Origin of the sequence: Oceanobacter kriegii DSM 6294 (genome assembly GCF_000422845.1) — a bacterium.
GTDB classification, from domain to species: Bacteria; Pseudomonadota; Gammaproteobacteria; order Pseudomonadales; family Oceanobacteraceae; genus Oceanobacter; species Oceanobacter kriegii.
The window spans coordinates 1-57457 of record NZ_AUGV01000003.1 but is presented as its reverse complement, the minus strand read 5'-3'; the positions used below and the strand labels follow the sequence as shown (position 1 = coordinate 57457).

Below are 57457 nucleotides of genomic sequence, written 5' to 3'. Positions count from 1 at the left end.
GATGAGCTGAGCGATCTGACCCAACAGGTGTATCAGGACTATCAGGTGTTACTCGACGCCTGTGACGATAAACAATTGCTGATCAACCGCCCGGTACTTGAGGTGTTTGATCATGCCGACGGCATTGAAGAAGAGTCCGAGTGGCTGGCGCTGCGAGAACAGCTGGGATTCAACGCCGAACGCCTGAACGGTGACGACATTGCCGACCTGGAGCCTGCGCTGGCGGGTAAATTCCAGCATGGTTTGCGCTTTGGTGACTGGCGCTTTGTGCGCGACACCGAAGGCTTTATTCAGGCGCTGACGGCGCAGTTTCTGGCCAACGGCGGCCAGCGCATTCAGGTGGCGGCCGATGCCATCACCGAGCAACAGGGGCGTGCTACTGGCGTGCGTCTGAGCGATGGCCAAACCTTGGCGGCCGACCACGTGGTGGTGGCGGCGGGCAATGGTTCGCGCCGGTTCTTCAAGCAATTGGGCGTCAACATCCCGCTGCAAGGCATTGCCGGATATCAGGTGGTATTGCCACAAGCGGGGGTGGAATTCACTCATTCAGTGATTTACGCCGACGGTGGCTTTGTATTTGCACCCATGGATCGCGGTTTGCAAATTGGCGGCACCATTGAGTTTTCCGGTGCCGACGCCGAACCCAACTTCAAGCGCAGCGACATCATTCTGGAAAAAGCGCGCAGGATTCTGCCGCAACTGGATGTCAGCCATAAGGAATACGGCATTGGTATTCGTCCGTTCCTGCCCGACACCAAACCCGTGATTGATGTGTCGCCGCGATTGTCCAACGTCGCCATTTGCTGTGGCCACGGCCAGCTTGGCCTGACGCTGGGCGCAACATCCGGTCGACTGGTTGCCGACCTGCTGCACAAACGAACCCCTGCCCAGTCGGTCGTGCCGTTCCGCGCCAACCGATTCTGAGCCAAGACACGATTTCAGGAGAACCCTATGGATTCCTACAACAAGCTTTACATCAATGGCGACTGGATCACTCCGGCCAAGGGCGGCACTTTCGAGACTATCGACCCGAGTGACGAAAGCGTGATTACCCGCGTTGCTGCGGCCACCGCCGAAGACGTCGATCTGGCAGTCAAATCCGCCCGCAATGCCTTCGACGACGGCAGCTGGTCTGGCCTGAGCGGCAAGGAGCGCGCGGTGTACCTGCGTAAAATCGCCGAGGGTATTCGTGAACGCATTGATCATCTGGCGGCACTGGAAGTAAAAGACAACGGCAAGCCACTGCCAGAAGCCGTGTGGGACATCGAAGATACCGCCGGTACCTTTGATATGTACGCCGACCTCGCCGAAGAGCTGGACGACAACAACAGCACCGCGGTGGCACTGGGCGACGACCGTTTCAGCTGCGAAGTGATCAAGGAGCCGGCGGGCGTCGCCGCGGCCATTATTCCGTGGAATTTCCCGGTACTGATGGCGTCCTGGAAAGTGGCTCCGGCACTTGCAGCAGGTTGCACCATTGTGTTGAAGCCTTCTGAAGTCACGCCACTGACCGCCATGGAACTGGCCGACATCATCGACAAGGCCGGTGTGCCTGCCGGTGTCTTCAATCTGGTCACCGGCATGGGCCCGGACGCCGGTGCGCCACTGAGCGAACACCCGTTAGTCGACAAGATCGCCTTCACCGGCAGTGTGCCAACTGGTAGCCGCATCATGCAGGCCGCAGCCCGCGATCTGAAAAACGTATCGCTGGAGCTGGGTGGCAAGTCGCCGTTCATTATTTTCGACGATGCCAACATCGACGAAGCGGTGGAGTGGATTCTGTTCGGTATCTTCTGGAACAAAGGCGAAGTGTGCTCGGCCACCTCCCGCGTGCTGATTCAGGATGGCATCTACGACCAGCTGATGGCGCGTCTGGAAGAAGAAACCCGCAAGATCACCATTGGCAACGGCATGCAGGATGGCGTGCTGATGGGGCCACTGGTGAATGCCAGCCAGTATGAAAAAGTCACCGCTATGATTGCCCAAGGCGTACAGGAAGGTGCGACGCTGCTGTGCGGTGGCCAGCGCCCGGACGGTTTCGACAAGGGTTACTACCTGCAGCCAACCATTTTTGTGGATGTGCCAGACGACAGCACCGTATGGACTGAAGAAATCTTTGGCCCGGTGGTGTGCATTCGCAAGTTCAGCGACGAAGCCGAAGCGGTGCAGCTGTCGAACGACAGCCGTTTTGGTCTGGCCGGAGCAGTGATGTCGAAGGACATCGACCGTTGCAACCGCGTAGCGCGCAAGCTGCGGGCGGGCATTATCTGGATCAACTGCTCGCAGCCGACCTTCAGCGAAGCTCCTTGGGGTGGTTACAAGCACAGTGGCATCGGCCGCGAGCTGGGTGTCTGGGGCTTGAACAACTACCTCGAAACCAAGCAAATCACCGCCTTCAACAGCGATGAGCCGTGGGGCTGGTACATCAAGTAAGCGGTTGGCCTCTTAACGGAGGTCGTCAAGGACGCGGGGCAGTGCTGTTCCGCGAATGACACAGAAGCCCGTCCGGCTGTGGTCTTGTTAAAGGGAAAACTCCCTCGATACAGACCTCAACGGGCGGGTTTTGTGGCTCTATATAACAAGCGTAAGAATAAAAGAGTCCATTGATATGTTGTGGAACAAAACCCTGCAATTGGCAGAAGTGCACTGCGAAGGCGAAATCGGTAAGGTCATCACCTCCGGGGTGCTGAACATTCCCGGCGCTACCATGCTCGACAAGATGAACTACATCAACGAGGTCGACGACAGCCTGCGTCGCTGGGTGATGATGGAGCCGCGAGGGTGCCTGCAACAGTCGGTTAACCTGCTGTTGCCGCCGTGCAACCCTCAAGCGGATGCCGGCTTCATTGTGTTGCAGGCCGACAAGGCCCACGCCATGTCGGGCAGCAACTGCATTTGTGTGACCACCGCCTTGCTGGAGCTTGGCATTCTGCCCATGCAGGAGCCATTTACCCGCGTCACGCTGGACACTCCAGCCGGCCTGATCACTGCGGTGGCGGAATGCCGCAATGGCCGCTGCGAACGGGTCACACTGGATAACGTCGCTAGTTTTGTTCACGCCCTCGATGTCGAGGTTCAGACTCCTGAGTTCGGAGCTATCAAGGCTGATATCGCCTTTGGCGGTGTGTTCTACGGGCTGGTGGATGTTGAGCAGGTGGGGCTGGATATCGCCCCGGAATGCGCCCGGGATCTGGCCGAAACCGGGGTGCAGTTGCGCAAACTGATGAACGAGCAGTTTCAGGTGCAACACCCGGAAATCGCCGACCTCAACGGCATTGCCTACGTGATGTTCCGCAACCGTCTTGATGGCGGTGTCTGGCAAACCTGCACCACCTTGCCACCGGGTCGGGTCGACCGTTCACCTTGCGGTACTGGCAGCTCGGCCAATTTGGCCTGTCAGCATGCCCGCGGCACGGTGCAAGTGGGCGACCGCCTGACCTCGCGCTCGACCATTAACGGTGAGTTCCAGATCGAATTGATTGGCGAAGCACTGGTGGCGGGTAAGCCTGCGGTCTTGCCTCGCATCAGCGGCCGCGCCTGGTTGTACGGTATCCAGCAACTGGGCATCGACCCCAGCGACCCGATGATCGACGGTTTTATGCTGAGCGACACTTGGGGCAAGGGCTGAGAGCCGCAGCCAGGGGGTATCCGGAGCTGAGAGACTCCGGATACACAAATCCAATATTGGCAGTCGTTTTGCGTGTAAAGTGGAGTCCATTACCTGGTTCGAACCATTCAAACAGCCACTGGAATAGGCACGAGGGCAAAGCAGCCCCGCCTGAGTCCAGCCGATATCGAAGAAGAACACATAATATGCCAGCAACCAGCACCAAATCCGGCCGCCAACACAGTGGCCAGTTTATTTATGAGGAATTGCGCCAGCAGATTCTGACACTCAAGCTCAAACCCGGCGAACCTCTCGATGAAGTATCGCTGGCCAATCAGTTCGGCTTGTCCCGTTCGCCGGTTCGTAACGCTCTGGCACGACTGGTCAGCGAAGGCCTGGTGACGATTCTGCCGAACCGCACCACGCTGGTGACGCCGTTCGAAATTGCCGAGTTTCCCAACTACGTGGCGGCACTGGACCTGGTTCAGCGAGCGGTCAGTCGGCTGGCGGCGATGAACCGCACCGACGAGGAAATGCAGCAGATTCGTGAGATCGACGATGCTTATCTGGACTCCATCACCAAGGCGGATTTCCAGCGCATGACCGAGTTGAACAAAGAGTTGCACATGGCCATCGCCCGAGCCGGGCATAATCCGTACTTCACCAGCTACTACGAACGCTTGTTGGGAGAAGGCCAGCGGTTGCTGCACCTGCACTACGACCACGTAGTGCACTCGGCAGGCAACCATCGACTGGGCCGTGATCACGACGAGCTGGTGAACGCGATTGATCGCCGGGATGCCGATGCCGCAGACCGTGCTGCACACGAACATACCATGCTGTTCCAGACCCGCTTTCTGGACTACATGCAACTGAACCTGACCAAAGGCATGGAGCTGGGCTAACGCCGCACTCCCCTTGGGATTCCGGGAGGCTTTGAATGCAAGCGCAACGACGAGGTGAACTCTACATGGCTGGCGCCGCTGGCTTGTGGGGATTGCTCCCGGTGGTATCAAAACAGGCTTACGAACACATTCCGGTGATGGTGTGTGCGGCGCTGAGTGCGCTGTCGGCGGCGCTGTTTTTTGCCTTTCTTACGACCGTTCGAGGTGAATGGCGCGATGTATTGTGCCGCGAGGCGTTGGCCAGCTCGCTGATCTCGGCGCTGGGCATTGGTGTGGTGTTCTACGGTCTGGTGTTCTGGGGCCAGTCGATGGTGCCTGCCAGTAGCACCAGTGTGCTGCTATTGATGGAAGTGTTCTTCTCCATGCTGTTGTTGCGATTGTTTGGCAACGAACAGCTGACCCGCCGACAGGTGATGGGCGCGTTGGTGATGGTGGTCGGGGCGATTCTGGTACTGGCGCCAGACTCCATCGACGACTTTGGTTTGGGCGAGCTGATTATCCTGCTGGCCGCCGCTGTACCACCGTTAGCCAACCGTCAGATGCAGAAAGCCCGCCAGCTGGTGGGTGTCTCCAGTATCATGTTTGTGCGCAGCACCATCAGCTTCCTGATGCTGCTGGCCGTCGCGGTATCGCTGGAGTCCATGCCTTCCTCTGACTCGCTGTGGTCGGCCATGCCGTGGGTGCTGATCAACGGTGTGCTGCTGTTTGGCGTGTCCAAAGTGCTGTTTATTGAATCCGTGCGCTTTATTCCCATTTCCAAAGCCGTCGCCATGAACTCACTGGCACCATTGGTGACGCTGGCCACCGCCTGGTGGCTGCTGAGCGAACCGGCGGCCTGGTATCAATGGCTGGGCTGTGTGCCGCTGAGCTGGGGCTGCTGGTTGTTGGTGTCCAGTCGAAAGGCGGCTCCTGTTGCACCGGAAGCCCTGGCCCGTTAGTGCGCTGCTGTTGTCAGTGGGCGCAGTATTCAGTGGGATAGTATTCAGTGCTGTCTGGTGGCTTCTTCCTGAATCCACTGCCTGAATGCCAGTAAAGCAGGCAGGTTGGCACTGCTACTGCGATACACCAGATAATACGCCAGCGGGGTGTGCCAATGGATGTGCGGCAGTAGTCGAACCAATCGTCCACTACGGATGTCATCCTGGGCCATCACACTGCGCGCCAGTGCAATCCCCTGACCATCGGCGGCGGCTTGCAGCACCGCCGCCGAGTTATTGATGCGGATGCGTCGTTTGTCGCCCGCCTGCTGCGACAGTGGCTGTACTGGTTGTGCTAATGGTTCCACAGACGCAGCCCCTGCTGCGTCAAACCAGCCCTCCCAGTTGGCAAAGCCACTGTGGCTGTCCATCGACAAGTCGTGAATCAATGGTAGCTCCTGCAATTGAGCCGCGTACAGGTCACTGGCTTGCAACATCGGGTGGCGTTGTAAAAAGGCAGGTGAGCAGACCGGGTAAATCTCTTCATCCATCAATTTCTCGGCCACCAGACCTGGCCAATGTCCCGCACCATAGCGAACACCAATATCAATTTGCTGGGCCTGAAAATCCGCCGGTTTGAGACTGGTTTCCAGCCGCAGGTCGGTATCCGGACACGTTGCCTGAAAGCGGTCCAGTCTGGGCAGCAGCCACTTGGCGGCAAACGCCGGACTCACTGTCACCGTGAGGACGCCAGCGGTCGGATCTTGAGCCAGCATGTCGAGGCCCTGCTTGAGCTGATTCATACCGGATTGGATGACAGGCAAAGCCCTCAAAGCGGTGTCGGTTGGTTGCAGCCGATGCCTGCCGGAATGGCTGCGAACAAACAGCGTGACGCCAAGCCACTCCTCCAGCCCTCGTACCAGTTGTCCCACCGCAGCAGAGGTGACGTTCAGTTCGTTGGCGGCGGCGGCAAAGCTCTGGTGCCGGGCGCTGGCTTCAAACGCCCGCAGCGCGTTGAGGTGTTGTGGTGTGTTCATTCGATAAAGATTTTCTTTGTCGATGGAAAGAATAGATGGTTTGTTGGGCTTTTGAATAAGTTGGATTATGGCCCGGTTGCTGACAGATCATCAAAGAAATTCTTTTGTCACTGGAGACGTTTCGGCGGCGGCTGTCAGCACACCATATAGATCATCATGGAGAGACTGATATGCCTGCTTATTTGCAAATTACCTTGACCATTGACGAGGCCAAACGCAGTGAAGCCGTTGGCGTCTACTTGCAATACAAGGCCCCATTCCTGGACACCATTGAGGGTGCCATCTCCAAGGAATTGCTGCTGCGTGATGAGGATGTGCAGGTGCTGCATGGCTTCGTCAATGTTGATGACGCCAACGCCTATTTGCAGTCGGAGTTATTTAATGCCGATGTGGTGGAAGCCTTGAAACCCCTGTTAGCGGCCGCTCCGGACGTTCGTATTTACCAACTGGCAGAAGTGGGCTGACCGACTCGCCAGCACACCATTGAGGATGCCATGCAGATTCATGCCGACCTGAGTCAACGAGCTGAACAACGGCCACAAGACTACCACTGGGTAGCCTCACCGGCGGCGGGTGTCGAACGCATGATGCTCGACCGCATGGGAGAGGAAAGCGGTCGTGCGACGACCCTGGTGCGGTTTGCCAAGGGGGCATCCTTTCCCCGTCATCAGCATCCAGGTGGCGAAGAAATTCTGGTACTGGAAGGCAGCTTTAACGAAGGCAGTAACCTGCACCCCAAAGGCTGGTACATGCGCAATCCACCGGGCTCCTGGCATCAGCCGGATGCCAGCGATGGTGCCCTGATATTCGTCAAACTGTGCCAGATGCAGCGCGATGACCGTGCTCGGGTGCGCATCAATACCAATGATCCGAACCAGTGGCGAACGTTGTCGGACGGCGCCATTTGCCCTTTGTTTGATGGCCCCGTGGTGGATTGCTCCGGCACGGCGGTTGGGCGAGAGCAGGTACTGCTGAGACGGTTGCATCAGCATGCAGAATTGTCGATCAGCGCTGCTGGTGGCCGGGAGTTGTTGGTGTTGCAAGGTGCGTTGTGCAGCGAGCAGCAGGGTAGGGAGAAACGCTATCCATCGGGGAGCTGGATTCGCTTGCCAGCCGGGGACACCAGCCGCTGGTTTGCTCATGAACACAACACGGCCGTATTTGTGAAAAGTGGCCATCTGGTTCTGGATGGTGCGGTCTCGTAGTCGTGGCAGTGCCATGCGCAGACAACGGGACGGGATGACCGTCTGGATGAACGTAAAAAGGAATCTCTATGGCAGCATTGCCACAACGTTATCGCGTTATGCAGGTTGTACGTCCGGGTGAACTGGAATTGGCCGAGCGGGAATTACCGCATCCGGGGGCTCACGAAGCCCTGATTCAGGTCGAAGCGTGTGGCCTGTGCGGTGCCGATATTGCGGATATCGAGCGACCTCTGGAAGCAGAGCTTCCACGCGTACCCGGCCATGAAATTGTTGGGCGCATTGTGGCGCTGGGCGAACAATCAGGCAGCCGCTGGCAAACAGGCCAGCGGGTTGGCGTCGGCAGACTGGCAGGCCCTTGTCTGGAATGTGACGGTTGTCGCCGCGGGGCGTTCAACTTATGTTCAAATCAACGGGTCGTTGGCCGTCAGTTGGATGGCGGATATGGCGAATTTGTGTGCCTGCCGGTTGGTGGTCTGGTGGCGATTCCGGAACAACTGGATTCGGTACACGCTGCCCCGGTGTTGTGTGCCGGACTGGCGACCTTCAATGCGCTTCGCAAATGCGGTGCAAGCGCCGGAGACAAGGTGGCGGTGTTTGGTATTGGTGGCCTGGGGCACATGGCATTGCAATATGCCGAACGTATGGGGTTTGAGGTGGTCGCTGTCGGCCGTGGTGATGATATTGCCAAAACCGTCAGATCCCTTGGGGCACACCACTACATCGATACCAACCGGCATGACGCGGTAGCGGCCTTGCAAGCTCTGGGCGGCGTCCAGGCCATCATTAATACGGTGGCGGCATCCGCCCAGGTGGCCGAACTGGTCGCGGGGCTAGTACCACAGGGCCGCATGGTGACATTGAATCCGGCACCGGAGCCACTGCCATTGAAGGCTGGCTTGCTGGTCGGTGGTGAGAGGCAACTGATCGGCTCCATGACAGGCACGCCACACGATGCCGAACGGGCGCTGCACTTTACCGCCCTGACCGAAGCCGAACCCATGATTGAGCTGATCGCTTTTGAAGAATTATTGTCGGGCATGGCGCGCCTGAGAGAAGGAGCTCCGATGTTCAGGCAAGTAATGGATATGACTACCCGAATGAATATGGAAGCTTCATGAATACCCGAACGAACGCAACGGATCGTAAGCATCGTCCGATTGAACTGACCGAGTCGGTTCAGCGCAGCAACATCTGGCGACTGACGTTGGCTCAGGCGCTGGCCGGGGCGAACGCCATTGTGATTTATGCCACAGGTGCCATTATTGGCAATACCTTTGCGCCGTCGCAGGCTTTGGCCACGCTGCCCATCTCGATTTTTGTCGTTGGTATGGCGGCCTGTATCTGGCCTGCAGGATGGCTGGCCCGACGTTTTGGCCGACTGGTCGCGTTTCAGGCCGGTACCAGTACCGGAGTGCTGGCCGGGTTAGTGGCATTGCTGGCGGTGATGAACCATTCGTTCTGGCTATTTTGTCTGGCCACCTTTTTTGGCGGTGCCTATGCCGCGGTGGTGCTGTCGTTCCGCTTCGCTGCCGCCGATGGCGTGGCACCCGAGAAACGCGCCCGAGCGCTGTCGTTGGTGATGGGGGGCGGGATTGCCGCCGGTGTATTGGGGCCGCAATTAGTGACCTGGACCATGGACTTGTGGCCTGCCCAGACCTTTGCCGGCACGTTTCTGGTACAGGCGTTAGTGGCGGTGCTGTCGGGTATTATTCTGGCCGGGGTAAAACTGCCGCCGCCAACAGTGGCTGAACAACAGGGTGGACGACCGTTAGGCGTAATAGCCCGCCAGCCGCTGTTCATCGCAGCCGTGTTGTGTGGTGCGGTGTCTTATACCCTGATGAACTTCCTGATGACCGCAGCGCCACTGGCAATGCACCTGTGTGGCCATACCCAGGCATCCGCCAATACCGGATTGCAGTGGCACGTCATCGCCATGTACGGCCCCAGCTTCTTCACCGGACGACTGATCGAAAAGTTCGGTGCTGTGAAAGTGGCAGGCCTGGGGCTGGCATTAACGGGTATTTCTGCGGCGATTGGCTTGGCTGGCCTCGACCTGTTCCATTTCTGGGGCATGCTGATTGTGCTGGGGCTGGGCTGGAACTTCGGTTTCCTGGGGGCCTCGGCGTTGGTACTGGAATGCCACCGTCCGGAAGAGAAAACCCGGGTTCAGTCGCTCAATGACTTCATCGTTTTTGGACTGATGGCCGTGGGTTCGTTTTCGTCGGGTGGGGTGCTGACGGCCTGGGGCTGGTCAGCGGTATTGTGGGTGTCTTTCGTGCCACTGGTACTGGCGTTGTTTGCCTACGTTCAGGTTTATCGGCACCGACAGGCTGTTGCGGCCTGAAACTGATGCTTTTGCTGCTGTGATCAGTCTCATAGCGCCCATTCGGTTACTGGCAAGTTACTGTAAGGTCTGGCTCCAGTGAAAGTCGAACAGTTCGATAAAGCGCCGACTGATTCGCTTTTCCTTGTTGCTCTGGGATGGGGTGCTTTTCCAGATCAGGGCAACATCAAGCCCACTTTCCAGTATGGCATTGCTGAGGATTGTGACGCTTGCGGGTTTCTCCATGCCCAGCAGGGTGGACTTTTTGACGATGCAAATAGCGTCTGAGTATTCACAGTAGTTGATTGAGAATTCATCGGAAAACGATTGTGTGATCCCGGTAGCGGAATCTTTCATCTGTTCATGAATTTCTGAAATCCTGTTGCTGATTTCCGAGTGATCGGAAGGCAGTACCATCTCGAAGTCCTTCAAGTCCTCCATGGAAACGTTGTTTGAGTCAGACAATGGATGGTTCTCTCTTGCTATCAGGTAAATCTCATCTTCATGTAATTTGCGGTAGCCAAGTTCTTTGTGAGGTTCGCTTTCGTTGATATAGCCAATAAAGAAGTCGTAGTCCTCGATTTGCTCTTTGCTATAAATGGTTCCGTTGTAGCCTCTCAGAATGCGTATTTTCACATTCTGGAATTCATTCTTGATGGTGTTGATTACCTGGGAAAGAACCTCCCAGTTGATGCTCAGACCGATACCGATAGTCAGTGAAATTTCTCTCGCAGATGAGTTCTCTTTGAGGGTGTTGATACCTTCGGAGATCGATAACAGGCTTCTTTGAACGTGCTCAAAAAATACCTGGCCTGCTTCGGTGGGGAATACTCCCTGGTTGGTACGGTTCAGAAGTTGAACATCCAGAATCTCCTCCAGCTCCTTGATCCGACGAGAGACCGCTGGCTGTGTCAGAGAGAGATTGCAGGCGGCCCTGCCCATACCGGCCTGGTTCACCACTTCGGTGAAACACTGAAGATGACGGAATTTGATGCGGTTATTAATCATGACCAATGCTCTTGTTATTTTAGTTGCATCGAAAACAGAAAAAGGCCCCTGTTCAGGGGCGTGTCATATCGACAAAGACTGGTCAGAGAGCTACCAGGGTCTTGCTGGTGTCAGTGAATCAGCGAGCCACCGTTGACGTCGACTTCAGACCCGGTGACATAGCTGGAGAGTTCTGATGCAAGGAACAGACAGCAGCCAGCCACTTCTTCGGCTTTGCCTGCCCGGCCCATTGGAATCCCGGACAGTACCGTTGTCATCATCTCGTCGGTCATTTTGCCTGCGGTGATGTCGGTGGCGATAAAGCCCGGGCAAATGGCATTGACCCGAATATTGAATGGCGCCATTTCACGAGCAGATGCCTTGGTCAATCCCAATACACCGGCTTTCGCCGCAGAGTAATGTGGGCCGCCAAAGACACCGCCGCCGCGCTGTGCGGACACGGATGAAATATTCACAATGGAGCCGGACTGCTTTTCTTTCATGAAAGGCAATACGGCCTGGCTCATGTACAGGGTGCCACGCAGATTGACGTCCAGAACGGCGTCGTAGTTGGAAGCGGTGACGTCCAACAGTTTGATTGGTTGGGTAATCCCCGCGTTATTCACCAGAATATCAACGCTTCCCCACTGCTGGATCAACGCTTGAACAGCGCTGTCGCACGCCTGTTTGTCAGTCACATTGCATGCCAGACCAATGTGTTGATCACCCAGATCCTTGGCCGCAGATTTCGCTGCCGCTTCGTCCAGATCCAGAATTGCTACGGTGGCACCGTGCTCGGCAAACAGTTTTGCCGTCGATTTACCCAGCCCATTGGCGGAAGCTGCGCCGGTAACGATCGCGTATTTACCCGATAAAATACCCATTTTAAATCCTTGTATTTGAATGTTTGTTGTTGGTTTTACGCAAGCCAGGACTTGGTCTGGGCAATGATCGCCTCGGTGGAAATTCCGTACTGGTCGTGCAGCACTGGCAGAGCCCCGGCGTCGAGGAACTCATCCGGCAGGGCAATCTGGCGGAATGCTGGTGTAACGCCATTGCGCATCAAGGTTGCGGCGACGGCTTCGCCCAGACCGCCAATCACTGAGTGGTTTTCGGCCGTAATGACAAGGCGACCAGGCTTGGAGGCGTGCTTGAGAATCGTTGCTTTGTCGAGAGGCTTGATGGTTGGCACGTGCAGAATGGCGACCCGTACGCCTTCTTTTTCAAGCTGAGTGGCAGCCTCCAGTGTTCTCATGGTCATGAAACCGGATGAAATAAAGAGCACTTCGTTGCCTTCGCGCAGCAGCTTGGCCTTACCAATTTCAAACTGGTAATCCTCGTGTTCCTGCAGGACCGATGGCACTTTGCCTCGCAGCAAGCGCATGTAAACCGGACCGTTATGCTCTGCAATGGCCTGGGTTGCCTGGGCGGTGTCGAGTGCATCGCAAGGGTCGACGATGGTGAGGTTAGGCATGGCCCGGAAGATGGCCAGATCATCGGTTGCCTGATGGCTTGGTCCATAGCCGGTAGTGAGTCCGGGCAGTCCACAGACAATTTTTACGTTCAGATTGTCTTCCGCAATCGCCATGCAGATAAAGTCATATGCCCGACGTGAGGCAAACACAGCGTAAGTGGTGGCGAAGGGGACAAAGCCTTCTTTGGCCAGACCGGCGGCGGCACTCATTAATACCTGTTCTGCCATTCCCATTTGGTAATAGCGTTCCGGGAAGGCTTTTTCGAAGATGTGCAGGTCGGTGTATTTGCCAAGGTCGGCGGTCAGACCAACGATCTTGTCGTTGCTTTGCGCAGCTTCAACCAGAGCGTGGCCGAACGGTGCGGATACTGTTGGTAAACCTTCTGCCGCCAGAGAGGCAATCATGGCCGAGGTCAGTTGACGCTCGCTGGCGTCGACCGGGCGGCGTGGTTCCCACTTGGATGTTCTTCTGCTCATGCTCATGCTGGCTTACCCTCTTCCAATACCTTAAGAGCCAGATCCCACTCTTCTTCATCGACCCGCACAAAGTGCGTAATTTCACGCTCTTCCAGGAAGCGAACGCCCTTGCACATTTTGGTGTTGCAAATAATGACGCGAGGCTTGGCTTCGTTGAGGTTGCGGGCGTTATCAAACGCCGCGACCAGAGCATCAATGTCGTTGCCATCGACCCGCTGGACATGCCAGCCAAAGGCTTCAAATTTCTGGTCAACCGGCTCTGACGAGAGCATTTCGGTCGATGGGCCATCGGCTTGCTGGTTATTGAAATCGACCAGGCAAATCAGGTTGTCGAGCTTCTGGTGTGCTGCCGACATGGCCGCCTCCCAGGTAGAGCCCTCACCCAACTCACCATCGGACATCAGGTTGTAGACAAACGATGCAGATTGCTTGCGCTTCAGCCCCATGGCCATGCCAACACCGATACCAAGGCCGTGACCGAGGGAGCCACCGGTAATCTCCATACCTGGCGTGTAGGAAGCCATGCCGGACATTGGCAGACGGCTGTTGTCGGTTCCGTAAGTTTCCAGTTCGAACTCTGGCAGTACTTTGGCTTCGAGCAGCGCGGCGTAAAGGGCAATGGCGTAATGGCCAATCGACAGCAGAAAGCGGTCGCGCTGTTCCCATTCCGGCTCATCGGCGCGATAGCTGAGCGCGTGGAAGTAAGAAACAGCCAATACGTCGGCAACACCAAGTGCCTGGCCAACATATCCTTGTTTTTGTACGGCCCCCATGAGCAGGGATTTCTGGCGTATATTCCAGGCGCGTTGCGCCAGGCTTATGCCTTTTTCGGGGATTGATTCGGTCATGTTTCTGTCTCTTATTCTTTTTGCAGATACATTGAAATGTATGACTTGAGCTCAGATAGTTTCTTCCCGGAACGTCACTTCATCAATCAGATATTCTTAATCAAATATTAACCTGAGCTTAACAAGTGGGTATTATCGTGTGGGTGAAGGTGTGCCGATAAGGAGCGTGTGATGTCACGAGATCCCAGTCTCAACAGCATGATTTATTTTGAAGCGGTGGCCAGAAATGGCCGTATTTCGAGGGCTGCAGAAGATCTGAGCGTTTCGCCGTCGGCGGTCAGCCAGCAAATCAAACTGCTTGAGGAAATGCTCGGTGTCAGCCTGTTCCGAAGAGAGCGTCGACAGCTCAGCCTGACGCTTGAAGGCGAGCATCTTTATACATCGGTGGCCTCTGCATTGGGGATGATTCGGAATGCGAGGCAATCGATTACCCGGCGCCGGGAATCACACCAGCTGATTATTCGCGCCATGCCCAGCTTTGCGGTGCGCTGGCTCGGCCCCAGACTGGCGGATTACATCCAGCAAAACCCGGAATGGGACCTGCGTGTTGATGCCAGCCCGGACCCCTCCAATTTCGAGCGCGAAGTGATCGACTTCGATATTCGCTATGGCACGTCCAGTTGGGAAGGACTGCATTGCACGCCGTTTTTGCAGGATTACGTGTTTCCAATGTGTAGCCCTGAATACTACGAGGAGCTGCGCTCACAGTACGAATCCGTGGAAGAGATGCTGTCCAATGCCCGTCTGATTGACAGTGTGAACACCTTTATCCAGTGGGATAGCTGGCTCGCCAGGCATCAGCTTTCGCGTTCCAGTATGAACGCGGCGCTGAGATTTGATCGCTCTTCGATGGCTATTCAGCAAGCGGTTAATAATATTGGGGTCATTCTTGAGTCGACGACACTGGCGGCCAGAGAGCTGTTGGACGGACGCCTGATTCCACTGACTCCCGAGTACCCTGCTGTCCGATTCGATGCCTATTGGATTGTTAGCCCCAGCAGGCACCAGGGGCAGAAACTGGTGAAGATATTCCGCTCGTGGATGGAACAGCAGGTGGGCGTACATGACAAGCTGATCACGAATTACCTGAGCAGCCGGACGATGGACATTGAAGATGGCTATCAGGCGTTTCAGAGCACGTTGATTAAACGTTGAGAGCAGGCTTTCGCAGCAAGGACGTTACGTCATGAATCAGGCAAGGCCAGTAGCAACAGAGCACTGGCCTTGCTACCGGCTAGTACATGGTGAGAGCCGGGACGTAACTGATCAGCGCCAGCACGCCGAGCGCCAGTAAATAGAACGGCAGTAGCTCCTTGCACACGGATGGAATACTGGCCTTGGCGATGGTTGTTGAAATAAACAAGGTTGTGCCAACAGGCGGGGTATACAAACCGATCGCCAGATTGACAACCATCATCAGACCAAGCTGTACAGGGTCCAGACCAATGCTGGCGGCAATGCCAGTAAAGAGTGGGCCCAGTAGCAAAACGGCAGCAGGAAGGTCGAGAAAACTGCCAACAATCAGCATGATCACGTTCATGGCCAGGATCACCATCCACGGCTCACTGATGGAACCAGTGACCCATGAGGCCAGCTCCTGTGGCACGCGCTCCAGTGTCAGAATCCACTGAATCACTGACGACGCCATAATGATGATCATCACTGCACCGAGCATAACTCCGGTTTCGGCCAGCGCCCGTACGATTCCTGACCAGTTCATATCCTTGTAAATGAACACGCCGACGAAAAGGGCATAGGCCACTGCCATCACACTGACTTCTGTCGGCGTTGCGATGCCAAACCTCAACGTGCCTATCACAAAGAAGGGCATCGCAATGGCGGGAAGCGCATGTTTCAGTTCGGCGCTCCAGCGTTGCCACCCTCCGGTAAATTCCGCTTTCGGGAAACCCCGGCGCAGGGCGGCAAACCATGTCAGAGCCAGCATTCCTACACCCAACAGCACCCCGGGAATGATACCGGCGACGAACAAATCAATAATGGATGTGTTGGAAACCAGGCCGTACAGGATGAGCGGGATCGACGGTGGAATTAACGCCGAGACGGTTGAAGAGGCTGAGTTGACCGCTGCTGCAAATGCGGCAGGAAAGCCATTTTTCTTTTGCACCGGAATCAGTGCATTGCCCAGTGCAGATGCATCAGCAACGGCGGAGCCTGACACGCCACCAAACATTACCGAGCCCACCACACTGACGTGGCACAGACCACCTCGGAACCGGCCGACCAGCAGCTTGGCGAATGAAACCAGGTGCTCACCAAAGCGCCCCGACATCATCAGGCTACCGGCCAGAATAAAAAATGGAATTGCCAGCATCGGGAAGCTTTGCGTTGGCGTGTACAACCGTTGGGCGATAACGGCCAATGGCTTGCCTTCAATAAACAGAGCAATGCCTGCTGCTCCAATCATCGAAAACGCTACCGGTACTGCAATCAGAAGTAATAACGGGAACACCCATATAATAATGCTGCTCATCACTTTACTCCTAGCTGAAATTATTTTCGGAAGGCGATTTGTCGTAAACGTCTCGCCCCAGCATATATTCGATTGCTGTTATGACGCTGACCAGGCAAACGAACGAGAATGCGTACATAATGCTGGAATAACCATAAATTTGTGGTATTCCAGTTTCTGCCAGTCGGCTATATCGTGAGGACATCACGATTGGCATTGAATAAATAACCACTGAGGCAGAAACGAACCCCAGGAATAAATTAATTCCCACGTATATTGCTCTTCGAAATTTTGATGGCAGGGCATTGATAAACATATCGACCGATATGTTTCGGCCTTGTGACGCAGCCATAACAATGCCGCCGGCTACTGCCCAGGGAAACAGTATGGATGGCACCTCGTAGGCCCATGTAAAACCGTTCTCAAAAAAATATCTGGCAATAACATTCACGAATATCACCAGAAAGATTAACGTCAGAGTCACACCGACAATGACTGCACCGCTCAGGTTGATCACTGAGAGCGCTTTTGCCAGCGCTGCTGAAACACGGGAGCGCAAAGGCTCCCGCGTGTGGTTCAAGGTTGAATCAATCACGATATCACCCGTGTCATTTATTGAACGGAAGCTTTCAGTTCATCGACGAAGCTGCCCAGTTTCTTCTGGTACTTTTCAATCACAGGCTGGGTTGCCTTGGCAAACGCGGCGTGGTCTACCTCAGCAAACTTACCGCCTTCGTCTTCGATGACCTGACGCAGCTTCTGGTTAGCAATCAGGTTGGAGCCACGCTGATACCAGCCAGCCTGCTCAGCAGAATCAGTGATACAGGCTTTGTCGCTATCAGACAGACCATTCCACCACATCAGGCTCGCAACGACCGGGTTGCTTTGATACTGGTGTCCCGTCATGGAAATGAAGGGCGTAATCTCATGCAGTTTGGCGGAATAAATATTGGTCAGCGGGTTTTCCTGGCCATCAAATGTGCCGCTTTGTAGTGCGGTTGGCAGTTCGCTCCAGGCTAATGGAGCAGGGCTGGCGCCCAGTTCCTTGAAGATGTCGAGCGCTACTTGATCCGGTGGTGTGCGGATTTTCATGCCTTTGAGATCGGCAGGTTTTGTGATGAATTTTTCAGAGTGGGTCACGTTACGGAAACCGTTGTCCCAAAACGCGATGATCTTAAGGCCAGCACGTTGCGCTTTTTGATCCAGCTTGGCGCCGATCGGACCATCCAGAACACGCCATGCTTCGGCTTCATTTTCAAACAGGAACGGCAGGCCGATGGCGCCAACTTCCGGAATGATCTGGGCTACAGCACCTTGTGAATTGACGCTCATCTGGATAATACCGGCGGTGGCCGACGTCAGCATTTCAGCGTCGTCGCCCATGGTTGCAGATGGCGCTACCGATACGGATAAATCACTGGAACATGACGGTACAAGATTGGCGAAAAGCTCGGCTGCTTCGTATCGTGGATTGCCCGGTGTCGCGCCATGTGCAAGCACGAATTCATCGGCCTGAGCGAGGTTGAAGGCGACGGGTGAGGAGCAAGCAATGGAGATAGCCAAAAAGAGCTTGGTGGGCGTTTTCATATTTTGTACCTGATTTTTAGAGTTATTGTTTCTGCCGTAAGCAGACCTTCATCGTCATGGCATGCTGGCTTTTTTTCAATTGCATATTCTTAACAATTCGTTAAGCCCTGCTTCACAACCAGTGCGGTCTTCCGTCATTACATTTTCGTTCTGCACATTCTGTTTTGTCATTGGAAAGCTCATTTTTAATCTGGCTAATATTTGCTCACGTTTGAGCCTAAGAACTCAGACCAGAATCATATTAATAATAAAGAGCGAACAATATGAATATTCTTGATCACAAAAACTGTTTAAAGGCGACAGCTGTATTGATGGGAATGACTTCCAGCGCTGCCTGTTTTTCAACAGAAACTGTGGAAAACCCATTTCATATGTATTTGAGAAGCGGTGTTGGGGCGTCGATGGATGGTGGCGATCAGGTTTGCTTCAAGGCGGCAGGCGCACCGGCCAAATATCGTCTGGGTAATGAGTGTGAGACCTATGCTGCTATACGGCTCGGAAAAACATTCAAAACAGACGATGACAAGACGTTCAAGGTTCTGACCGATGTCATTTATACGACTGATCAATCGGGAGACTATGAAGCTCTGAATGAAAGCAAGCCGGATCAGATGGCAATTCGTCGATTCAATGTATCAGCCACAAATGTGATTGAGGCTTTGCCGGGTGCAACGGTTTGGGTGGGCAAGGAGCATATTGACCGTCAGAACGTTCATATCAACGACTTTTTTTACTGGGACCCTAAAGGCCCGGGTGTCGGCATCAAAAATGTTGATGTCGGTTTTGCCAGGCTGGGCCTCTCCTGGTTGCGAAATAACTCCGTCGATCTGGACAGCAATGCGGATGGCAGTCTGGACGGTAACTATGTCAACAATACCTATGACATCCGGCTCAGTGACATATCCCTGACAGACAAGATCTCTACTCAGGTTGGCCTCACCATGGGTACAACCAGTGGTACTGACAGCGATGGGTTCTCTTACTCCGGGGCGAACAACTCGGGTATGTTGATGACGCTGAACATCAATTTTGCCGATGTGCTGGGTGGCAGCAATAAACTGACGATCCAGAAGGCACGTGACGGCATGATTGCCAGCCAGGGCACCGGTAACCAGAATGGTACGCTTGAAGGCGACTTTTTCCGCATTATTAACTCGGGTCTTGCATCCTTCTCGGACACGGTTGACGCCCAATACGTGGTGATCTACGAAGACAAGAATCAGGACACCTTCAATGGTGTTAACGGTACCCAGGACTTTGCTGGTCATACGTGGATCTCAGCCGGTGTGCGTCCGGTGCTGAAATGGGGCAATTACACCAGTACGGCGTTTGAAGTGGGCTACGACCGTATTGAAGACAAGCTGTCTGATGAGACCAACAGCATGACGAAGCTCACTGTGGCCCAGCAGTTTTCTCTGGGAAGCAGTTTCTTCTCTCGCCCGGCGCTGAGATTTTTTGCCACCTATGCAACCTGGGACAAGGCAGGTCAGCATGCCAACTCCGGTGGCATCCTGCCCGCAGACAGCACCAGCGGCCTGAGCTTTGGAGCTCAAACTGAAGTCTGGTTTTGAGAGAAGTTCTCCGTTTTCTGAATTGGCGCAATCGCAGGCCCACTGGGCCTGCGGTTTTTCTGTTCAAAGACCACTCCTGGGCGAGCAGGCTTCCTGCTGATGTTCGCTTTTTGACATATTGCTGCCGAATGACGTTTCTTGCTGGACCTACCTGCCTGTTTGGCGAATTTCAATTCTGATGAGTGCGCTCGCTGCCATATAATCCGCCTCCTGATTAATTTGCACTGGAATTCCGGAAATGTTCGATCCCGTTCTGTTTGCCTCATTTGCCATTGCGGCAACGTTATTGGCGATGACGCCTGGTCTCGATACCGTGATGGTATTACGAGCGTCTATTACCAATGGCTCGGCGCCTGCCTTGTACGCAGCGGTGGGTATTTTGCTGGGCTGTATTGCGTGGGGGGCCGCAGTGTCCCTGGGCCTGGGTGCGGTGTTACAGGCTTCCGAGCTGATGTATATGGCGATCAAGCTGGCCGGTGCCGGTTACCTGATGTGGCTGGGGATTAATCTGATTCTGAAGCCGCGCAAGGCGCTGGATAGTGATCAGGCTGAGCCTGCGGGGACTGGTATGCAGGCGTTCTGGCAAGGGTTGGTGACTAACCTGCTGAACCCGAAAATCGGTATCTTCTACGTATCGTTTTTACCGCAGTTTATTCCCGCCGGAGCCGATGTGGCGGTGTACTCCTTTATGCTGGCCTGCGTTCACACACTGATTTCGGCACTGTGGTTTGGCGCCCTGATTGTATTGAGCAAGCAGTTACGCAAGGTGCTGTTCAAGCCAACGGTGGTATCGATGATGGACCGGGTAACTGGCGGTCTGTTTATTGCGCTGGGATACAAGCTGGCGAAATCCTGAAGAGCGTCTGCATAACTCTGTGTGAGCCCTGCAGGTTGCACCCCAATTGAAAGGGGCTCGCAGGTCCGGGGTATGAATACAGCAAATAGCGCCAATGCGTGATTCTCTGTTTTGTATTTCATTACCTCGGCTCCACGTTTTATAAAACCAAGAAAAAAATGGCGTCGATATAATCAGCGGGAGTTATTTAATTCCTAACCCAGCCCAATGCTGGTGTTCCTTGTCGGGGCTGCTTATGAAAACACTTTCTGCGGTATTACTCTCCACTCTTATATCAACCGGTTTTTCGGCAGCTGCGGCGGCGGAGTCGATCAGCCTGTTTACAACCCAATACCCTCCCTACACCATGACCACCAGTGGCGAGCCGTTTGCCCATAAGGCCAGCGATATCGACGGCTTGTGTACGGCCATCGTCAAGCACCTGTTTGCCGAGGCCGATGTTGACTACACCATGCGGCTGCGCAACTGGTCATACGGCATGCAGCGAGTGCAGAAGCGTTCCAGCCACGGCTTGTTCTGCACTGTCAGAACAGCAGAGCGAGAGAAGCTGTTTCAGTGGGTGGGCCCGATTACCGAAATGAAGGGGGCGCTGTTTGCTGCCAGTGGCAGCAGTATTGAGATCGATAACCTGGAAGATGCCCGGCAATATCGTATTGGCGGTTTTCGGGGGGATTTCTTTTCGGAGTACCTGATTGCCAAAGGCTTTGATATTGATACGCCACCCTCTGACGCACAAAACCCGAAGCGTTTGAAAATTGGTGCGATCGACCTGTGGATATCCGATGCCATCGTGGGGCCATATATGGCATCTGATATGGCAGATATGCCCGATATTGAAAACAAGTTCGTGTTTACCAATAACGCTGTCTATCTTGCCATCAGCGTTGATACACCAAAAGAGGCCGTCAGAAAGCTACAGTCGACACTGGATCGATTGCGTAAATCAGGTGAGCTGGTGGCGTTGGAGCAAAGTTACGGGCTGTGATCGCGGATCTCTAACGAGTCACTCCTACTGAGCCTTGTGTTTGGGGCTCAGCCCACCCGCTGCCCATTCTCATACACCGGCACGTCGACTTTTCCACAGGCAATCACTTCTCCCTGTTGCCACAGCTTCCATTCGCCGCGCTGGTATACGTCCCAGGCTTCGTCGCTGGTCAGCGGTTCGGTGGCGATCACGCTGACGATGTCGTTGGGGGTGGTTTCGGCAGCAAAGTCGACGGCTACTTCGACGTCTTTCAGCACCGCTGGGCCAAACGGCGCCCGGCGGGTAATGCTGGCCATTTTGGTGGTGCAGAAGCTGAACAGCCAGTCGCCATTGCTGAGCAGGCAGTTGAATACGCCTTGTTGGGCGTAGCCTTCGGCCAGTGTTACCAGTGTGTGTGCCAGTTGGTCTGGCATAGCGTCCCGGGGCAGGGTGTGGCGCAGCTGGTTCATGATGTCGCAGAACATGGCTTCGCTGTCGGTGTCGCCGATGGCTTCATAAAGGCCACTGTTGGCGCTGAAGCCCGGTAGCTGGCCGTTATGGGCGAACACCCAGTTGAGCCCCCACAATTCGCGCACGAAGGGGTGGGTGTTGGCGAGGTTGATATTGCCCACATTGGCCTGGCGGATATGGCAGATGGCGGTTTTGCTTTTGATCGGCAGTTGCGCCACAAATTCGGCAATGGGGGAAGTGGCGCAGGGTTCCGGGTCGTGGAATAGCCGCACGCCCTTGTGTTCGTAGAAGGCAACGCCCCAGCCATCCTTGTGCGGCCCGGTTTCACCGCCGCGACGGGTCAGGCCGGTAAAGCTGAAACACAGGTCGGTAGGGGTGTTGGCACTCATGCCAAGCAGTTCGCACATGGGCAGGCTCCGGAGTTTTCTTTCGAGTGTCCAGTTGTCGGATTTTGTCAGCAGATGAAACCAATACGCATTTAAATCACTCTGGAATTGTTGAATTATAACCCCCTGCCGCCGGTCTGTGCCGGTTCAACCGATATGATTTCCTTGCTGTTTTCCTGAAGAGAGCCTGATTGTGTTCGAGTCGTTTTTTGTTAAACCCAAGTGGTTTTTCCTGAGCTTCGCTGGCTGGGCGTTGCTGTGTGTGCTGGCCTGGTATTTTGCGTTTGTGGATCTCGGCAGCAGCCTGAGTCTGTTTGGGGCGTTCCCGGAGGCCTTGCCGGAAGGTGCCGATGAAGCTGCTCAGGCGCTGTTTTCAGCGGCCCAGCAGTCGGCGCAGGACAACTGGTTCTATCAGTACATGGCGCTGGCCTATGCCTTGTTTATCGGGGCGTGGTTGTACCTTGGCCGTGACCATAAGTGGGCCAAATGGTCGGTGCTGGGGTCGGCGCTGATTGTGTTTATTACCTGGTTTCAGGTGCAGGTCAGTGTGATGCTGAACGAGTGGTATGGCACCTTCTACGATTTGATTCAGAACACCCTGAGCAATCCGGGCAGCATTAAAATCGAGGAATACTACGCCCAGCTGTTTTCGGTCGGTGTGATCATCATGGTGGCCGTGGCGGTCGCTGTGTTTAACCGCTTTTTCGTCAGTCATTACGTATTCCGCTGGCGCACCGCCATGAACGAGCATTACACCGCTCGTTGGGCTCAGGTGCGCGGCATTGAAGGGGCGTCGCAGCGTATTCAGGAAGACACCATGCGCTTTGCGTCCATTATGGAGGGTCTGGGTGTGAGCTTGCTGGAGTCGGTGATGACGTTGATTGCTTTCTTGCCGATCCTGTGGGGCTTGTCGCAGTTTGTGACGGCGCTGCCGTTGATTGGTGAAGTGCCACAGGCGCTGGTGTTTGTGGCCATCATCTGGTCGATCTTTGGTACCGCCTTGCTGGCCATCGCCGGCATCAAGTTGCCAGGGCTGGAGTTCAACAACCAGAAGGTCGAAGCGGCCTACCGTAAGGAGCTGGTGTTTGGTGAAGATCATCACGATCGTGCTCACCCGGCCACGCTGGCCGAGCTGTTCTCGAACGTGCGTCAGAACTACTTCCGTCTGTACAAAAACTACCTGTACTTCAACGTGGTACGTTACGGCTATCTGAACATCGGTCAGTTTGTGCCGCTGATAGCACTGGCACCGTCGATCATCGCCGGTGCCTTTACGCTGGGTGTGATGCAGCGAATCCTCAACGCCTTTAATCAGGTTGAGGGCTCGTTCCAGTATCTGGTCAACTCATGGACCACCATTGTGGAACTGCAATCCATCTACAAGCGTCTGCGGGCGTTCGAAAAATCCGCCGCAGTGGAATAACCCCGCCAGCCTTTCCTGCTCGCTTTGCCTGAACGGACTGACGCTCGGGCAAAGTGCTCAGACAAAGCGCTCCAGCATAAAATCAATCAGCAAACGCACCCGGTGCGGCATGTTCTGGCGGTCGCGGTAGAGCATCTGGCACCCCCGTGGCTGGTTACTCCAGTCAGGCAGTATCTGCTTGATGACGCCACGTTCAATCAAGGGCTGGGCGTGGTAGTCGGGAATCATGCCGATGCCTATCTCGTCTTTGATGGCTCGGGTGAGCACCGAAATATCGTCCACTTCCAGCCGCGGCTGCTGAGGTACGTGCGTAAAGGTATCGCCGCTCTTGAGGTTAACCATGGCCCAGCGGGAAATGGGCTGACAGATGATCTGCGGTAGCTGGCCCAGCTCGGAGGGATGCCTGATGCCGTCGGTGTTGAGGCTGACTGGAGCGCACACCAGAAAGCGGATATCGACCAGTTGCCTGCCGACCCAGTGTTCTGCGGTATGGTCTCCGACCCGAAACGCCACATCGATGGCGGCCTCTTCAATATCTATCTGACGGTTGTCCAACCGCACATCCAGCTGAATGTCGGGGTACTGGCGCAAAAATGCGTTGAAGTGGCTGGCTAGCACATGGCTGCCAAAATTCACCGGCGCAGCCACCCGTATACGGCCTTTGGCGTGGTGGTTGTCTGTGTGCAGGCTGGTGGCGATGTCGTCGAGTTCATCGAACAGGTGATGGCATCGGTCGAAGTACAGTTGTCCGGTTGATGTCAGCTGTACCCGGTGGGCGTCGCGGTTCAGCAGCCGCAACTTCAGGTCCTGTTCCAGTTTGGCAATGCGACGGCTGAGGGTGGAGTGAGGCACGTTGAGCCAGTCGGAAGCCAGTTTGTAGCTGCCGAGGCGAGCCACCGCGCAAAAGCAGCGCATGTCGTCCAACGAGTAAGTTGGTTTCATTTTTGAAATATGATGTTTTGAAGTTGTCTATTTATTCCGAATTTGAAATTAATACACTGGCTTCCTTGAAAATTCAATGAATTACTGGAGGTCAAAATGAGCCGATCACCCAATATCACGGCGGTTTGGTTGCTGTTGCTGTGTGCGTTTTTGTGGGGAGCCAGCTTTCCGGTGGGCAAGCACGCGCTGGGTGAAATACATGCCCTGACGCTGGTGCTGTGTCGCTTCGGCTTGGCGTCACTGTGTTTGTTGGCCTTGATGCGTTTGAAGCGCATCGCCATGCCACGCCTATCGCTGCGTCAGTGGAGCTGGGTGTTGGCAGTATCGCTGGTGGGCGTGGGTGGTTTGAACCTGGGCCTGTTCACCGGTCTGGCGCAAACCGAAGCAAATAATGGAGCGCTGATTATGGCGCTGAGTCCGTTGGCAACCATGCTGATCGCCAGTGTGGCCCAGCGTCGTTGGTTGACTGGCTCACAGGGGTTCAGTCTGTTGGTGTGTCTGACGGGGGTGCTGCTGGTGCTGACCAAAGGCGACTGGCAGCGGTTGATGGGTTTTGAGTTCAACCACGGCGACAAGATGATCCTTGCCGGTATGTTGTGCTGGAGCTTTTATACCTACCAGAGTCAGGCCATTGGCCGTTGGATGCCGATGATTCCCTACACCACGGTCGGCATGCTGGCGGGCGTTGCTGTGATTGGCACCGCCACCCTGTTCAGCGCCGAGGTTCACCCGCTGCAAGAGCTGCAAGCCGCGTCCGGACTGGTACTGGCCGACGTGGTCTTTATTGGCATTATGGCGACGGTTGGGGGGTATCTGTTGTGGATCGCCGGGGTCAAACAGCTGGGGGCTGCCAATGCCTCGTTGTTCTTCAACTTTGTGCCGGTGTTTTCAGCACTGACGGCGCTGGTGTTTGGTCAGACGGTGACGGCCTTGCAGGTGTTAGGCATTGCCATTGTAATTGCCGGACTGCTGCTGCCGCGCTTGTACGCCAGTGTGGTACGGCCGCGTAGCGCTGAAACTGTGCTGCAATAACGGGATCTTGTCTGGTCGTTACGGTAAGGTGCGTCTAACGGGTTATTCACGGACGCTCGTTGCTTGCTGGCCAGACACTCTTTAAAGGAAAGTAAGTAAAGGAACTCCTGATAGTAAAGATTCACTAACCGGGCTGTGTTGTTACGCAGACCGGGTTGGTGAATCAGATGCGCCCGGCAATGGTTTTACATGTTGTCTCTTTTGCCGAAGTTGTTGTTGTGCTGTTGTGAAAAAAATTGCTACTGACGGCGTTGTGTTCTCAGGGAGCCGTCCCCTGTCTGGAGTCTCGCGCTGGTTGCTGGGGCTGGTTTGTTCGGCCTGTTGTGTGATGGCGGTGCAGGCCTCGGAGCCTGCTTCATCTGATGTTGAACAGTCCGGTGTTGAACAGCCCGGTGTTGATCCGTCTGTTATTGCACAGGCGTCTGCTCCACTGGTATTGCAACTGACGGTTCTGAATCCCCGTCCCAACCCGGCCTGGCCGCTGCTGGACGATGCCAAGCTGGAGCCCTTGCGGCCGCCTCCGCCACCGCCGCCGCCGGTGATCATCAAAAAACACCTGATTGAGTCCGGCGATACGCTGGAGAAAATCTTTCGCCAGTTTGATATTTCCTACAACGATCTGCACGGCGTGCTACAGGCGGATGAAGCCTATCTGGTGGTGGATGTGATTCGCCCGGGCAGTGAGCTGATTTTTGAGTTCTCGCCGGAAGGCGCATTTCAGGCGATGTCCTTACGGCCTGAAATCAACCGGCTGGTGACTTACCGACGGCAGGACGATGGTTTTGTATACAACGAAACCATCACCCCTACCGAGTGGAAGCAGCACGTGGTGCGGGCGGATGTGAAACACAGCCTCTATGCCACCATTCTGGAAACCGGCCTGTCGGACCGCGATGCCATGGAAATCACCAACCTGTTGGGGAATAAGGTGAATTTCAAACGCGAACTGCGCCAGGGTGACATGTTTGATGCGGTGATCAGCGACGAATACATGGGCGATCAGGCCACGGGCAGCCGCCGTCTGGACGCCATCAAACTGACCGTGCGCGGTAAAGACCACGTTGCCATCCTGTTTGACGACGGCAACTACTACGACGATCAGGGCAACAGCCTGACGCCAGCCCTGATGCGTTACCCGACCAAACGCCGCTGGCGCATCAGTTCGTCGTTTAACCCGTTCCGCCACCATCCTATTACCAAGCGGATTTCACCCCACAACGGCACCGACTTTGCTGCGCCGATTGGCACGCCGGTACTGGCAACCGGCGACGGCATTGTGACCCGGGTGGTGAAACACGCCTACGCCGGTTTGTACGTGGTGATTGATAACGACGGTCCGTTCAGCACCCGTTTTCTACACCTCAGCAAGGCGCTGGTGAAACGGGGACAACGCGTCAGCCGTGGCCAGAAAATTGCCCTGTCGGGTAACAGTGGCCGTTCGACCGGTGCCCACCTGCATTACGAACTGCACATCAACGGCAAACCGGTAAACCCGATGACAGCGGAGATCCCGACGCTGGTCACCGTCGCCAAGAAAGATCGCGATGACTTTGAACAGCTAGTGGCCAATTACATGCCGCAGTTACAGCGTCAGGCGGGTTTGTTGGACTCTGGCGAGGGCTGATCTACCCTCGCTTTACTGGCAGCGCTTAATCGGCTGCCAGCCACTTATCCCACAGTGCCATTACTTGCTGGCGGCGCTGGTCGAAGCGCAGCCGTTCTACGGTGGTCTGATCGAGTACCAGATTCTGGTTTTGCAGCGCCCGGCGGTGGGTTTCGGCGCGGTAGGCCAGATAGATTTCCTGCAGGGTTTTGCGGGCTTCGGTGTCCAGTAGGCCGACCTTTTCAAAGGCGTCCAGCAGACGCATGTTGTCGGTAACTTGCAGCAGTTCCGGGTGTTGGTGGGCCCAGTTCAGTACGCCGTATTGCACCAGAAATTCAATATCCACAATGCCGCCAGCGTCCTGCTTGAGGTGGAATTGGTCTTCGGCTTTTTCGCCCAAATTGTCGCGCATTTTCTGGCGCATCTCGCGCACTTCCCCTCGCAAGGTGTCGCTGTCCCGGCTGCGGGTCAGGTTGTCGGCGCGGATGGCGAGGTATTCATTGGCCAGCTGGGCATCGCCACAGAGTACCCGGGCACGCACCAGTGCCTGATGTTCCCAGGTCCAGGCGTGTTCTTGTTGGTACACCTCGAAGGCCTTCATGGTGGCGACGATCATGCCGGAGTTGCCGGATGGCCGCAGTCGCATGTCCACTTCGTACAGTTCACCGTTACGGGTGGTGGTGCTGAGGATGTGGATCATCCGCTGGCCCATGCGGGTGTAGAAGACGTTGTTGTCGATGCTGCGCTGACCGGCGTTTTTATCCGCCAGCGTTGAGCCCATGGCGTAGCCGCCGTTAAGGAACACCAGATCGAGGTCGGAGCTGTAGCTCAGCTCCAGACCGCCGACCTTGCCATAGCCGACCACCAGAAACTCCGGTTGGGTAACGGCTTCCTTGTCTTTGGTTGATGGGAAGCCGTATTTCGCCACCATTTGCTGCCACGCCAGTTGCATCACGCATTCCAGCGACACTTCGGCCAGCCAGGTGAGGTAGTCGGAGATTTTCATCAACGACAGTGCGCCGACCACTTCCGAGGCCGCCGCGTGCAGTTTGTGGGCGTGATTAAATTGACGCAGTTGCTCCATTTGCTGCTCGAGGTCGTCTTCGGGAATGCGCAGTAAGGTCAGCCGCAGTTCTTCTTCCAGCTCTTGTCGGCTGGGCAGACGATAGAGGTTGGCCGGGTTGAGCAGTTCGTCCAGCAGCAGCGGCATGGCGGTGATGTACTGAGCGACCCACTCCGAGGCGCAGCAGAGTTTCACCAGCTGGGTGCGCGCAGTGGGATTTTCTTTCAGCAGTACCAGATAGGAGGTTCGACGCAGCACGGCTTCCAGCAGCGGGATCACTCGTTTGAGGGTGGAAACCGGCGCCGGACAGCTGCTGAGTTCTTCCAGCAGCAATGGCATGAAGGCTTCCAGCCGGTCGTGGCCGATGGCCTGCATGCTGAGTACCGCGCGGGAGTCGCGGAACTGGTTGATCAGTTCGGCAAATTCGTCGCTGAGCATTTCCGGGTAGCGGTCTTGCAGTCGCTCACGAACGTCGGCAGCGAGGTCGCCATGCCAGAGGTCGACCCAGGTGTGGTCGATTTCCTGTTCGTCAGGATCGCTGTCTTCGCCACGAACGATTTCGGCAAAGTGGCTTTTGACGGCGGCCCGGTGCTGATCGAGGGCGGTCATAAAGCTGGCCCAGTCATCAAAGCCCATGGCCAGCACCAGCCGCGCCTGTTCCAACTCATCGGCTGGCAGCATCTGGGTTTGTTCGTCGTTGAGGGCCTGCAGAGCATGTTCAACGTCACGCAGGAACAGGTAGCCGGACTTCAGCTCGGCGACCGCTGCGGCAGGCAGATAGGCGGACTGGTGCAGAATATCCAGCATTGGCACCAGTTCGCGGTTTTGCAGTTCTTTTTCCTGGCCGCCACGAATCAGCTGAAACGCCTGTACGGTAAATTCGACTTCACGAATGCCACCGGGGCCCAGTTTGATGTTGTTGTCGAGGCCACGACGGCGCACTTCGGCATTGATCATGGCTTTCATGGAGCGCAGCGATTCAAATGCGCTGTAGTCGATGTACACCCGATAGGTAAAGGGCCGCAGGATCGATAGCAGTTCCTTGGCGGCGGCGGTTTTCTCGCCGGTCATGATGCGGGCTTTCACCATCGCATAGCGTTCCCAGTCGCGGCCCTGACTCTGGTAGTACTCTTCCATGGAGTCGAAGTTCATCACCAGCGGGCCACTTTGGCCGTAGGGCCGCAGGCGCATGTCGGTACGGAACACAAAGCCATCGATGGTTTGGTTATCGAGCGCGGCAATCAGCTTTTGCCCCAGCTTGATAAAGAACTCCTGATTGCTGAGGTCGCGTCTGCCATTGGCATCACCTGTGGTGGCACCGGATTCGGGGTAGCAAAAAATCAGGTCGATGTCGGAGCTGAGGTTGAGCTCGTAGGCGCCGAGCTTGCCCATGCCCAGTACCAGCAGCCGTTGTTCGGTTTTGCTGTGTTTGCCAATCGGTTGGCCGTGGCGGTTGGCCAGCTGCTGGTGGAAGTAGTTGATCGACTGACAGACGGTTTCATCAGCCAGATCGGACACCGTGCGGGTGGTGGTCAGGGTGTCGGCAATGCGCAGCAGGTCGCGCCAGATGGTTTGCACCATCACCCGTCGACGCAGTACCCGCAGGGCTTTCAGCCAGTGGTCTTCGGTTGGCAGAGGGTTGGGTCGGGTGTCGGGTAGGGCATCGGGCAGGTTGTCTGGGTCGCTGAAATCCGCTGCTGTCAGCTGGTTCAGTTGCTGGCGGATGGCAAGACGATCCAGTGGCGCGCTGATGGTGTCGGTTTGAATGGCCTGGCTGAACCAGTCGGCGTCTCGAGGCAGGGCATCGACGACGTATTGGCTGACCAACAACACAGTTTGCAGGCGCTGTTGTTGCGATTCCTCTAACGACTGCCAGAATACCGGCCAGTCGAGATTGAAGCGTGCGCCGGTGTCGGTCAGTTGCTGCTGTATCTGGTGCCAGCGGTCAGTCATCAGGGGCTGCATAACGGGATCACTTTGTTCATCTGCGGTCTGGTTAGTGTAAACCTCCGGGCTTGCGGCTGCATGATCTGGTCTGCACTTGTTGGCCAGCTTGCTGTCACAGCCTCGACGATTCATGTTCAGTTTCATGTTTGTTCTTTTTATTCACCAGTACACGGGCACAGCGAACCATCACCATGGCAGGTAAATCCAAATCCGACGGGACTTCCTCAACCGGCAAAAAAGCGCCTGCCAAGGCAACGAGCGCTGGCTCTAAAGCCTCTGGGGCCAAAAAAACAGCGGCATCCAAATCGACCGGCGCCCAAAAGCCGGCGTCCGCGAAGCCGTCCAAATCATCGACGACTACCAAGTCTTCAAAAGGAGGCGCTTCGTCCAAGCCGCCCACATCGTCCACCCCCGCAAAGCCGTCCAACCCCGCGAAGCCATCCAAATCAGCAAAAGGTAAAGCCGGTTGGCTGCGGCGCATCTGGTCGATCGGTTGGAAGCTGGGGCTGGTGGGCGCTCTGGTGCTGGGTGTCTGGATGGTGTTTCTGGATGCTCAGGTACAAAAGCAATTCGACGGCAACAAGTGGACACTGCCCGCCCGGGTGTATGCCCGTCCGTTGCTGTTGTATCCGGGCAAGCTGCTGCCGCCGGAACAGCTACAGGCCGAGCTGCAATGGTCAGACTACAAACCACGTAACTCATTGGCCAAGCCGGGCAGCTACCAGCGCAGTGGTCATCGCTGGCGCATTCACCGTCGCTCGGTGAATTTCTGGGATGGCCGCGAAGCCGATGCCCTGATTGAACTGACGCTCAGCAATGGCCGGGTCGACCGCCTGTTTGTGAACGGCTCGGAAGAGCCCCTGGTGCGGTTGGAGCCTCAGTACGTTGGCGGTATTTTCCCGGCCCATCACGAAGACCGTGAGCTGGTGACGTTGGCGCAGGTGCCACAAACCCTGACCGATGCGCTGGTCGCTACCGAAGACAAAGCCTTCTACGACCATTTTGGTATCTCTATTCGCGGTATTGCCCGCGCCATGGTGGCCAACGTTCAGGCGGGGCGTTTTGTGCAAGGCGGCTCAACCCTGACCCAGCAGCTGGTGAAAAACTTCTTCCTGACCCAGGACCGCACGCTGGCTCGTAAGGCACAGGAAGCCCTGATGGCGATCCTGCTGGAGCTGCACTACAGCAAAGAGCAGATTTTGCAGGCCTACCTGAACGAGGTGTATCTGGGTCAGGCCGGTCGCCGGGCCATTCATGGGGTGGGTTTGGCGTCACGGTTCTATTTTGGCAAATCGGTGGAAGAACTGAATCTGGCCGAGGTCGCCACCTTGGTGGGGCTGGTGAAAGGGGCGTCTTACTACAACCCGAAAAGGCACCCACAGCGGGCACTGGAGCGCCGTAATCTGGTGCTGGAGTTGATGCGTGATCAGGGCGCGATTACCGATGCCCAGTACGTTCAGGCCTCGAATACGCCGATGCAAACGGCGGACAGCACCCGCGCTAGTCAGCGTGAGTATCCGGCCTTTCTGGAGCTGGTGCGGCAGCAGTTGCAGCAAGATTACCGTCAGGAAGACCTTGAAACCGAAGGCCTGAATATTTTCACCACCCTCGATCCCTGGTTGCAGCATGCGTTGGAAACCAGTGCCGAGCAAAACCTCAATACCATCGAAGCCCAGCGTCCGACTCTGAAAGGCAAGCTGGAAACCGCCGGGGTGTTCACCAGTGTGGACGGCGGCGAAGTACGCGCCATGATTGGCGGTCGGGATGTAGATTTCTTTGGCTACAACCGCGCGCTGGACGCCCGCCGCTCGATTGGCTCGTTGGCCAAACCGGTGGTGTATCTGTCGGCCTTGCGGACCGGCCGTTATCACTGGGGCACGCTGGTGGACGACAGCCCGGTGACGGTGGCCGGACAAGACGGTCAGCTGTGGCAGCCGAAAAACTACTCGGGGCAGAGCCACGGCATCTTGCCGATGGTCGACGCTTTCAGCCATTCCTACAACCACGCAACCGCCCGACTGGGCATGCAGGTGGGATTGGAGCCGGTGGCCAAAACCTTCGGATTGCTGGGACTGAAGCGCAAGGTGCCGCCGTATCCGTCGGTGCTGCTGGGGTCGATTGAATTATCGCCGTTTGAAATTGCCGGGGTGTACCAGACCATCGCCGCCCGTGGTTTCCAGATGCCGTTGCGGGCGGTCGAAGCGGTGACCACCAACAGCGGCGAAACCCTGTCGTCCTACGCCATTGATGGCAAGCAAACCCTGCCAGCAGAACAGCTCGACTGGCTGCGATATGGCATGGAACAGGTGGTAGAACAGGGCACCGCCCGACGTTTGAAAAACACATTCAACGGCCCGCTGGCGGGTAAAACCGGCACCAGTGACGACCAGCGTGATGCCTGGTTTGCCGGTTTCGACGACCGCTATCTGGGAGTGGTGTGGGTGGGGCGTGATGACAACCAGTCGATGCCGTTGGCCGGTAGCTCCGGTGCCTTGCCGATCTGGCGTTCGGTGATGCAGCAGGCGGGCGTTGAACCGCTGCAACCCACTGGCCTGCCACAAGTGCCGGTGGATGATGCTGGCGAAATCCTTCAGGATGGCTGTGCCGGGCGCATGATGCCGATGCCCGAGTCTGCCATTCCCGCAGACCGGTTGGCGTGTGGTGATAGCGGCGGCAGTAAAAACAGCAAACGCGGAGGATGGTTCGATTGGTTGTTCTGACACACACAGCAGGGAAAACCCACATCACAGGCACTGGGTCACTGACCCGGGCCACAGCCTTGACCGCTTTACTGCTACTGGCAGGTTGCAGCTCGGTGCCAATGGACGATGGCAGTAAAGGCAGCCACAGCAGTGTGGACGACTTGCCCGCCTGGCAATACGGCGAATTGGCCCGGCTGGATGAAGGCAATCATCATCCGGCCATCAAGGCGCTGCTGACCCGCGCCCAGCGAGCCCGCGAAGCTGGCCAGTGGTCAAAAGTGATGAGTTATCTGGATCAGGCCCGCCAAATTGAACCGCGCAACGCTGCGATTTATTACCGTCAGGGCTGGACCAGCTTGCAAATGGGTCAGCCTGCACAGGCCGAACAACTGCTGCGTCGCGGTTTACTGTTCACCAGTGACACTGCGCTGCAACAGCGCATTAACCGTTTGCTGGCGCAGGCGCTGGATCAGCAGTAAGCGGGACGGGAAAAGAAAAAAGGGCCGGGAAATCCGGCCCATAAAGCGGGCTCTTGTGGAGCCCGGAGGGAAGTCAGAACAGACTTTCGCCTTCAGTTGCTACTGGCTTCAGTAGCGTTGTTTTCTGTTTCGACAGTGGCGTCTTCTTTTGCCCACTCTCTTAGTAAAAATTTCTGCACTTTACCGGTGGAGGTGCGGGGTAAAGTACCAAAAAGCACTCGTTTCGGAGCTTTGAAATGCGCCATGCTACTGCGGCAGTAGGCGACAATTTCCGCTTCGGTGAGGGTGACTCCATCGCGTACCTTGACGATTGCGCAAGGCACCTCGCCCCATCTTTCGTCCGGCCGGGCGACCACGGCAGCGTCTTCAATATCCGGGTGACGGAACAGCGCTTCTTCCACTTCGATGGAGGAGATGTTCTCACCGCCGGAAATGATGATGTCTTTCGAGCGATCCTTGATCTCGACGTAACCGTCCGGGTGCCAGACCGCCAGGTCGCCGGAATGGAACCAGCCGCCTTCGAAGGATTTCTCGGTGGTATGAGGATTCTTCAGGTAACCCTTCATGACGATATTACCGCGCATGACGATTTCACCAATTTCCTGACCATTGCGGGATACCGGCTCCATGGTGTCCGGATTCACCACCATCAGACCTTCCTGCATCGGTACCCGCACGCCCTGACGGGCCTTGAGGCTGGCACGTTCTGACATGCTGAGGTCGTTCCACTGATCTTTCCAGGCTGAGACCACGCACGGGCCGTAGGTTTCTGTCAGGCCGTATACCTGGGTCACGTCAAAGCCCAATTCTTCCATTTTCTGGATTACCGACGCTGGTGGTGGCGCACCGGCGGTCATGACCTTCACCGTATGTCTGAGGCCATCCAGCAAGGCTTTGTCGACCCCGGCTATCATGCTCAAAACGATTGGCGCACCACACAGGTGGTCGGCTTTTTCATTGACGATCAGTTTGACGATGTCGTCACCACGAACCGCTCGCAGGCAAACGCTGGTACCGGCAATGGCGGCCATGGTCCAGGGGAAGCACCAGCCGTTGCAATGGAACATCGGCAGCGTCCACAGATAGGTGGCATGGCCCGGCATATTCCAGCTCATGGCGTTGGAAGCGGCGTTCAGATAGGCGCCACGGTGGTGATACACCACCCCTTTGGGGTCGCCGGTGGTGCCGGAGGTGTAGTTGAGACTGATGGCTTGCCACTCGTCCGTGGGCAGGTGGTAAGGCGCTTCAGGATCACCCTCAGCCAGTAGAGCCTCGTAGTCGAGCTGGCCAATGGCTTTGCCTTCGACGGCCAGCGGGTCATTGATGTCGACCACCAGTGGCGGCTGATGCAGCATGTGCAGGGCTTTTTCGACCACCGGGTGCAGTTCGCAGTCGACCAGCAGCACCTTGGTTTCGGCGTGCTGGAGGATAAAGGCGATGGCCGGAGCATCCAGCCGGGTATTGATGGAGTTCAGCGTGGCGCCGCTCATCGGTACGCCGAAGTGGGCTTCAAAATGGGCTGGCGTGTTGGGTGCGATGATCGACACGGTATCGCCCTCACCGACGCCGCGCTGGCGCAGGGCGCTGGCCAGTCGACGGCAGCGCTGCCAGGTGTCGGCCCAGTTCTGACGCAGCTCGCCGTGCACCAGAGCGATGTGCTCCGGGTACACAAAGACGGCGCGTTCAAGGAAGGAAATCGGTGTCAGTGGCGCATAGTTGGCGGCCACGGCATCGAGGCTTTGCGCGTAGATATTTTGCATGGCATTTCCCCGTTTCTGATCCGTGAGGGTGGTTGGAATCACGCTTTACTGCGGTCGGCCGAAGCCCGAGGCAGGAAAGTTCTTGTGCATGAAATGGCCAAATTCGCCGACCACGCCACGGCGAAACGCCAGTACGCAGGTGACAAAAATAAAGCCCATGATGATGTGGATGTAGTTGCCCAGCTCGCCGCCCGAGAACAGCGTCGCAATGGCCACCAGAATGGCGGCGCCGACCACCGGACCAAACACGGTGCCCATGCCGCCCAGCAGGGTCATCAGCACCACCTCGCCAGACATATGCCAGTGAGCGTCGGTGAGGCTTTCGAGTTCGAACACCAGCGCCTTTGTGGCGCCTGCCATGCCCGCCAGCGCTGCCGAGATCACAAACGCCAGCAACTTGTATTGGCGCACGTTGTAGCCCAGCGACACGGCGCGCGGTTCGTTCTCGCGGATGGCGGTCAGAATCTGCCCGAACGGTGAATGAATGGTGCGGAAGATGATGCCGAAGCCGATCAGGAACACTGCCAGCACGAAGTAGTACATGGCGAGGTTGTCAGACAGGTCGATCAGCCCGAACAGATGGCCGCGGGGAATGCCCTGCATGCCGTTTTCACCACCGGTAAAAGGGGCCTGTAAATAGAAGAAGAACACCAACTGCGACAGGGCCAGCGTTACCATGGCGAAGTAGATGCCTTCGCGTTTGACCGACAACTTGCCGAACAGGAAGCCCAGTAGCGCCGATGCTGCGGTGCCTGCCAGCACGCCCAGCTCGGGGGTGATGCCGCTGTTGATCATCAGGTAGCCGGTGACATAGCCGCCGGTACTGAGAAAAGCAGCATGGCCAAACGACAACATGCCAACAAAGCCCAGCATCAGGTTGAAGGCACAGGCAAACAGCGCCAGACAGAGGAATTTCATCAGAAATACCGGGTAAATCAGCGCCGGGGCAAGCAGTGCTGCCAGCAGCAACAGCGCGCTGCCCAGATGTGGTTGCGACAGCGGCAGGCGCAGGCCTGCGGTCGCGCTGCGAACGAGAGTATTCATGGTCAGGCCTCCTTGCCGAACAGCCCGGCAGGTTTGAACAGCAGCACCAGTACCATCACCATAAAAATCACGGTGCTGGATGCCTGTGGATAAAAGTATTTGGTCAGGCCCTCGATCACGCCCATCGCCAGTCCGGTGAGGATGGCGCCGCCAATCGAGCCCATGCCGCCGATCACAACGATAGCGAACACCACAATCAGCAGGTTGGCGCCCATGTCTGCACTGACCGAATACACTGGCGCTGCCAGCACACCCGCGAGGCCCGCCAGGCCGACGCCAAAACCAAAGGTCAGCGAGATCATCACCGGCACATTGACGCCGAAGCCCTGTAACAGCTGCGGGTTTTCTGTTCCGGCACGCAGGTAAGCACCGAGGCGGGTTTTTTCAATCGTCCACCAGGTCGCCAGGCACACCACCAATGACACCAGAATGATCCAGCCGCGATAGGTCGGCAGGTACATAAAGCCAAGGTTGTTGCCGCCCTTGAGGGCGTCCGGGATCGGGTAGGACTGGCCGGATGAGCCAAACCAGTGGTTGAAGGCGCCTTGCAGGATCAGCGCAACACCAAAGGTCAGCAGCAGGCTGTAGAGGTGATCCTGACCGGCAATTGGCCGGATCAGGGTGCGTTCCATCAGGATACCGATGGCCCCCACCGCCAGCGGCACCAGTACCAATGCCAGCCAGTAGTTCAGCCCTAGTTGTTGTAGCCCTAGCCAGGCCAGAAAGGCGCCCAGCATATAGAGTGCGCCCTGGGCAAAATTGATGATGCGCAGCAGGCCGAAGATGATTGCCAGCCCGAGCGCCAGCAGCGCATAGAAGGAACCGTTGATCAGGCCGACCAACAGCTGCCCCAGCAGCGCAAAGACGTTGATTCCCAGTATTGTTGTCATGGTCTGATCCTCAAATGGGGCGACAGCATGGGCGTCGCCCTGGCAGTTGCTTATTTGAAGTCGCACTCAGGGATCATGGCGGCGTAGGCCTGATCTCCGGGGATCACGTTTTCAATCTCGTACAGGTCATTGCGGTTGCTGCGCTCGGCGGCGGTTTTTACCCGCACCTGATACATGTCGTAGGCCATGCGACCGTCGGCCCGCAGGGTGGCGTGGCGGGCGAACATGTCGTCCGGGGCGTTGGCTTTCATATGTTTCATCACCGTGGCACCGTCGTCTGTACCTGTGGCGGCCACGGCTTTCAGGTAATGCAGGGTGGAGGAATAGGCACCAGCATGAGCCATGGTGGGCACTGCGCCGTCGGTGCGTTCCATAAAGCGTTTTGACCAGACGCGGGTGGCCTCGTCGCGATCCCAGTAGAAGCCGGTGGTGAGGCGCATGTTGCCGATGATGTCGGCGTCGATAGAACGGGTGTCAGACGCGAAGACCAGCAGTCCGACCATGGTGGCTTGCTGGCTGAGGCCAAATTCACTGGCGCCCTTGAGCGAGTTGACGAAGTCTTTGCCGGCATTGGCCAGCGCTACTGCATCGGCGCCGGAAGATATGGCCTGCAGCACAAACGAGGAGTAGTCGGTGGTGCCCAGCGGTGCCTTGGCGGAACCCACCACGGTGCCACCGTTGCTTTCAATAATGCCGGTGGCGACGTTTTCCAGTGCGTGGCCAAAGGCGTAGTCGGCGGTTATGAAGAACCATTTCTTCTTGCCGGATTTCACCAGCGGTGACACGGTGCCACGGGCCAATGCCACCACGTCATAGGTCCAGTGGGCATTAAAAGGCGAGCAGGTTTTGGTGGTGAAGGTGTTGGACCCGGCACCGGAAATCAGGATTGGTTTTTCGGCGCTGTTGGCTACTTGCGCCACGGCACCCACCACCGATGAGGCCACCAGGCCGTTGATGGCATCGACCCCCTGGCTCTCGATCCACTCCCGTGCCTTGGCCGAGCCGAGGTCGGGCTTGTTCTGGTCGTCGGCGGAAATCACATCAATTGGTTGGCCCAGTACCTGGCCACCAAAGTCTTCCACCGCCATGTTGACGGCTTCGACGCAGTGTTTGCCACACAGGTCGCCATAGGGGCCGCTCATATCGGCCAGCACACCAAGGCGTACTCGGTCGTCACTGAGACTGGCCTGACTGGCCGGGGCACTGAGGGCGGCAAGGCCAAGGGCGCTACCGAGCACAACGGAAGACAGTGTGCGGGAGATTCGATCGTTCATGTAAAACCTCTTTTATTGTTATTGGAGTGGTTCGGGTTACACACCCAGCAGGGCGTTGAGTTGGTCCTGCCGCGCATGTAATTGCTGCTGCGGCACTTCTTCGATGATGTGGCCGTGTTCCATCACGTAATGACGGTCGGCAATCGGCGCGGCGAAATGGAAGTTCTGTTCAACCAGCAGAATGGTCAGGCCACGCTGTTTGAGCTGCTGCAGCACCTCGCCAAGGCGCTGCACAATCACTGGCGCCAGGCCTTCGGTGATTTCGTCCAGCAGCAGGATGTTGGCGCCGGTGCGCATGATGCGGGCCAGCGCCAGCATCTGCTGTTCGCCACCGGACAGGCGGGTGCCCTGACTGTTGCGGCGTTCGGCCAGGTTCGGAAACATCTGGTAGATTTCTTCCAGCGGCATGCCGTCTGAACGCACGTCCGGCGGCAGCAGCAGGTTTTCCTCCACCGACAGGCTGGCGAAAATGCCGCGCTCTTCGGGGCAGAAACCCAGCCCCAGCCAGGCAATCTGGTGAGCGGGCAGGTCGATGGTTTCGCGGCCGTTGATCATGATGCTGCCGGTGCGGCGGCCAACCATGTTCATGATCGCCTTGAGGGTGGTGGATCGCCCGGCGCCGTTACGGCCCAGCAGGGTCACCAGTTCGCCCTGGTTCACGTACAGGTCGATGCCATGCAGGATGTGCGATTCGCCGTAAAAGGCATGCAGGTCGCTGATGCGGATTTTTTCGTCGCCAGCCACGTGTGGGGTGTGCTGGCTGTGTGTTTGCAGTGCGGCAGTGGCGGTATTCATGCGGCCACCTCCTGATCGGCGGCAACGCCCAGATAGGCTTCGCGTACACGAGGGTCGGCAGAGACGGTGGCGTAGTCACCTTCGGTAAGAATGGCGCCGCGTTGCAATACCGTTAGGCGGTCGGCCAGCCGCGACACCACTTGCAGGTTGTGCTCCACCATCAGGATGGTGCGGTTGTGACGGATCGACAGAATCAGCTCGGCAATGCGGTCGACGTCTTCATGGCCCATGCCCTGGGTGGGTTCGTCCAGCAACAGCATGTCGGGGTCGAGTGCCAGGGTGGTGGCAATTTCCAACGCTCGCTTACGGCCGTAAGACAGGTCCTGGGTGGTTACGCGGGCAAATTCCAGCAGTCCGACCGAATCCAGCAGTTGCTCTGCCCGTTCATTCAGCTGTTCCAGCACCCGCGCGGATTTCCAGAAATGAAAGCTGTTGCCTTGCTGCTGTTGCAGGGCAATGCGGACGTTGTCGAGCACGCTCAGTTTCGGGAACACCGCCGAGATCTGGAACGATCTCACCATGCCCTTGCGGGCAATCGCCGACGATTCCACCCGGGTGATGTCTTCACCGTTGAAATAAATGCTGCCGGTGGTCGGCGGCAGGTATTTGGTCAGCAGGTTGAACACCGTGGTCTTGCCTGCACCGTTGGGGCCGATCAGGGCGTGAATGTCGCCGCGGTGGACATTGAGGTTGACCTTGTCCACAGCGGTAAAGCCCTTGAACTCGCGGGTCAGGTCGCGGGTTTGCAATATCAGGTCGGTCATTGTTGCTCGGTCTCCAGTGTTATTTTTATTGCTGTACCGGCGTTCCGATGGCTGGGGTTAAGCCCTTGATCGGATTGTTTTTGAGGTTGTTGACGGCAGACTAGGGCAAGACTTTTTCCCGACTTTGTCGCAAATGTATCCAACTATTTCAGTGACCCGTTATGCCTGAGACCAAAGCCGAATCGGCCGTTTTTTCCTTGCTGCAACGGCTCTGGCGACCGCAGCCAGCGCGCTTGTCACGGCAGTTGTCGTTGCTGATTCGCGGCATTCTGGTGGTGGTGTTTGTGTTCGTGTATCTGTACACGGTGCCGATGATCAAACAGAAGGTGTTCGAGATAGAGCGTAATTCGGCGCGGCTGGTGCTGAACAATGTCTATGAAATTGCCGACCGCATGTACGCCGGTGTGGAGCAGTACCGCGAGCAGGCGCTGGAGGGCCAGAAAGGCGGTTTACGCAATGTGGTGGATCTGGCCGAGTCGTTTCTGGATTCTCATATGGAAGACGCCGCTCGCCGCGGGATTCCGCTGGCGCAGGCCCGAGCCAGTGCGTTTGATTATTTGCGTCGTTTCAGCTTCGGCAATAACGACTATCTGTGGGTGGTGGACTACGACATTCGGGTGCTGTCCCACCCTGATCCGCGCTTTGACGGCAAGCTGGCACCGGAGTCGCTGACGCCAAGGGAATCCGATACCCTGCGCCAGCTGGTGGAGCAGGCGCGTGCGGATGGTGCTGGTTTCTACCATTACCGCTGGCCGCGGCTGGATGGTCCGGACGAACTCGACAAGGTGTCATACGTACGGGCGTTACCCAAGTGGGGGCTGGTAATTGGTGCCGGGGTGTATCTCAACGATCTGGAACAGCAGGTGCAGCAGCGCAAACAGCTGGCGCTGGCGGAACTGCGCCAGGCGCTGGCGGAAATCAAAATTGCCCGCACCGGTTATCTGTATGTGTTCGACAGTCGAGGCTACATGCTGATTCACCCCAACGACAACCTCGATGGCGTGCGTTTTATCAGTCATCAGAATCCGATGTCGGGCAAGCCGATTTATCAGGAGCTGATGCAGGTCGCGGATACCGGCAAGGAGCTGCACTATCGCTGGGACAAGCCTGATGACCCCGACAACTACGCCTACGACAAGCTATCGCTGGTGCGCTATATCGAAGGCTTTGACTGGTACATCTGCTCTTCGGTGTATCTGGACGAGCTGCAATCCAGCTCTGAGCGGCTCAGCAGTCGCATCATGGTGCTGGCCGCAATCACCATGCTGGCCACGTTGCTGATTTCCAACTTCTTTGTGAACCGCATTACCCGTCCACTCAAACGCTTGGCAGAGACCGCTGTACGGGTGAAGGGGGGCGACCTTTCAGCACGCACCGGGCTGCGTCGTGATGACGAGATTGGCCTGCTGGCGTCCGGCTTTGATGCCATGGTGGAGCGGCTGGGCGATAACATCGACAGCCTCGATGCGGAAGTGCGGCAACGCACGGAACAGCTGTTGGCGTCGCACAACCAGGCCCAGCGCATGAGCGCGGTTGGCCAGCTGGCTGGTGGTCTGGCCCATGATTTCAATAACCTGCTGTCGATTGTGCAGGGCAATCTGGTGATTGCCCGCGAACGCTTTGGTGCTGACCAGCCAGAACTGGATGCCTTGTTGGCTCCGGCCGAACGGGCCGCGCGGCGGTCGGCCGACATTACCCACCGGTTGCTGGCGTTTGCCCGCCGCCAGCCGTTGCAGGCGGAGCCTGTGGCGGTCAAACGCTTGCTCGACGAAGCCGTTGAGCTATTGGCCAGCTCTTTCACCAGTCGCCATCAATTGCGTTATCAGGCGGCGCCGGGGCTGGCCTCGTGCATGGCCCGGCTGGACCCGGGGTTGATGGAAAATGCATTGGTTAATCTGGGCCTGAATGCCCGCGATGCAATGCCGGACGGCGGCACCCTGACGCTGTCGGCGGCGGTGATCGAACGGGTTGCTGCGGCAGAGCCAGATACGGCAGAACCTGAGTTTGATGAGCCGGTGCCGGACGGCCGTTACCTGCAGCTGCAGTTTATGGATCAGGGCAGCGGCTTTTCTGACGACGCCATGGCCAAGGCACTGGAACCCTTTTTCACCACCAAGCCGGGCCAACTCAACTCCGGCCTGGGACTGTCGATGGTGTTTGGGTTTGTGAAGCAATCCCACGGCTATCTGGCGCTGGCCAATCAGCCACAGGGAGGTGCCCGGGTTGTGGTGCTGTTGCCTGTGTGTCGCGCCGAATCTGAGTCAGAGGCCGATTTTGTATCCGCTGAAGCCACTTCTGCAGTCTCAGAAAACGTTCCGCATTCTGATGAAAAAACGGCCAACAGTGCAATCAACAGTGGCTTTGAAGGCAAGCTGTTTTTGTTGGTGGAGGACGACGCCGATGTCCGGCAGGTAGTGCGGCAGCAGTTGTTTAGTCTGGGTATCCACGTGCTGGAGGCCACTGATGCCGATGAAGCTCTACAACTGGCGATGGCCCTGCAACAGGCCAGCACCCCGCTGGATGGGGTGGTGTCGGATGTGATGATGCCGGGGGATATCAAAGGCACGGAACTGGCTGCTCGACTAAGGCAGCAACAGCCGCAGCTATTGATCCTGCTGATGAGCGGTTATGCTTTTGATGCCGCTGCGGCTGATCACAGCGGTGTTGTACATTGGCCACTGGTGCGAAAACCTTTCGATCGCAAGCAATTGCATCAGGCGCTGCTGCAGGCCAGCCAGAAGTCGTTGAGTCAGGATTCGGAGTCACTATGAAAGGACCAGCATTGATCTACGTGGTGGAAGACGATGCCGACATCGCCCGGCTGGTCAGTCAGGAGTTGCAGCGTTATTCCCACAAGGTTCAGACTTTTGCTTCCGGAGCCTTGTTGAACGCTGCTATCGCCCGTCAGGCGCCAAGGCTGTGCATTATTGATTTGGGCTTGCCTGATATGGACGGTCTGGCTCTGGTGCGGGAGCTGACCGAGCGGCAGGATATCGGGGTGTTGATCCTGTCCGGGCGGAATAGTTTGCCTGATCGGGTGTTAGGTCTGGAGCTCGGTGCCGACGATTACCTCAGCAAACCGTTTGATCCAAGAGAGCTGGTGGCCCGCGTTAACAGTATTCTGCGGCGTGTCAGTTTGGTGGATGCTACTGCGCCTATGAGCTCGGAACAGTCAGCTCGCATTGCTTTTTTCGATAACTGGCAGTTCGATGCTGCCACCTTACAGTTATTACATACCGACGGCCATGTGCAGGAGCTGAGTGCCGGTGAAGCTCGCTTGTTGCTGCAGCTGTTACAGCGGCCACGGCAGATCCTCAGCCGGGATGCCCTGCTTACTGGCAATGATGACGCCTTTGATCGCAGTATTGACGTGCGGATGTCCCGCATTCGCAAGAAAATTGAGCAAGACCCACGCTCGCCGAGGTTGGTGAAAACCGTGTATGGCATGGGCTATATGCTGACGGTTGACGTTCGCTGGACTTGATCAGGTATCAAACCGTGTCAGCAGGTTGTGCAAGGTGTCGGAGTCCTGGCTGAGTTTGTCGGCGTGGCGTTTGGAGTCGCTGCTTTGGCTGGCGGCGTCCTGACTGATGGCGCGGATGGTTTCGAGGTTCTGGCTGACTTCACTAACCGCGCCGGATTGTTCCTTGATGGAAGCGGCAATCTGTTGGCTCATGCCATGAATGGCACTGACCCGTGAGCAAACGTATTGCAGTTTTTCACGGGTTTGTTCGATCTGCTCCACGCTCGACTGCACGCCTTTCTGGCTGGTTTCCATCGAGCTTACGGCTTGTGCCGAGCCCTTCTGCAAACGCTCGATCATGCGTTGAATTTCTTCAGTGCTTTCGTGAGTACGCGACGCCAGGGTTCTTACTTCATCGGCCACAACGGCAAAGCCACGACCTTGTTCGCCAGCCCGGGCGGCCTCAATGGCAGCGTTGAGGGCCAGCAGGTTGGTCTGCTCGGCAATTTCCTGAATCACCGACAGTACCGAGCCAATATTGGTGGTTTCGGCGTCGAGGTCCTGAATCACCGTGTTGGCAGCCGCCATGTTGTTGGCCAGTTGGCCGATGGTGTGGGTGGCCTGCTGAATGGACGACGCCCCCTGATTGGCACTGCTTTCGGCTTCCTGAGAGGCGTTGGCGGCTTCGCGCGAGTAATCGGTAATCTGATCCATCGATGCCGTCATCTGGGTGGTGGCGGTGGCGATCATGTCGGTTTGTTGCTGTTGTTCGCGGGTGCCATCGGCCAGATTGCTGGACAGGCGGGCAAAGTTGTAGCCGGATTGCGCCATCGAGCTTGCGAGGGCATCGGCCTGACGGACCAGGGTTTTGACGCTGTCGAAGAACTTCAGGTATTCGCGGGTAATGTCGCCTTTGGGGTCGTCGATATGAACACTGAGGTTGATGCGGCCACCGGCGGTCAGTTGCTCGCCAAGTTCGCGCAGTTCCATGCCTTGCACAAACGAGGCTTTGTTTTTCTCGGTCAGGTACACCAGACAGCCGGTTTCAATCACCACATAAAGGGCATGCAGCAGCACCAGCTCCAGCGCTGAAATGCCGAGGTCGGCGTGGCTTTCAAACACGTAGACGGACGAGCCACTGTCCTGCCACAAGCCAAAGGCCAGATGGTGAACCGCGATGGTGCCAGCAGCGACCAGAATCGGCAGGCTGTCGCGGTAGGCCATTAATACTGCCAGCAGCACAAAGATGCCGAAGTGCAGCTCAATCAGGCCGTGGCCCTGGTGGATGTGCAGTGCCGCAAACACCATCAGGGCCGCAGCAAAGGTCATGCGGGTGAGGCGGGCGCCGGGCATGGCGCGCCATACCAGAATCGGCACAACCGCGCTGGGCAGACCGATCACCAACGCTTCGGTCCAGGTGTTGTGCCAGCTTGCCAGCAGTAGCGATACCACAAACAAGGCCGCACAGCAGACGGCAAAAAAACGGTCAATCTGAGCGTAATATTGGGTGAAGGAATTCGGGGTCATGTGGGAGCCTTGAGTGCGACAACATAACCCCAGTGTAGACCAGCGTGGGAACTGAGTTATTCAGAGAGCCCCTGGCGTTTTGCTTGCGCCATTCGGTAGGACTCAGGCTGAGCCAGCACCAGTGCTGACAGTGCCTGTGGCAACACCAGACTCTGGTGATCGCCGTACAGGTAAGACAGTATCGCAGCTGCCCATAACAGCAGCGGCAAGTAGCTGCTGGCCGCCGATGCCCCCGGCTGATCAGCAGATACGGGGATCAGACGGGCCGGTGCCCAGCACAGCAGCAGGGTAGCGGCACCGCCAATCAGGGTAACCAGTGCCACACTGTCGAGCACGTCGCCACGACGACCCAGTTCAAACACCACACACCAGCCCAGGAAAATCCGGCCCCAGGTCTGGCGGGTCCAATGTTGACGCAGGCGTTCAGCCAAGTGGGTTGATACCAGCAATGGCAAGGCGGCATACAGTCCCAGCTGGCTCATCAGCAATTGGGTACGGCCAAGGCCGTCGTTAGCATCGGTGCCAATCAGCAGCGCCAGTACATCGACCACGCCCAGCCCGAATAACATCAGCGCCGCAGCAAAGCGCCCGGCGGCAGAGCCGGGCCATTCATTGCCTTTGGTCGCAGGGCGGTTTTGCCAGCTGGCCACCGCGGCGACCAGCAATAGCGCAAGACTACTTACTACTTCAATCAAGCGACTTCCTCCCGGGGTTGGGCAGGCATCACAGGGATGCCATAACCTTGTCGGCGGCAGCAATGGTGAACTCGATGTCGTCTTCGGTGTGGGCCAGAGACATAAAGCCCGCTTCGAAGGCAGAAGGTGCCAGATACACGCCTTCTTCCAGCATACCGTGGAAGAACTTGCCGAAGCGTTCGGCATCGCACTGGTCGGCGACCTGACGGAAGTTCTCGACCTTGTCCAGCTCGGTGAAGAACAGGCCAAACATGGAGCCAGCGCGGTTGAAGGTGAACGGAATGCCGTGCTTGTCGGCCACCGCCTTGAAGCCGTCGGTCATTTGTTCAACACGGGCCGTCAGCTGCTCGTACACGCCGTCGCGCTGGATTTCTTTCAGCATCGCCAGACCGGCCGCCATTGCCAGTGGGTTACCGGACAGGGTACCGGCCTGATACACAGGACCCAGCGGAGCCAGGTGTTCCATGATTTCACGCTTGCCACCGAAGGCACCAACAGGCAGGCCGCCGCCGATTACCTTGCCCAGACAGGTCATGTCCGGAACGATGTCGTAGTAGGCCTGGGCACCACCCAGGGCAACGCGGAAGCCACTCATCACTTCGTCGAAGATCAGCACGATGCCGTGCACGGTGCAGAGCTCACGCAGACCTTGCAGGAAGGATTTGCTTGGCGGAATGCAGTTCATGTTGCCCGCCACTGGCTCAACGATCACACAGGCAATCTGGTCGCCCATTTTGGCAAAGCACTCGCGCACGTTGTCGAGGTCGTTGAAGTTCAGGGTGATTGTGTGCTCGGCAACGCTGGCTGGTACGCCCGGTGAGGTGGGTACGCCCAGAGTCATCATGCCGGAACCGGCTTTTACCAGCAGTGAGTCGGAGTGACCGTGGTAGCAGCCCTCGAATTTCACCATCTTGTCGCGGCCGGTGTAGCCACGGGCCAGACGAATCGCACTCATGGTGGCTTCGGTGCCGGAGTTCACCATCCGTACCATGTCCATCGATGGTAGCAGTTTGCACACTTCATCGGCCATGTCGCCTTCGATGGAGGTGGGCGCACCAAAGCTCAGGCCCAGCTCCATGCGGTCACGGATGGCATCCAGAATTTGTGGTGCGCTGTGACCCAGAATCATCGGTCCCCAGGAACCCACGTAGTCGACGTAGCGGTTGTTATCCACATCGTAAACATGGGCACCCTTGGCACGGTCGAAGAAGATTGGCGTGCCGCCAACGCCCTTGAACGCACGAACCGGCGAGTTAACACCGCCTGGAATGTGTTTCTGGGCAGTTTCAAACAGCGACTGGGACTTGGAGATGTTGTAGCTCATGAAGGTCTCTCTTGCGTCAGGCCAGCGGCGGCTGGCGTGGTCAAATGTATAACGGCGGTCCGGCGTCACGGTGGACGCCGGACTCAAATCAGAACGGTCTTACCACCACCAGAATGACAATGGCGATCAGCAGCAGCACTGGCACTTCGTTGAACCAACGAAACCAGACATGGCTGCGGGTGTTGCGGTCGTCACGGAAGACTTTTACCAGATGACCGCAGTAATGGTGGTAGCCAATCAGCAGCGCGACCAGGGTCAATTTGGCGTGCATCCAGTGAGTTGATACCAGGTAGTACTCCATGTTGAAGCTGATCAGCCACAAGCCAAGGGCGATCACGACCAGCATCGATGGCACCATGATGCCGCGGTATAACTTGCGCTCCATCACCTTGAAACGCTCACGGGATACCTCGTCTTCTGCCATGGCATGGTAAACGAACAGTCGTGGTAGATAGAAGATGCCTGCAAACCAGGTGATTACGGCAATGATATGAAAGGCTTTGATCCACAGCATAGTGTTGGTTTCCGTCGCTCATCGTGGGGTTGCCTGACAGCAGCTTGCAGCCACTGCCGGTTGCCGACGATACATGGCCGTCAGCGTATGGTTTGGGGCCGGTAGCGGTAATGACGTTCGATCATTTCCCGTGATACCAGGCCAACGCAAGGACCTGCACCCTTGCGTGAATCCGGGTCGCGACGATACACCGCCAGCCAGTTCAAGTCATGGCTTTGCATCAGGTCGAGAGCATCCTGCAAATTGTACTTCAACGAGATGGCTTCCACCGTATGGCGTTCGCCGGGAATGGCCAGCAAGTCGATGTCCGGGCTGGCGTCGGCCGGAAATTCCACCCCGGCGCGGGTTGTTGTAGCTGTGGCTGAGTCTGTTGCCGAGGTGTTTGTGCTGCCACCTGTGTCAGCGCTACCGGACGCATCGTCTGGGCTGTTACTCAACGCCTCGGCCAAGGCGGCGGTGGAAAGGATCACGTTGTCTTTCTCCAGCAGCACCCAGTCAGTACCCAATTGCAGCAGTTGGCTGGCCCCTTGCGAACTGATTTTGCGGCTGCTGACCGCGACCGAGCGGGACAGGGCTTCGGCCACCCAGGTGCTGTACAGCATTTGCTGAACCGGGTGCGGCACTTGATAGAGGTCGTTCTGCCCCAACTGGGCTCGGAAAATAGACGGCTGTTTGAAGATCTCACTGGCCACCAGAGTGGCAATCACAATGGCCAGCATGCCGGGCATGATGATGTGCGGATTGGCGGTCAGCTCCAGCAAGGCGACCAGCGCAGCCAGTGGTGCTCGCAATACAGCCCCCATCATGGCCCCCATGCCCAGCATCACATAAAAGCCAATCTCGGCTGGATAACCGGGCACCACCAACAGCGAAAATTGCCCCATGACACCGCCAACCAGGGCGCCGATAAACAGGGTAGGGCCAATCAATCCGGCGGGAAAACCGACGCCCGCAGCCCACGCCGCCAGCACCAGCTTGCCCAGCAGCAAGCCGATAAACAGCCCCATGCTGACGTCCCCTGCAAGGGCATGGTTAACGGTGTCGTAGCCGATGCCCATGATGCCCGGAAGCCACCAGGCAACCGCCGCTGTGGCCAGCGTCAGGCCGCCCCATTTAATCAGCAGTGGCTGTGGCGCCAGCCGCTGGAAGCGCTTCATCAGCAGGATAAACGCCGCTGATAACAGGCCGCAAATCAGCCCCAGGGCGATAACGTAAGGCAGCTCCAGCAGTGAGTGCATGGCCAGTGGCGGTACATCAAAGGCGGTGTTGCTGCCAAACACCAGCTGGCTGATCACGGCACCGGCCACTGACGCCAGAATGATCGGAATAAACCCGCGCAGGTTGTATTCCAGCAGCACCACTTCCATGGCAAAGATGACCCCCGCCATGGGGGTGTTGAACGACGCGGCAATGGCGCTGGCAACTCCGGCGCCCGCCAGAATGCGCAAGCGGTGGTGGGCAACTCCGGCGCTGGCCCCCAGCTGGCTGGCAGCTCCCGCTCCCAAATGAATGGCCGGGCCTTCACGGCCGACGCTGTGGCCACTTAACAGCGCAATCGCCGCCGCCACCCATTGCAGCAGTAAATTGGTTTTCGGCATGTAGCCCTGATGGCGTTCCATCCGAATCAGCACGTGGGTCACACCAACACTGCGTTGTTCCGGCTTCAGGGGCTGAAAAATGGCAACCAGCAGCAGCCCGCCAGTAACCAGTAGACCGATTCGGGTCAGTTGCGCGAGGGCTTCGTAATCGTCTTCGCTGCTCATCGGCAGGAAAATTTCCAACGGCCATTCAATCGCCAGTCGGAACAGGGTGATGACCAGTGCTGCCGCAATACCCGCCGCCAGTGCCAGAATCGACAGCCCCAGTTGGTTGTCCGACATGGTCAATTGGTTGAGCCAGTGCTGGCATTTCTGCATCAGAGCCAAGGCAATTCCCTGCTGGTGGCGACGTTCGGATAACGCGGTCAGGCGTTGTCATCGGAACGGGCGATTTGGTATTGGAGTGATCAGCCGTCTATGGTGACAGGCATCGTTAAAAATCAAAAGGGGACCCTCTGAATAACTCTGCACAGCTCTGCGCGAGTCCTGCAGGTTGTCAGAACAAGGCGGCGAATGCAGCGGAATGGCTGGCCCTTTCCAATTTCGCCAACACTGTTCTGGCGGGCTGCAGGCCGCGCCCTGCGGGGATGGCAGGGCCTTGCTGACTCTGTGTCGCTGATTTTTGACTTGACCCGTCAGGCCTGCAAATCAGCTTCGTGACTCAGCTTCGCCCTGTCATCCAGAGCGGGCACCGAGTTGTTCAGAGGGTCCCAGGTCAATCCCAAGGACCATTGCACAGCATGGATTTGGCAAGTCCGGGTTGGCAAGTTGCTCTATAAATAGCCGAAAGAAGCGGTATGATAAGCGGTTTGAATACAGGGCTTACTGCCGCCCCATTTTGCAGGCAGACAAGGCATAAGAGGTGATGAAGTGATCAAGGTAGGTATTGTTGGCGGCACCGGATACACAGGCGTAGAACTGCTGCGTATTCTGGTAAACCATCCGGAAGCGCAACTGCACGTGATCACTTCCCGAAGCGAAGCTGGCGTGCCGGTAGCCGACATGTACCCGAACCTGCGCGGCCACACCGATATTTGCTTCAGTGTGCCTGATACCAACACCCTTGGTGAGTGTGATGTGGTGTTCTTTGCCACCCCACACGGTGTCGCGCATTCACTGGCCGAAGAAATTCTGGCTACCGGTACTCGCGTGATCGACCTGTCTGCCGACTTCCGTATCCAGGATGCGGATGAATGGGAGAAATGGTACGGCCAGCCGCATGGTGCCCGTGGTCTGTTGCCGGAAGCCGTTTACGGTTTGCCGGAACTGAAGCGTGACGACATTCGCAACGCCCGCCTGATTGCGGTTCCGGGCTGTTACCCAACGTCTGTCCAGTTGGGCCTGATGCCTCTGCTGGAAAACAACCTGCTGCCAGAGCAAACCATCATTGCCGACTGTAAGTCCGGTGTGTCCGGTGCTGGCCGTGGTGCCAAGGTGGGTTCGCTGTTGTGTGAAACCAGCGAATCCATGATGGCCTATGCGGTGAAAGGTCACCGTCATCTGCCAGAAATCAAGCAGGGTCTGGGCTGGATGGCTGGCAAGCCGGTGGGCCTGACGTTTGTGCCGCACCTGACGCCGATGATCCGTGGTATTCACTCCACCATGTACGCATTTGCTCCGGACCTGCCTGCCGATTTCGATCTGCAAGGCCTGTACGAACAGCGCTACGCCAACGAGCCATTCGTCGATGTAATGCCAGCTGGCAGCCACCCGGCGACCCGTTCAGTAAAAGGCAGCAACATGTGTCGTATTGCTGTGCATCGTCATGTTGAAACCGGCCAGATTGTGGTGTTGTCGGTGATCGACAACCTGGTAAAAGGTGCGTCGGGTCAGGCGGTTCAGAACATGAACCTGATGTTCGGTCTGGACGAACTGACCGGTTTGAACCACGTGGCCTTGATGCCGTAAGCCGCCTGTCGGGTAAGGACTGCTGTCATGACGCTGAGGAAAGGTTCGGTTGTACAAGGTAGCCAGCAAGACGAGCTGGTGATTGTTCGCCATCGCCCCGGGCATGCCCGCAGGGCATTGTTCTGGCGTTTGGTGAGCTTGGTGGTGGTTGCTGCAGCGGCATTTGCCGCCGCCTGGTTCTACAACATTGATACCGTCAAACGTCTGCGTGCTGAACGTGACACCTTGCAGTCGTCGTTGCAGAACAATCAGGCCAGTATCGATATGCTGAGCCAACAGGTGGGCATTCTTGAAAAAGGTGGCCAGGTGGATCGTCAGGCAGCCGACAGCGTGCGGGAGTCCATTCGTTCACTGGAAGATCAGGTGGATGGCTTGGAAGAAGAGCTGGCGTTTTACAAAAGCATCATGGACCCGGCAGCCGTCACCAAGGGCCTGAAGATTCACAGTCTGAGCATTCAACCGGGCGATGGCCAGCAGGCTGGCTATCGCCTCATGCTGACCCAGGTCAGCGACAACGGCACCGTGGTGGAAGGGTATGCCCACGTGACGCTGCAAGGCAGTCAGGGCGATCAGACGGTCAGCTATGCTCTGTCTGATCTCAGCGACTCGGTGCCGTCCGAAGGCATTTTATTCCGCTTCCGTTACTTCCAGGAAGCGACTGGAACCATCGCCTTGCCGGAGGGCTTCACACCATCGAAGGTGCTGGTGGTGGCTGATTCGACCGGCCGTAAGGCACGTAAAATTGAAGCAACATTTGATTGGCCAACCCAGTAAGGTAACACCATGTTCAGTGCTAAAGAAAAGAGTTCGAATGTGCAGTACGACACCGTTATTTCTGCCAAAACTGAAATTACCGGCGACGTTCGTTTTTCGGGTGGGGTCAATATCGATGGCGTGATCAAGGGCAACCTGACCGCCGACGGTTCTGGCAGTGCGGTACTGCGCGTCAGCAACAAGGGCCGTGTTGAAGGCGACATTCATGCGCCGAACATCATCATTAATGGTGAAATCAACGGCAATATTTATGCATCGGAATACATTGAATTGGCCAAAGATGCCCGCATCACAGGTGATGTGCATTACAAGGCCATGGAAATGGTGATGGGCGCGTCGGTGAATGGCCAGCTCAAGCATCAGGCCGACGGCAAAGCCGCCAAAGGCAAGCCGGTACAGACTGTCTCTGAAAGTAAAGTTGACTGATTTGCTCAGGTAAACGCATAATTTAACCACTCTGAACAGGACCCGAAAGCCCAATATGACCGTATTGAACGCCGAACCCATTGAACTCTCCAGCAACGCCGAAGCCAAGGTGCGTGAGCTGCTGCTTGAAGAAGCAGACGATGAGCTGTGTCTGCGGGTATTTGTAACCGGTGGCGGTTGTTCCGGCTTTCAGTATGGCTTTACCTTTGACGACGAGCGCGCCGAAGACGACAGCCTGATTAGCCGTGATGGCGTTCGGGTGCTGGTGGACTCACTCAGCTACAGCTATCTGGTGGGTTCTGTGATTGACTACCAGGAGGGCCTGGAAGGCTCACGTTTTCTGGTTCATAACCCATCCGCAACCTCAACGTGTGGTTGCGGTTCCTCTTTCTCTGTCTGATTAACAGTGGGGTGCAAGATGCACCAACGTTTTTCCCTCAGTGCAAGAATTCTGCGAGGAATTCGATTTTCTCTTCTGACGCTGTGTGCCAGTGCCCTGTGCACCACGGCACCGGCCTATGCCAATGACGTCCAGCACGCAGAACACGCCAGTGCGACGGTGTTGGAACCCGTGGTTAACGACAACGCCCGTTTTCTGGCCGCCATTCAGCTGCATTCCGCCGACGAATTACGCGACCTGATGTTTCGGGCCGAGAAAATGGTAACCAACTACGATGGTTACGCCAGCCGCGAGCCGATTGCGTTTGTATTGCGGGGGGAAGAGCTGCGCCTGTTCACCCGTGACAACTACGAAGCCAATCGGGATCTGATTGATACCGCCGCCCGTCTGGAAGCCTTCGGAGTGGTCGACTTCAAGGCTTGCGAGGGTTGGATGGTGCAGAACCACCTGGATCGTGATGAGCTGCCTGCCTTTATCGACTACGTCGAAAACGGCGAGCAGGAAGTTCAGCGCCTGCAAACCTCCGGCTACGCCTGGTTCTGAGGCAAGCGTTTTCCTAACCAAAGACCTTTTGGGTAAACGCCGAAGATCAGGCTAGCTAGGTCAGGCTGGGTATACAGCCCCCAGAATCCGATCGCCGCGGGCACCTGTGACCGCGGGTAAATTTCCTGCCAGGCCATTCAGTGTCTGAGCGGCCAGCCAGGCGAACGCGGCCCCTTCCACCCATAGCGGATGAATGCCCCGTTGTTCGGTGTCCATAACCTGATGATGCGGCAACAAGGCGGCCAGTCGATTCATCAAGTGCTGATTAAACGCCCCTCCACCGCATACCAGTAGCTCCCCTTGCGAATGGCCATAGCGGTTTACTGCGTCTGCAATGCTGCGGGCGGTGAACTCAGTCAGCGTCGCCAGTGCATCGGCGGCAGACAGCGTTTGCAGGTCACCCTCAAAGGCCGACAGCCGAAACAGCTCTCGCCCGGTGCTCTTTGGTGGCGTCTGATGCAGGAAGTCGAGCGTCAGCCACTGCTGCAATACCTCGTCAGCAACCTTCCCTGTAGCGGCCAGCTGGCCGCCCATATCGCACGACTGCTGCAAGCGCGTCTGGCAATACTCGTCCATCAGGGCGTTGCCCGGCCCGGTATCAAAGCCGAGAGTATCAGCGCCTTTCAGTACACTGATGTTGGCGATGCCACCGATATTTAACGCCATGGTGTCGATGTCTGATCCGCCAAACACTTGTTGGTGAAACGCCGGTACTAAGGGTGCACCCTGGCCGCCGGCCGCAACGTCCCGTCGACGGAAGTCAGCAACGCAACAAATGCCGGTGTGTTCAGCAATCCACGATGGGTCGCCAATCTGCCAGGTAACGCCGCCAGGTTGGCTTTGATGACGCAGGGTATGGCCATGACTGCCAACAGCACAGATGCCGTTGGGCTTGAGCTGTGTTTGCTCCAGCAGGGTTTGCACCAGCTCAACCGAACGCTCGGCAATAAAGCGGTCCATCAACATGATGTCGCTGACCGCTAATGTCGGTGCCAGCGCCGCGTCGCGCAGCCAACGTGTTTCTGATGGCGAATAGTCCAACGATTCACAAGCCAGAGTACGAAAGGCGGTGCCTATGTACTCGCACAACACGGCATCCATGCCATCGGCACTGGTACCGGACATCAAACCAATATAAAGCCCGTGTTTGTTCTGATTCAGCGTGTTGGTCATGGCAGTGCACTGACCTGATAGCCATGCAGCCACATCAGCATGGCATTGGCTTTCTTGAGGAAGTCGTCTTTCTCGCTGGAGGCAATGGACTTGGCCTTGGGAAACTTGAAGGTCAGTGAGTCGCGGAATACGCCATCGACGCGGAACTCATAGTGCAGGTGCGGGCCAGTGGCAGCACCGGTCGAGCCAACGTAGCCAATCACCTGTCCCTGCTTCACGTAACGGCCAACCTTGGTTGAACGATGAAAGCTGTTTAAATGGGCGTAACGGGTTTCATAGCGATTGTTGTGTTTGATGATGATCAGGTTGCCGTAGGTGCCCTTACGGCTGGCCCAGGTAATACGGCCATCACCCACGGCTTTGACCGGTGTACCGGTAGGGGCTGCGTAATCCGTCCCTTTGTGGGCGCGGATGGTGTTGTAGATAGGATGCTTGCGTCGCAGGTTAAAGCGCGAGCTGATGCGGAAGAAGTCGATCGGGTTACGCAGAAACTCCTTCCGCATGCTCAGACCTTCCGGGGTGTAGTAGTTGGCATTACCCTGATCGTCTTCGTAGCGCACCGCGGTAATCTCACGGCCCTGATTCACAAAGCGGGCGATCTTGATGTCGCCGTTGCCAATCTTTTCGCCATCAAGATAGATCTCGTCGTAAATCAGACTGAAAGAATCGCCCTTGCGAATGTCCATGGCGAAGTCGATGTCCCAGCCGAAGATGGCAGCCAGTTCAATCAATACCTGTTCCGGCACGCCAGCACGGTCGCCATCCAGAAACAGCGAGTTATTGATCTCGGCGCTGGCAAAGCGAGGCACATGATCCGCTTCGCGCTCGGCCAGTTGATAATCGAAAGTACCTTTTTCAGAGCGCGACAGTACATGCTTCGCCAGTGGCGAGATCGGAATCTCAAGGGTCTGAATGCGGTTATCCCAGTTGGTGGTCCAACGCAGCTCCTGGCCCGGGTACAGGCGAATGGCTTCCTTCGGGGCTTGTGATGCCAGTTCAATCACATCAACCGCCGACAGCGAATTCCGTGAGAACAGGGTCGACAGACTGTCGCCGGATTGCACCTTGTCGCTGTGCCACTGCACGGTCTCTTCTTCTGCCGCTGCTTCTGCATTGTCCGGGATTGCCACGGTCAATGTTGTGGTCAGGCGGTCATCCGGGGTGGGCCATAACAACGCCACCAGAATCAGAATAAGGGTAATAGCGGCACCAAGAAGGTGGGTGGCGGGGAAGTACTGAAGGGGACTGCTTGTCTGTGCCATGAGGGGCAGGAATTCCTGAACTGGTATATCTCTTATCAACATCTTAGCGGTTGCGGAGATTTTAACCAGTGGGCAGTCCCTTGATTTTGCACCTCGATCAGGTATGTTCGATGCCCCTTTTTACTAGACACAAAAACACGCCATGACAGCTGCATTGATCGAAGATTTGAAAGCGCGCGGCTTGCTGAACCAGGCAACCGCTGACCAGGAGCTTATTGACCACTTGGAGAGCGGCATGCGCACTCTGTATTGTGGCTTCGATCCAACCGCCGACAGTCTGCATATTGGCAGCCTGGTGCCGTTGCTGATGTTGAAGCGTTTTCAACTGGCAGGTCACAAGCCATTCGCACTGGTAGGTGGCGCAACCGGCCTGATCGGTGACCCAAGCTTCAAGGCTCAGGAACGTAAGCTGAATGGCCCTGAAGTGGTGGCAGGCTGGGTTGATAAGCTGAAAGCCCAGGTAAGCCAGTTCATCGACTTCGATAGCGGCGACAACAGCGCGGTTGTAGTGAACAACCTCGATTGGGTTGGCAACATGAGCGTGCTCGACTTCCTGCGTGATGTTGGCAAGCACTTCAGTGTCAACAACATGATTCAGAAAGAATCCGTGAAGCAGCGTATCGAACGCGAAGGCTCCGGTATCTCTTTTACCGAATTCACCTATATGTTGCTGCAATCCTTCGATTTCGCCGAGCTGGCCGAGCGTGAAGGCCTGACCCTGCAAATTGGTGGTTCTGACCAGTGGGGTAACATTGTTGGTGGTGTCGACCTGGCTCGTCGTATGTATGGCAAGCAGGTATTCGGCCTGACCATGCCGTTGGTTACCAAGTCGGATGGCACCAAGTTCGGTAAGACCGAGAGCGGCACTATTTGGCTGGACGCCAGTAAGACGTCGCCGTACGCGTTCTACCAGTTCTGGATGAATACCGCCGACGCTGACGCCTACAAATTCCTTAAATACTTCACCTTCTTGCCGGTTGAAGAGATCGATGCCATCGAACAAAAAGATGCCGAGATTCAGGGTCGTAAGACCGTACAACCGATTCTGGCCGAAGAAGTGACCCGTCTGGTCCACGGTGATGAAGCACTGGCTTCTGCCAAGCGCATTACCGAAGCCTTGTTTGCTGGCGACATCTCCCAGCTGAGCGAAGCTGAGCTGGAACAGATCAAACTCGACGGCCTGCCATCCAGCGACCTGGATTTGGCAGCGATTGCTGAAACACCAATGACCAGCCTGTTTGCAGACTGCGGCATGGTAAAAGCTGGCCGTGAAGTAAAAGACGCCCTCGGCCGTAACGCGGTTCTGATCAATGGCGAAGCCAAAGGTGCTGAGGACAACATGAAGACCGCTGAGAGCTTTGCTGCAGATAAGGCTCTATATGGTCGCTTCTTCCTGGTGAAACTGGGCAAGAAGAAGTACCACCTGTTTGAAGTGAAATAATTTCAAAAAAGGTGTTGACGCCGCGCAGGATATCCGTAGAATGCGCGGCACTTGAGTTGAGGCGCTCCAAGGCGTTGAAAACAAAAGAAAAAAGAGGTTGACACTCTCGAGAATATCTCTAGAATGCGCGCCTCGAAGTTGATCGAAAAGCTTTCCAGAAAGCGCTTCGAAAAACTTTTAAAAAAGTGGTTGACATCGAGATTTAAGTCTTTAGAATGCGCAGCCCGCTTCGAGTGAAAACAACGAAGCACGCTCTTTAACAAAGAATTTAGACAATTACGTGTGGGTGCTTACTGAGATGATTTTGAAGTCAAAAATTATCAAGTAAGAACTCGTCGATAATTCATTTACGTGAATGTTAACAGTTTTATTCTTGAGCAAGATTTAGATCGACATATTCCGTCGGTCGAAACACTTTAAACTGAAGAGTTTGATCATGGCTCAGATTGAACGCTGGCGGCAGGCTTAACACATGCAAGTCGAGCGGTAACAGAGATAGCTTGCTATCTGCTGACGAGCGGCGGACGGGTGAGTAACGCGTAGGAATCTGCCCAGTAGTGGGGGACAACAGTTGGAAACGACTGCTAATACCGCATACGCCCTACG

The 57457-nt window shown here is 56.6% G+C and carries 51 protein-coding genes and 1 rRNA gene (1 of these 52 cut by a window edge); 27 read left to right on the top strand and 25 right to left on the bottom strand.

Annotated elements, in window-relative coordinates; genetic code table 11:
* From G516_RS0100255 to G516_RS0100235, 5 genes are all read left to right on the top strand, one after another.
* Positions 1–924 carry the 3' portion of an NAD(P)/FAD-dependent oxidoreductase gene (locus G516_RS0100255; RefSeq protein ID WP_028291945.1) on the top strand. The gene continues 333 nt to the left of window position 1, outside the view, so the window shows 924 of its 1257 coding nt (coding positions 334–1257); its start codon lies beyond the left edge, outside the window; the stop codon is at positions 922–924.
* Positions 925–951: 27 nt separating this feature from the next.
* Complete coding sequence (locus G516_RS0100250) at positions 952–2433, top strand: aldehyde dehydrogenase family protein (RefSeq protein WP_028291944.1); 1482 nt, start codon at positions 952–954, stop codon at positions 2431–2433.
* Between the two features lie 175 nt (positions 2434–2608).
* The gene (locus tag G516_RS0100245) at positions 2609–3628 is read left to right on the top strand and encodes a proline racemase family protein (RefSeq protein ID WP_028291943.1); all 1020 of its coding nucleotides are present in this window, start codon (positions 2609–2611) and stop codon (positions 3626–3628) included.
* 185 nt (positions 3629–3813) lie between these two features.
* The gene (locus tag G516_RS0100240; protein ID WP_028291942.1) at positions 3814–4512 is read left to right on the top strand and encodes a GntR family transcriptional regulator; all 699 of its coding nucleotides are present in this window, start codon (positions 3814–3816) and stop codon (positions 4510–4512) included.
* Between the two features lie 35 nt (positions 4513–4547).
* Positions 4548–5450 (top strand): DMT family transporter, encoded by a 903-nt coding sequence (locus G516_RS0100235; RefSeq protein WP_028291941.1) that lies wholly within the window; start codon positions 4548–4550, stop codon positions 5448–5450.
* 44 nt (positions 5451–5494) lie between these two features.
* Here G516_RS0100235 and G516_RS0100230 read toward each other — a convergent pair whose 3' ends face one another.
* Positions 5495–6466: a LysR substrate-binding domain-containing protein gene (locus tag G516_RS0100230; protein WP_028291940.1), complete on the bottom strand. Its 972-nt coding sequence runs from the start codon at positions 6464–6466 to the stop codon at positions 5495–5497.
* 170 nt (positions 6467–6636) lie between these two features.
* Between G516_RS0100230 and G516_RS0100225 the strand changes: the two genes are divergently transcribed.
* From G516_RS0100225 to G516_RS0100210, 4 genes are all read left to right on the top strand, one after another.
* Positions 6637–6930, top strand: a complete 294-nt coding sequence (locus tag G516_RS0100225) for a hypothetical protein (protein ID WP_036533686.1) — start codon at positions 6637–6639, stop codon at positions 6928–6930.
* Between the two features lie 30 nt (positions 6931–6960).
* Positions 6961–7671, top strand: a complete 711-nt coding sequence (locus G516_RS0100220) for a cupin domain-containing protein (protein WP_028291938.1) — start codon at positions 6961–6963, stop codon at positions 7669–7671.
* A 68-nt stretch (positions 7672–7739) separates the two neighbouring features.
* A complete protein-coding gene (locus tag G516_RS0100215) occupies positions 7740–8789 on the top strand; it encodes an alcohol dehydrogenase catalytic domain-containing protein (protein WP_036533683.1) in 1050 nt (349 codons plus the stop codon).
* On the top strand, positions 8786–10015 hold the full coding sequence (locus tag G516_RS0100210) for an MFS transporter (protein WP_051218787.1): 1230 nt from the start codon (positions 8786–8788) through the stop codon (positions 10013–10015). Before G516_RS0100215 ends, G516_RS0100210 begins: the two co-directional genes overlap by 4 nt.
* A gap of 57 nt (positions 10016–10072) precedes the next feature.
* Here G516_RS0100210 and G516_RS0100205 read toward each other — a convergent pair whose 3' ends face one another.
* The 4 genes from G516_RS0100205 to G516_RS0100190 all read right to left on the bottom strand — a co-directional run bounded on the left by G516_RS0100205 (position 10073) and on the right by G516_RS0100190 (position 13780).
* Positions 10073–11002 (bottom strand): LysR family transcriptional regulator, encoded by a 930-nt coding sequence (locus tag G516_RS0100205; RefSeq protein ID WP_028291935.1) that lies wholly within the window; start codon positions 11000–11002, stop codon positions 10073–10075.
* Positions 11003–11112: 110 nt separating this feature from the next.
* The gene (locus tag G516_RS0100200) at positions 11113–11865 is read right to left on the bottom strand and encodes an SDR family NAD(P)-dependent oxidoreductase (RefSeq protein WP_028291934.1); all 753 of its coding nucleotides are present in this window, start codon (positions 11863–11865) and stop codon (positions 11113–11115) included.
* Between the two features lie 35 nt (positions 11866–11900).
* The gene (locus tag G516_RS0100195; protein WP_211225036.1) at positions 11901–12932 is read right to left on the bottom strand and encodes a transketolase family protein; all 1032 of its coding nucleotides are present in this window, start codon (positions 12930–12932) and stop codon (positions 11901–11903) included.
* A gap of 2 nt (positions 12933–12934) precedes the next feature.
* Entirely contained in the window at positions 12935–13780 is an 846-nt protein-coding gene (locus G516_RS0100190) for a transketolase (RefSeq protein ID WP_028291932.1), read from the bottom strand.
* A gap of 171 nt (positions 13781–13951) precedes the next feature.
* Here G516_RS0100190 and G516_RS20405 point away from each other — a divergent pair, with 171 nt between their 5' ends.
* Positions 13952–14935 carry a LysR substrate-binding domain-containing protein gene (locus G516_RS20405; protein ID WP_051218786.1) on the top strand — a complete coding sequence of 328 codons (984 nt, stop codon included), beginning with the start codon at positions 13952–13954 and terminating at the stop codon, positions 14933–14935.
* Positions 14936–15014: 79 nt separating this feature from the next.
* On the opposite strand, the gene G516_RS0100180 is transcribed toward G516_RS20405, so the two are convergent.
* The 3 genes from G516_RS0100180 to G516_RS0100170 are packed head-to-tail and all read right to left on the bottom strand — an operon-like array spanning position 15015 to position 17837.
* Positions 15015–16271, bottom strand: a complete 1257-nt coding sequence (locus G516_RS0100180) for a TRAP transporter large permease (protein WP_028291931.1) — start codon at positions 16269–16271, stop codon at positions 15015–15017.
* 10 nt (positions 16272–16281) lie between these two features.
* On the bottom strand, positions 16282–16845 hold the full coding sequence (locus tag G516_RS0100175; RefSeq protein ID WP_169449479.1) for a TRAP transporter small permease: 564 nt from the start codon (positions 16843–16845) through the stop codon (positions 16282–16284).
* 17 nt (positions 16846–16862) lie between these two features.
* Positions 16863–17837, bottom strand: a complete 975-nt coding sequence (locus G516_RS0100170) for a TRAP transporter substrate-binding protein (RefSeq protein ID WP_028291929.1) — start codon at positions 17835–17837, stop codon at positions 16863–16865.
* Between the two features lie 263 nt (positions 17838–18100).
* Between G516_RS0100170 and G516_RS0100165 the strand changes: the two genes are divergently transcribed.
* The 3 genes from G516_RS0100165 (at position 18101) to G516_RS0100155 (ending at position 21249) form a co-directional block, all read left to right on the top strand.
* Positions 18101–19408 (top strand): maltoporin, encoded by a 1308-nt coding sequence (locus G516_RS0100165; protein ID WP_028291928.1) that lies wholly within the window; start codon positions 18101–18103, stop codon positions 19406–19408.
* A gap of 238 nt (positions 19409–19646) precedes the next feature.
* Positions 19647–20264 carry a LysE family translocator gene (locus tag G516_RS0100160; protein WP_028291927.1) on the top strand — a complete coding sequence of 206 codons (618 nt, stop codon included), beginning with the start codon at positions 19647–19649 and terminating at the stop codon, positions 20262–20264.
* A 235-nt stretch (positions 20265–20499) separates the two neighbouring features.
* Complete coding sequence (locus tag G516_RS0100155) at positions 20500–21249, top strand: substrate-binding periplasmic protein (protein WP_028291926.1); 750 nt, start codon at positions 20500–20502, stop codon at positions 21247–21249.
* A 47-nt stretch (positions 21250–21296) separates the two neighbouring features.
* On the opposite strand, the gene G516_RS0100150 is transcribed toward G516_RS0100155, so the two are convergent.
* Positions 21297–22106 carry a class II glutamine amidotransferase gene (locus G516_RS0100150; RefSeq protein WP_028291925.1) on the bottom strand — a complete coding sequence of 270 codons (810 nt, stop codon included), beginning with the start codon at positions 22104–22106 and terminating at the stop codon, positions 21297–21299.
* Positions 22107–22278: 172 nt separating this feature from the next.
* Between G516_RS0100150 and sbmA the strand changes: the two genes are divergently transcribed.
* On the top strand, positions 22279–23508 hold the full coding sequence (sbmA, locus tag G516_RS20400) for a peptide antibiotic transporter SbmA (protein WP_036533679.1): 1230 nt from the start codon (positions 22279–22281) through the stop codon (positions 23506–23508).
* A 57-nt stretch (positions 23509–23565) separates the two neighbouring features.
* Here the strand turns inward: sbmA and G516_RS0100140 are convergent, their stop codons facing one another.
* Positions 23566–24450 (bottom strand): LysR family transcriptional regulator, encoded by an 885-nt coding sequence (locus G516_RS0100140; RefSeq protein WP_028291924.1) that lies wholly within the window; start codon positions 24448–24450, stop codon positions 23566–23568.
* A gap of 96 nt (positions 24451–24546) precedes the next feature.
* On the opposite strand from G516_RS0100140, the gene G516_RS0100135 reads away from it, so the two are divergent.
* A complete protein-coding gene (locus G516_RS0100135; RefSeq protein ID WP_028291923.1) occupies positions 24547–25482 on the top strand; it encodes a DMT family transporter in 936 nt (311 codons plus the stop codon).
* Between the two features lie 226 nt (positions 25483–25708).
* Positions 25709–27106: a peptidoglycan DD-metalloendopeptidase family protein gene (locus tag G516_RS20395; protein ID WP_156878907.1), complete on the top strand. Its 1398-nt coding sequence runs from the start codon at positions 25709–25711 to the stop codon at positions 27104–27106.
* 25 nt (positions 27107–27131) lie between these two features.
* Here the strand turns inward: G516_RS20395 and glnE are convergent, their stop codons facing one another.
* Together glnE and G516_RS24835 are read right to left on the bottom strand one after the other, a co-directional pair.
* Positions 27132–30101, bottom strand: a complete 2970-nt coding sequence (gene glnE, locus G516_RS20390) for a bifunctional [glutamate--ammonia ligase]-adenylyl-L-tyrosine phosphorylase/[glutamate--ammonia-ligase] adenylyltransferase (RefSeq protein ID WP_245582574.1) — start codon at positions 30099–30101, stop codon at positions 27132–27134.
* A gap of 106 nt (positions 30102–30207) precedes the next feature.
* Positions 30208–30576 carry a hypothetical protein gene (locus G516_RS24835; protein ID WP_051218781.1) on the bottom strand — a complete coding sequence of 123 codons (369 nt, stop codon included), beginning with the start codon at positions 30574–30576 and terminating at the stop codon, positions 30208–30210.
* On the opposite strand from G516_RS24835, the gene mrcB reads away from it, so the two are divergent.
* Entirely contained in the window at positions 30566–32815 is a 2250-nt protein-coding gene (gene mrcB / locus G516_RS20385; RefSeq protein WP_036533906.1) for a penicillin-binding protein 1B, read from the top strand. The two genes, G516_RS24835 and mrcB, sit on opposite strands and share 11 nt — an antisense overlap.
* Positions 32816–32874: 59 nt before the next feature.
* Positions 32875–33276 carry a tetratricopeptide repeat protein gene (locus G516_RS0100115; protein WP_169449478.1) on the top strand — a complete coding sequence of 134 codons (402 nt, stop codon included), beginning with the start codon at positions 32875–32877 and terminating at the stop codon, positions 33274–33276.
* Between the two features lie 92 nt (positions 33277–33368).
* Here G516_RS0100115 and G516_RS20380 read toward each other — a convergent pair whose 3' ends face one another.
* Genes G516_RS20380 through G516_RS0100085 form a run of 6 tightly spaced genes read right to left on the bottom strand, consistent with a single transcriptional unit; the run spans position 33369 to position 39803 of the window.
* Positions 33369–35036, bottom strand: a complete 1668-nt coding sequence (locus G516_RS20380) for an acyl-CoA synthetase (RefSeq protein ID WP_051218779.1) — start codon at positions 35034–35036, stop codon at positions 33369–33371.
* Positions 35037–35081: 45 nt separating this feature from the next.
* Positions 35082–36080 carry a branched-chain amino acid ABC transporter permease gene (locus tag G516_RS0100105; RefSeq protein ID WP_084644762.1) on the bottom strand — a complete coding sequence of 333 codons (999 nt, stop codon included), beginning with the start codon at positions 36078–36080 and terminating at the stop codon, positions 35082–35084.
* 2 nt (positions 36081–36082) lie between these two features.
* The gene (locus G516_RS0100100) at positions 36083–36970 is read right to left on the bottom strand and encodes a branched-chain amino acid ABC transporter permease (protein ID WP_028291920.1); all 888 of its coding nucleotides are present in this window, start codon (positions 36968–36970) and stop codon (positions 36083–36085) included.
* A 50-nt stretch (positions 36971–37020) separates the two neighbouring features.
* On the bottom strand, positions 37021–38244 hold the full coding sequence (locus G516_RS0100095) for an ABC transporter substrate-binding protein (RefSeq protein ID WP_051218778.1): 1224 nt from the start codon (positions 38242–38244) through the stop codon (positions 37021–37023).
* A gap of 36 nt (positions 38245–38280) precedes the next feature.
* The gene (locus G516_RS0100090) at positions 38281–39039 is read right to left on the bottom strand and encodes an ABC transporter ATP-binding protein (protein WP_084644761.1); all 759 of its coding nucleotides are present in this window, start codon (positions 39037–39039) and stop codon (positions 38281–38283) included.
* Entirely contained in the window at positions 39036–39803 is a 768-nt protein-coding gene (locus G516_RS0100085; RefSeq protein ID WP_028291917.1) for an ABC transporter ATP-binding protein, read from the bottom strand. Before G516_RS0100085 ends, G516_RS0100090 begins: the two co-directional genes overlap by 4 nt.
* Positions 39804–39964: 161 nt before the next feature.
* On the opposite strand from G516_RS0100085, the gene G516_RS0100080 reads away from it, so the two are divergent.
* Both G516_RS0100080 and G516_RS0100075 read left to right on the top strand, forming a co-directional pair.
* Positions 39965–42574, top strand: coding sequence for a cache domain-containing protein (locus G516_RS0100080; protein ID WP_211225035.1), 2610 nt, complete (start codon positions 39965–39967; stop codon positions 42572–42574).
* Positions 42571–43287, top strand: coding sequence for a response regulator transcription factor (locus tag G516_RS0100075; RefSeq protein ID WP_028291915.1), 717 nt, complete (start codon positions 42571–42573; stop codon positions 43285–43287). The genes G516_RS0100080 and G516_RS0100075 overlap by 4 nt, the downstream gene beginning before the upstream one ends.
* On the opposite strand, the gene G516_RS0100070 is transcribed toward G516_RS0100075, so the two are convergent.
* The 5 genes from G516_RS0100070 to G516_RS0100050 all read right to left on the bottom strand — a co-directional run bounded on the left by G516_RS0100070 (position 43288) and on the right by G516_RS0100050 (position 49206).
* The gene (locus G516_RS0100070; protein WP_028291914.1) at positions 43288–44793 is read right to left on the bottom strand and encodes a methyl-accepting chemotaxis protein; all 1506 of its coding nucleotides are present in this window, start codon (positions 44791–44793) and stop codon (positions 43288–43290) included. It abuts the gene before it with no gap.
* Positions 44794–44849: 56 nt separating this feature from the next.
* Positions 44850–45488, bottom strand: a complete 639-nt coding sequence (locus tag G516_RS0100065; protein ID WP_028291913.1) for a hypothetical protein — start codon at positions 45486–45488, stop codon at positions 44850–44852.
* Positions 45489–45516: 28 nt separating this feature from the next.
* Positions 45517–46812: a glutamate-1-semialdehyde 2,1-aminomutase gene (gene hemL / locus G516_RS0100060; protein WP_245582573.1), complete on the bottom strand. Its 1296-nt coding sequence runs from the start codon at positions 46810–46812 to the stop codon at positions 45517–45519.
* 88 nt (positions 46813–46900) lie between these two features.
* A complete protein-coding gene (gene hemJ, locus G516_RS0100055) occupies positions 46901–47326 on the bottom strand; it encodes a protoporphyrinogen oxidase HemJ (protein WP_028291911.1) in 426 nt (141 codons plus the stop codon).
* A gap of 80 nt (positions 47327–47406) precedes the next feature.
* Entirely contained in the window at positions 47407–49206 is a 1800-nt protein-coding gene (locus G516_RS0100050; protein WP_169449477.1) for a chloride channel protein, read from the bottom strand.
* A gap of 588 nt (positions 49207–49794) precedes the next feature.
* Between G516_RS0100050 and argC the strand changes: the two genes are divergently transcribed.
* Genes argC through G516_RS20365 form a run of 5 tightly spaced genes read left to right on the top strand, consistent with a single transcriptional unit; the run spans position 49795 to position 52975 of the window.
* Positions 49795–50832: an N-acetyl-gamma-glutamyl-phosphate reductase gene (argC, locus tag G516_RS0100045; protein ID WP_028291909.1), complete on the top strand. Its 1038-nt coding sequence runs from the start codon at positions 49795–49797 to the stop codon at positions 50830–50832.
* A 27-nt stretch (positions 50833–50859) separates the two neighbouring features.
* A complete protein-coding gene (locus tag G516_RS20375; RefSeq protein ID WP_051218776.1) occupies positions 50860–51606 on the top strand; it encodes a DUF6776 family protein in 747 nt (248 codons plus the stop codon).
* A gap of 9 nt (positions 51607–51615) precedes the next feature.
* Complete coding sequence (locus G516_RS20370) at positions 51616–52032, top strand: bactofilin family protein (RefSeq protein WP_036533676.1); 417 nt, start codon at positions 51616–51618, stop codon at positions 52030–52032.
* Between the two features lie 55 nt (positions 52033–52087).
* The gene (erpA, locus tag G516_RS0100030; protein WP_028291908.1) at positions 52088–52432 is read left to right on the top strand and encodes an iron-sulfur cluster insertion protein ErpA; all 345 of its coding nucleotides are present in this window, start codon (positions 52088–52090) and stop codon (positions 52430–52432) included.
* Between the two features lie 18 nt (positions 52433–52450).
* Positions 52451–52975, top strand: a complete 525-nt coding sequence (locus G516_RS20365; protein ID WP_051218775.1) for a DsrE family protein — start codon at positions 52451–52453, stop codon at positions 52973–52975.
* 60 nt (positions 52976–53035) lie between these two features.
* Here G516_RS20365 and G516_RS0100020 read toward each other — a convergent pair whose 3' ends face one another.
* Together G516_RS0100020 and G516_RS0100015 are read right to left on the bottom strand one after the other, a co-directional pair.
* The gene (locus G516_RS0100020) at positions 53036–54148 is read right to left on the bottom strand and encodes an anhydro-N-acetylmuramic acid kinase (RefSeq protein WP_051218774.1); all 1113 of its coding nucleotides are present in this window, start codon (positions 54146–54148) and stop codon (positions 53036–53038) included.
* Positions 54145–55410, bottom strand: coding sequence for a peptidoglycan DD-metalloendopeptidase family protein (locus G516_RS0100015; protein WP_028291906.1), 1266 nt, complete (start codon positions 55408–55410; stop codon positions 54145–54147). The genes G516_RS0100020 and G516_RS0100015 overlap by 4 nt, the downstream gene beginning before the upstream one ends.
* 142 nt (positions 55411–55552) lie before the next feature.
* Here G516_RS0100015 and tyrS point away from each other — a divergent pair, with 142 nt between their 5' ends.
* Complete coding sequence (gene tyrS / locus G516_RS0100010; protein ID WP_028291905.1) at positions 55553–56851, top strand: tyrosine--tRNA ligase; 1299 nt, start codon at positions 55553–55555, stop codon at positions 56849–56851.
* Between the two features lie 418 nt (positions 56852–57269).
* Positions 57270–57457: ribosomal RNA gene (locus G516_RS0100005) — 16S ribosomal RNA — on the top strand; the annotation flags it as partial.

What these genes read in the sequence shown, in the direction of transcription:
- G516_RS0100250 (WP_028291944.1), top strand. Translation starts at nt 952, where the DNA reads ATGGATTCCTACAACAAGCTTTACATCAATGGCGACTGGATCACTCCG.
- G516_RS0100245 (WP_028291943.1), top strand. Translation starts at nt 2,609, where the DNA reads ATGTTGTGGAACAAAACCCTGCAATTGGCAGAAGTGCACTGCGAAGGC.
- G516_RS0100240 (WP_028291942.1), top strand. Translation starts at nt 3,814, where the DNA reads ATGCCAGCAACCAGCACCAAATCCGGCCGCCAACACAGTGGCCAGTTT.
- G516_RS0100235 (WP_028291941.1), top strand. Translation starts at nt 4,548, where the DNA reads ATGCAAGCGCAACGACGAGGTGAACTCTACATGGCTGGCGCCGCTGGC.
- G516_RS0100230 (WP_028291940.1), bottom strand. Translation starts at nt 6,466, where the DNA reads ATGAACACACCACAACACCTCAACGCGCTGCGGGCGTTTGAAGCCAGC.
- G516_RS0100225 (WP_036533686.1), top strand. Translation starts at nt 6,637, where the DNA reads ATGCCTGCTTATTTGCAAATTACCTTGACCATTGACGAGGCCAAACGC.
- G516_RS0100220 (WP_028291938.1), top strand. Translation starts at nt 6,961, where the DNA reads ATGCAGATTCATGCCGACCTGAGTCAACGAGCTGAACAACGGCCACAA.
- G516_RS0100215 (WP_036533683.1), top strand. Translation starts at nt 7,740, where the DNA reads ATGGCAGCATTGCCACAACGTTATCGCGTTATGCAGGTTGTACGTCCG.
- G516_RS0100210 (WP_051218787.1), top strand. Translation starts at nt 8,786, where the DNA reads ATGAATACCCGAACGAACGCAACGGATCGTAAGCATCGTCCGATTGAA.
- G516_RS0100205 (WP_028291935.1), bottom strand. Translation starts at nt 11,002, where the DNA reads ATGATTAATAACCGCATCAAATTCCGTCATCTTCAGTGTTTCACCGAA.
- G516_RS0100200 (WP_028291934.1), bottom strand. Translation starts at nt 11,865, where the DNA reads ATGGGTATTTTATCGGGTAAATACGCGATCGTTACCGGCGCAGCTTCC.
- G516_RS0100195 (WP_211225036.1), bottom strand. Translation starts at nt 12,932, where the DNA reads ATGAGCAGAAGAACATCCAAGTGGGAACCACGCCGCCCGGTCGACGCC.
- G516_RS0100190 (WP_028291932.1), bottom strand. Translation starts at nt 13,780, where the DNA reads ATGACCGAATCAATCCCCGAAAAAGGCATAAGCCTGGCGCAACGCGCC.
- G516_RS20405 (WP_051218786.1), top strand. Translation starts at nt 13,952, where the DNA reads ATGTCACGAGATCCCAGTCTCAACAGCATGATTTATTTTGAAGCGGTG.
- G516_RS0100180 (WP_028291931.1), bottom strand. Translation starts at nt 16,271, where the DNA reads ATGAGCAGCATTATTATATGGGTGTTCCCGTTATTACTTCTGATTGCA.
- G516_RS0100170 (WP_028291929.1), bottom strand. Translation starts at nt 17,837, where the DNA reads ATGAAAACGCCCACCAAGCTCTTTTTGGCTATCTCCATTGCTTGCTCC.
- G516_RS0100165 (WP_028291928.1), top strand. Translation starts at nt 18,101, where the DNA reads ATGAATATTCTTGATCACAAAAACTGTTTAAAGGCGACAGCTGTATTG.
- G516_RS0100160 (WP_028291927.1), top strand. Translation starts at nt 19,647, where the DNA reads ATGTTCGATCCCGTTCTGTTTGCCTCATTTGCCATTGCGGCAACGTTA.
- G516_RS0100155 (WP_028291926.1), top strand. Translation starts at nt 20,500, where the DNA reads ATGAAAACACTTTCTGCGGTATTACTCTCCACTCTTATATCAACCGGT.
- G516_RS0100150 (WP_028291925.1), bottom strand. Translation starts at nt 22,106, where the DNA reads ATGTGCGAACTGCTTGGCATGAGTGCCAACACCCCTACCGACCTGTGT.
- G516_RS0100140 (WP_028291924.1), bottom strand. Translation starts at nt 24,450, where the DNA reads ATGAAACCAACTTACTCGTTGGACGACATGCGCTGCTTTTGCGCGGTG.
- G516_RS0100135 (WP_028291923.1), top strand. Translation starts at nt 24,547, where the DNA reads ATGAGCCGATCACCCAATATCACGGCGGTTTGGTTGCTGTTGCTGTGT.
- glnE (WP_245582574.1), bottom strand. Translation starts at nt 30,101, where the DNA reads ATGACTGACCGCTGGCACCAGATACAGCAGCAACTGACCGACACCGGC.
- G516_RS24835 (WP_051218781.1), bottom strand. Translation starts at nt 30,576, where the DNA reads ATGCGCCGCAGCCAACCGGCTTTACCTTTTGCTGATTTGGATGGCTTC.
- G516_RS20380 (WP_051218779.1), bottom strand. Translation starts at nt 35,036, where the DNA reads ATGCAAAATATCTACGCGCAAAGCCTCGATGCCGTGGCCGCCAACTAT.
- G516_RS0100105 (WP_084644762.1), bottom strand. Translation starts at nt 36,080, where the DNA reads ATGAATACTCTCGTTCGCAGCGCGACCGCAGGCCTGCGCCTGCCGCTG.
- G516_RS0100100 (WP_028291920.1), bottom strand. Translation starts at nt 36,970, where the DNA reads ATGACAACAATACTGGGAATCAACGTCTTTGCGCTGCTGGGGCAGCTG.
- G516_RS0100095 (WP_051218778.1), bottom strand. Translation starts at nt 38,244, where the DNA reads ATGAACGATCGAATCTCCCGCACACTGTCTTCCGTTGTGCTCGGTAGC.
- G516_RS0100090 (WP_084644761.1), bottom strand. Translation starts at nt 39,039, where the DNA reads ATGAATACCGCCACTGCCGCACTGCAAACACACAGCCAGCACACCCCA.
- G516_RS0100085 (WP_028291917.1), bottom strand. Translation starts at nt 39,803, where the DNA reads ATGACCGACCTGATATTGCAAACCCGCGACCTGACCCGCGAGTTCAAG.
- G516_RS0100080 (WP_211225035.1), top strand. Translation starts at nt 39,965, where the DNA reads ATGCCTGAGACCAAAGCCGAATCGGCCGTTTTTTCCTTGCTGCAACGG.
- G516_RS0100075 (WP_028291915.1), top strand. Translation starts at nt 42,571, where the DNA reads ATGAAAGGACCAGCATTGATCTACGTGGTGGAAGACGATGCCGACATC.
- G516_RS0100070 (WP_028291914.1), bottom strand. Translation starts at nt 44,793, where the DNA reads ATGACCCCGAATTCCTTCACCCAATATTACGCTCAGATTGACCGTTTT.
- hemL (WP_245582573.1), bottom strand. Translation starts at nt 46,812, where the DNA reads ATGAGCTACAACATCTCCAAGTCCCAGTCGCTGTTTGAAACTGCCCAG.
- hemJ (WP_028291911.1), bottom strand. Translation starts at nt 47,326, where the DNA reads ATGCTGTGGATCAAAGCCTTTCATATCATTGCCGTAATCACCTGGTTT.
- G516_RS0100050 (WP_169449477.1), bottom strand. Translation starts at nt 49,206, where the DNA reads ATGTCGGACAACCAACTGGGGCTGTCGATTCTGGCACTGGCGGCGGGT.
- G516_RS20375 (WP_051218776.1), top strand. Translation starts at nt 50,860, where the DNA reads ATGACGCTGAGGAAAGGTTCGGTTGTACAAGGTAGCCAGCAAGACGAG.
- G516_RS20370 (WP_036533676.1), top strand. Translation starts at nt 51,616, where the DNA reads ATGTTCAGTGCTAAAGAAAAGAGTTCGAATGTGCAGTACGACACCGTT.
- erpA (WP_028291908.1), top strand. Translation starts at nt 52,088, where the DNA reads ATGACCGTATTGAACGCCGAACCCATTGAACTCTCCAGCAACGCCGAA.
- G516_RS20365 (WP_051218775.1), top strand. Translation starts at nt 52,451, where the DNA reads ATGCACCAACGTTTTTCCCTCAGTGCAAGAATTCTGCGAGGAATTCGA.
- G516_RS0100020 (WP_051218774.1), bottom strand. Translation starts at nt 54,148, where the DNA reads ATGACCAACACGCTGAATCAGAACAAACACGGGCTTTATATTGGTTTG.
- G516_RS0100015 (WP_028291906.1), bottom strand. Translation starts at nt 55,410, where the DNA reads ATGGCACAGACAAGCAGTCCCCTTCAGTACTTCCCCGCCACCCACCTT.
- tyrS (WP_028291905.1), top strand. Translation starts at nt 55,553, where the DNA reads ATGACAGCTGCATTGATCGAAGATTTGAAAGCGCGCGGCTTGCTGAAC.